Origin of the sequence: Escherichia sp. HH26CH (genome assembly GCF_009820205.1) — a bacterium.
Lineage (GTDB): Bacteria > Pseudomonadota > Gammaproteobacteria > Enterobacterales > Enterobacteriaceae > Escherichia > Escherichia coli_F.
On sequence record NZ_VNXM01000066.1, the window covers coordinates 115343 to 169297 of the forward strand.

Annotated in this window: 70 protein-coding genes, 1 tRNA gene and 2 pseudogenes (2 of these 73 only partly in view); 23 read left to right on the top strand and 50 right to left on the bottom strand. The window is 50.7% G+C overall.

All coding sequences use genetic code 11. From position 1 onward, the window contains the following. The 22 genes from FQ015_RS21630 to FQ015_RS21735 all read right to left on the bottom strand — a co-directional run. Positions 1–1570, bottom strand: partial view of a prophage tail fiber N-terminal domain-containing protein gene (locus tag FQ015_RS21630; RefSeq protein ID WP_160524491.1) — the 5' portion only. Its footprint begins 1961 nt before the window's first position; only the first 1570 of its 3531 coding nucleotides appear in the window; its start codon is at positions 1568–1570; its stop codon lies off the left edge, out of view. Between the two features lie 64 nt (positions 1571–1634). Further along, positions 1635–2234 carry an Ail/Lom family outer membrane beta-barrel protein gene (locus FQ015_RS21635; RefSeq protein WP_001233133.1) on the bottom strand — a complete coding sequence of 200 codons (600 nt, stop codon included), beginning with the start codon at positions 2232–2234 and terminating at the stop codon, positions 1635–1637. Between the two features lie 67 nt (positions 2235–2301). Then, a complete protein-coding gene (gene gpJ / locus FQ015_RS21640; protein WP_160524492.1) occupies positions 2302–5781 on the bottom strand; it encodes a phage attachment tail tip protein J in 3480 nt (1159 codons plus the stop codon). A gap of 59 nt (positions 5782–5840) precedes the next feature. Beyond that, complete coding sequence (locus FQ015_RS21645; RefSeq protein ID WP_000847666.1) at positions 5841–6413, bottom strand: tail assembly protein; 573 nt, start codon at positions 6411–6413, stop codon at positions 5841–5843. Beyond that, positions 6410–7153: a C40 family peptidase gene (locus FQ015_RS21650; protein ID WP_000140728.1), complete on the bottom strand. Its 744-nt coding sequence runs from the start codon at positions 7151–7153 to the stop codon at positions 6410–6412. The genes FQ015_RS21645 and FQ015_RS21650 overlap by 4 nt, the downstream gene beginning before the upstream one ends. 5 nt (positions 7154–7158) lie before the next feature. Next, positions 7159–7857 carry a phage minor tail protein L gene (locus FQ015_RS21655; protein ID WP_001152632.1) on the bottom strand — a complete coding sequence of 233 codons (699 nt, stop codon included), beginning with the start codon at positions 7855–7857 and terminating at the stop codon, positions 7159–7161. Beyond that, positions 7857–8186, bottom strand: a complete 330-nt coding sequence (locus FQ015_RS21660) for a phage tail protein (RefSeq protein WP_000847379.1) — start codon at positions 8184–8186, stop codon at positions 7857–7859. Before FQ015_RS21660 ends, FQ015_RS21655 begins: the two co-directional genes overlap by 1 nt. Continuing rightward, the gene (locus FQ015_RS21665) at positions 8183–10762 is read right to left on the bottom strand and encodes a phage tail tape measure protein (RefSeq protein ID WP_000840349.1); all 2580 of its coding nucleotides are present in this window, start codon (positions 10760–10762) and stop codon (positions 8183–8185) included. The genes FQ015_RS21660 and FQ015_RS21665 overlap by 4 nt, the downstream gene beginning before the upstream one ends. Next, entirely contained in the window at positions 10755–11189 is a 435-nt protein-coding gene (locus FQ015_RS21670; protein WP_000459457.1) for a phage tail assembly protein T, read from the bottom strand. Before FQ015_RS21670 ends, FQ015_RS21665 begins: the two co-directional genes overlap by 8 nt. Further along, a complete protein-coding gene (gpG, locus tag FQ015_RS21675) occupies positions 11171–11593 on the bottom strand; it encodes a phage tail assembly chaperone G (RefSeq protein ID WP_000479153.1) in 423 nt (140 codons plus the stop codon). Before gpG ends, FQ015_RS21670 begins: the two co-directional genes overlap by 19 nt. Positions 11594–11608: 15 nt before the next feature. Then, positions 11609–12349, bottom strand: coding sequence for a phage tail protein (locus FQ015_RS21680; protein WP_001358372.1), 741 nt, complete (start codon positions 12347–12349; stop codon positions 11609–11611). A 7-nt stretch (positions 12350–12356) separates the two neighbouring features. After that, positions 12357–12752 carry a phage minor tail U family protein gene (locus FQ015_RS21685; protein WP_000683105.1) on the bottom strand — a complete coding sequence of 132 codons (396 nt, stop codon included), beginning with the start codon at positions 12750–12752 and terminating at the stop codon, positions 12357–12359. Beyond that, on the bottom strand, positions 12749–13327 hold the full coding sequence (locus tag FQ015_RS21690) for a phage tail protein (protein ID WP_000975081.1): 579 nt from the start codon (positions 13325–13327) through the stop codon (positions 12749–12751). The genes FQ015_RS21685 and FQ015_RS21690 overlap by 4 nt, the downstream gene beginning before the upstream one ends. 11 nt (positions 13328–13338) lie before the next feature. Then, positions 13339–13692 (bottom strand): head-tail joining protein, encoded by a 354-nt coding sequence (locus FQ015_RS21695; RefSeq protein WP_000785282.1) that lies wholly within the window; start codon positions 13690–13692, stop codon positions 13339–13341. Positions 13693–13703: 11 nt separating this feature from the next. Further along, a complete protein-coding gene (locus FQ015_RS21700) occupies positions 13704–14099 on the bottom strand; it encodes a DNA-packaging protein FI (protein ID WP_000158875.1) in 396 nt (131 codons plus the stop codon). 41 nt (positions 14100–14140) lie between these two features. Then, positions 14141–15166, bottom strand: coding sequence for a major capsid protein (locus FQ015_RS21705; protein WP_000063250.1), 1026 nt, complete (start codon positions 15164–15166; stop codon positions 14141–14143). Positions 15167–15221: 55 nt separating this feature from the next. Further along, a complete protein-coding gene (locus FQ015_RS21710; protein ID WP_001358225.1) occupies positions 15222–15554 on the bottom strand; it encodes a head decoration protein in 333 nt (110 codons plus the stop codon). A gap of 9 nt (positions 15555–15563) precedes the next feature. Then, the gene (locus FQ015_RS21715) at positions 15564–16883 is read right to left on the bottom strand and encodes a S49 family peptidase (protein ID WP_000123248.1); all 1320 of its coding nucleotides are present in this window, start codon (positions 16881–16883) and stop codon (positions 15564–15566) included. Beyond that, the gene (locus FQ015_RS21720) at positions 16864–18465 is read right to left on the bottom strand and encodes a phage portal protein (RefSeq protein WP_160524493.1); all 1602 of its coding nucleotides are present in this window, start codon (positions 18463–18465) and stop codon (positions 16864–16866) included. Before FQ015_RS21720 ends, FQ015_RS21715 begins: the two co-directional genes overlap by 20 nt. Next, the gene (locus FQ015_RS21725) at positions 18462–18668 is read right to left on the bottom strand and encodes a phage head-tail joining protein (RefSeq protein WP_000198149.1); all 207 of its coding nucleotides are present in this window, start codon (positions 18666–18668) and stop codon (positions 18462–18464) included. The genes FQ015_RS21720 and FQ015_RS21725 overlap by 4 nt, the downstream gene beginning before the upstream one ends. Continuing rightward, the gene (locus FQ015_RS21730) at positions 18665–20590 is read right to left on the bottom strand and encodes a phage terminase large subunit family protein (protein ID WP_001027269.1); all 1926 of its coding nucleotides are present in this window, start codon (positions 20588–20590) and stop codon (positions 18665–18667) included. The genes FQ015_RS21725 and FQ015_RS21730 overlap by 4 nt, the downstream gene beginning before the upstream one ends. Further along, positions 20565–21110, bottom strand: coding sequence for a DNA-packaging protein (locus FQ015_RS21735; protein ID WP_000453587.1), 546 nt, complete (start codon positions 21108–21110; stop codon positions 20565–20567). Before FQ015_RS21735 ends, FQ015_RS21730 begins: the two co-directional genes overlap by 26 nt. A gap of 388 nt (positions 21111–21498) precedes the next feature. Here FQ015_RS21735 and FQ015_RS21740 point away from each other — a divergent pair, with 388 nt between their 5' ends. After that, positions 21499–21732, top strand: coding sequence for a YlcI/YnfO family protein (locus FQ015_RS21740; RefSeq protein ID WP_001663509.1), 234 nt, complete (start codon positions 21499–21501; stop codon positions 21730–21732). Positions 21733–21788: 56 nt separating this feature from the next. After that, positions 21789–22199, top strand: a complete 411-nt coding sequence (locus tag FQ015_RS21745) for a DUF1398 domain-containing protein (protein WP_000079508.1) — start codon at positions 21789–21791, stop codon at positions 22197–22199. Positions 22200–22550: 351 nt separating this feature from the next. Here FQ015_RS21745 and FQ015_RS21750 read toward each other — a convergent pair whose 3' ends face one another. The 4 genes from FQ015_RS21750 to essD are packed head-to-tail and all read right to left on the bottom strand — an operon-like array spanning position 22551 to position 23867. Next, positions 22551–22703: a hypothetical protein gene (locus tag FQ015_RS21750; RefSeq protein ID WP_001139678.1), complete on the bottom strand. Its 153-nt coding sequence runs from the start codon at positions 22701–22703 to the stop codon at positions 22551–22553. Beyond that, positions 22691–23158 carry a lysis protein gene (locus FQ015_RS24010; protein ID WP_072650489.1) on the bottom strand — a complete coding sequence of 156 codons (468 nt, stop codon included), beginning with the start codon at positions 23156–23158 and terminating at the stop codon, positions 22691–22693. The genes FQ015_RS21750 and FQ015_RS24010 overlap by 13 nt, the downstream gene beginning before the upstream one ends. Continuing rightward, positions 23155–23652, bottom strand: a complete 498-nt coding sequence (gene rrrD, locus FQ015_RS21760) for a lysozyme RrrD (protein ID WP_001135261.1) — start codon at positions 23650–23652, stop codon at positions 23155–23157. The genes FQ015_RS24010 and rrrD overlap by 4 nt, the downstream gene beginning before the upstream one ends. Further along, positions 23652–23867, bottom strand: a complete 216-nt coding sequence (gene essD / locus FQ015_RS21765; protein WP_000839596.1) for a phage lysis protein EssD — start codon at positions 23865–23867, stop codon at positions 23652–23654. Before essD ends, rrrD begins: the two co-directional genes overlap by 1 nt. 573 nt (positions 23868–24440) lie before the next feature. Here essD and FQ015_RS21770 point away from each other — a divergent pair. Continuing rightward, positions 24441–25538: a porin gene (locus tag FQ015_RS21770; protein WP_000737266.1), complete on the top strand. Its 1098-nt coding sequence runs from the start codon at positions 24441–24443 to the stop codon at positions 25536–25538. A 189-nt stretch (positions 25539–25727) separates the two neighbouring features. Here FQ015_RS21770 and quuD read toward each other — a convergent pair whose 3' ends face one another. The 17 genes and pseudogenes from quuD to FQ015_RS21850 form a co-directional block, all read right to left on the bottom strand. Then, positions 25728–26111 (bottom strand): antitermination protein QuuD, encoded by a 384-nt coding sequence (quuD, locus tag FQ015_RS21775; protein ID WP_001204780.1) that lies wholly within the window; start codon positions 26109–26111, stop codon positions 25728–25730. Positions 26112–26164: 53 nt separating this feature from the next. Then, a pseudogene (locus FQ015_RS24420) lies at positions 26165–26233 on the bottom strand (YlcG family protein); the annotation flags it as partial. Next, positions 26230–26592: a crossover junction endodeoxyribonuclease RusA gene (gene rusA / locus FQ015_RS21780; RefSeq protein WP_044687701.1), complete on the bottom strand. Its 363-nt coding sequence runs from the start codon at positions 26590–26592 to the stop codon at positions 26230–26232. The gene rusA and the pseudogene FQ015_RS24420, both read right to left, overlap by 4 nt. Beyond that, positions 26589–26879: a DUF1364 domain-containing protein gene (locus FQ015_RS21785; RefSeq protein ID WP_000774486.1), complete on the bottom strand. Its 291-nt coding sequence runs from the start codon at positions 26877–26879 to the stop codon at positions 26589–26591. The genes rusA and FQ015_RS21785 overlap by 4 nt, the downstream gene beginning before the upstream one ends. Continuing rightward, positions 26872–27042, bottom strand: coding sequence for a NinE family protein (locus FQ015_RS21790; RefSeq protein ID WP_000224914.1), 171 nt, complete (start codon positions 27040–27042; stop codon positions 26872–26874). Before FQ015_RS21790 ends, FQ015_RS21785 begins: the two co-directional genes overlap by 8 nt. Further along, positions 27042–27497, bottom strand: a complete 456-nt coding sequence (gene ybcN / locus FQ015_RS21795; RefSeq protein WP_001356995.1) for a DNA base-flipping protein YbcN — start codon at positions 27495–27497, stop codon at positions 27042–27044. Before ybcN ends, FQ015_RS21790 begins: the two co-directional genes overlap by 1 nt. Beyond that, positions 27494–27595, bottom strand: a complete 102-nt coding sequence (locus tag FQ015_RS21800; RefSeq protein ID WP_001303586.1) for a hypothetical protein — start codon at positions 27593–27595, stop codon at positions 27494–27496. The genes ybcN and FQ015_RS21800 overlap by 4 nt, the downstream gene beginning before the upstream one ends. Before the next feature lie 116 nt (positions 27596–27711). Then, positions 27712–28509, bottom strand: coding sequence for a helix-turn-helix transcriptional regulator (locus FQ015_RS21805; RefSeq protein ID WP_000881075.1), 798 nt, complete (start codon positions 28507–28509; stop codon positions 27712–27714). Positions 28510–28518: 9 nt separating this feature from the next. Next, entirely contained in the window at positions 28519–29070 is a 552-nt protein-coding gene (ybcL, locus tag FQ015_RS21810) for a Raf kinase inhibitor-like protein YbcL (RefSeq protein ID WP_001445652.1), read from the bottom strand. Between the two features lie 464 nt (positions 29071–29534). Further along, positions 29535–31061 (bottom strand): recombinase family protein, encoded by a 1527-nt coding sequence (locus tag FQ015_RS21815; RefSeq protein WP_001356996.1) that lies wholly within the window; start codon positions 31059–31061, stop codon positions 29535–29537. 57 nt (positions 31062–31118) lie between these two features. After that, complete coding sequence (gene ylcJ / locus FQ015_RS21820) at positions 31119–31268, bottom strand: protein YlcJ (RefSeq protein WP_001299444.1); 150 nt, start codon at positions 31266–31268, stop codon at positions 31119–31121. A gap of 47 nt (positions 31269–31315) precedes the next feature. Continuing rightward, entirely contained in the window at positions 31316–31648 is a 333-nt protein-coding gene (gene emrE, locus FQ015_RS21825; RefSeq protein ID WP_001070442.1) for a multidrug efflux SMR transporter EmrE, read from the bottom strand. A gap of 67 nt (positions 31649–31715) precedes the next feature. Then, complete coding sequence (locus FQ015_RS21830) at positions 31716–32018, bottom strand: protein ren (protein WP_000145915.1); 303 nt, start codon at positions 32016–32018, stop codon at positions 31716–31718. Continuing rightward, on the bottom strand, positions 32015–32716 hold the full coding sequence (locus FQ015_RS21835) for a replication protein P (protein WP_000788815.1): 702 nt from the start codon (positions 32714–32716) through the stop codon (positions 32015–32017). Before FQ015_RS21835 ends, FQ015_RS21830 begins: the two co-directional genes overlap by 4 nt. Then, positions 32713–33732, bottom strand: a complete 1020-nt coding sequence (locus FQ015_RS21840) for a replication protein (RefSeq protein WP_000147893.1) — start codon at positions 33730–33732, stop codon at positions 32713–32715. Before FQ015_RS21840 ends, FQ015_RS21835 begins: the two co-directional genes overlap by 4 nt. After that, on the bottom strand, positions 33729–34268 hold the full coding sequence (locus tag FQ015_RS21845) for a toxin YdaT domain-containing protein (protein ID WP_001182903.1): 540 nt from the start codon (positions 34266–34268) through the stop codon (positions 33729–33731). The genes FQ015_RS21840 and FQ015_RS21845 overlap by 4 nt, the downstream gene beginning before the upstream one ends. Positions 34269–34336: 68 nt before the next feature. After that, positions 34337–34567, bottom strand: coding sequence for a transcriptional regulator (locus FQ015_RS21850; protein WP_001067458.1), 231 nt, complete (start codon positions 34565–34567; stop codon positions 34337–34339). A 104-nt stretch (positions 34568–34671) separates the two neighbouring features. Here FQ015_RS21850 and FQ015_RS21855 point away from each other — a divergent pair, with 104 nt between their 5' ends. The 12 genes and pseudogenes from FQ015_RS21855 to FQ015_RS21910 all read left to right on the top strand — a co-directional run bounded on the left by FQ015_RS21855 (position 34672) and on the right by FQ015_RS21910 (position 41008). Continuing rightward, the gene (locus tag FQ015_RS21855; RefSeq protein WP_000858975.1) at positions 34672–35361 is read left to right on the top strand and encodes a S24 family peptidase; all 690 of its coding nucleotides are present in this window, start codon (positions 34672–34674) and stop codon (positions 35359–35361) included. Positions 35362–35956: 595 nt separating this feature from the next. After that, complete coding sequence (locus tag FQ015_RS21860; protein WP_000233576.1) at positions 35957–36163, top strand: phage encoded cell division inhibitor protein; 207 nt, start codon at positions 35957–35959, stop codon at positions 36161–36163. A gap of 75 nt (positions 36164–36238) precedes the next feature. Then, positions 36239–36535 carry a host-nuclease inhibitor Gam family protein gene (locus tag FQ015_RS21865; RefSeq protein ID WP_000995439.1) on the top strand — a complete coding sequence of 99 codons (297 nt, stop codon included), beginning with the start codon at positions 36239–36241 and terminating at the stop codon, positions 36533–36535. 5 nt (positions 36536–36540) lie between these two features. Continuing rightward, positions 36541–37326 carry a phage recombination protein Bet gene (gene bet, locus FQ015_RS21870; RefSeq protein WP_000100847.1) on the top strand — a complete coding sequence of 262 codons (786 nt, stop codon included), beginning with the start codon at positions 36541–36543 and terminating at the stop codon, positions 37324–37326. Beyond that, on the top strand, positions 37323–38003 hold the full coding sequence (locus tag FQ015_RS21875; protein WP_000186833.1) for a lambda exonuclease family protein: 681 nt from the start codon (positions 37323–37325) through the stop codon (positions 38001–38003). Before bet ends, FQ015_RS21875 begins: the two co-directional genes overlap by 4 nt. Next, the gene (locus tag FQ015_RS21880; RefSeq protein ID WP_000682294.1) at positions 38000–38161 is read left to right on the top strand and encodes a DUF1317 family protein; all 162 of its coding nucleotides are present in this window, start codon (positions 38000–38002) and stop codon (positions 38159–38161) included. The genes FQ015_RS21875 and FQ015_RS21880 overlap by 4 nt, the downstream gene beginning before the upstream one ends. Then, complete coding sequence (locus FQ015_RS21885) at positions 38154–38711, top strand: phage N-6-adenine-methyltransferase (protein WP_001356999.1); 558 nt, start codon at positions 38154–38156, stop codon at positions 38709–38711. The genes FQ015_RS21880 and FQ015_RS21885 overlap by 8 nt, the downstream gene beginning before the upstream one ends. Before the next feature lie 76 nt (positions 38712–38787). Beyond that, positions 38788–39003: a hypothetical protein gene (locus FQ015_RS21890; RefSeq protein ID WP_000188870.1), complete on the top strand. Its 216-nt coding sequence runs from the start codon at positions 38788–38790 to the stop codon at positions 39001–39003. Between the two features lie 98 nt (positions 39004–39101). Beyond that, complete coding sequence (locus FQ015_RS21895) at positions 39102–39320, top strand: TraR/DksA family transcriptional regulator (protein WP_000763390.1); 219 nt, start codon at positions 39102–39104, stop codon at positions 39318–39320. 47 nt (positions 39321–39367) lie between these two features. Further along, on the top strand, positions 39368–39646 hold the full coding sequence (locus FQ015_RS21900) for a DUF4222 domain-containing protein (protein WP_000488407.1): 279 nt from the start codon (positions 39368–39370) through the stop codon (positions 39644–39646). After that, positions 39618–39683: pseudogene (locus tag FQ015_RS24425) on the top strand (helix-turn-helix domain-containing protein); the annotation flags it as partial. The gene FQ015_RS21900 and the pseudogene FQ015_RS24425, both read left to right, overlap by 29 nt. A 161-nt stretch (positions 39684–39844) precedes the next feature. Continuing rightward, positions 39845–41008, top strand: a complete 1164-nt coding sequence (locus FQ015_RS21910) for an integrase (protein ID WP_001299447.1) — start codon at positions 39845–39847, stop codon at positions 41006–41008. A 15-nt stretch (positions 41009–41023) separates the two neighbouring features. Here FQ015_RS21910 and FQ015_RS21915 read toward each other — a convergent pair. Then, positions 41024–41100, bottom strand: a tRNA-Arg gene (locus tag FQ015_RS21915). A gap of 242 nt (positions 41101–41342) precedes the next feature. Between FQ015_RS21915 and fimZ the strand changes: the two genes are divergently transcribed. Continuing rightward, positions 41343–41975 (top strand): fimbria biosynthesis transcriptional regulator FimZ, encoded by a 633-nt coding sequence (gene fimZ / locus FQ015_RS21920; protein WP_000805420.1) that lies wholly within the window; start codon positions 41343–41345, stop codon positions 41973–41975. 2 nt (positions 41976–41977) lie between these two features. Here fimZ and sfmF read toward each other — a convergent pair whose 3' ends face one another. The 5 genes from sfmF to fimA all read right to left on the bottom strand — a co-directional run bounded on the left by sfmF (position 41978) and on the right by fimA (position 47618). Further along, positions 41978–42493, bottom strand: a complete 516-nt coding sequence (gene sfmF, locus FQ015_RS21925) for a fimbria assembly protein (protein ID WP_039021582.1) — start codon at positions 42491–42493, stop codon at positions 41978–41980. A gap of 10 nt (positions 42494–42503) precedes the next feature. Then, positions 42504–43511, bottom strand: a complete 1008-nt coding sequence (gene fimH, locus FQ015_RS21930; RefSeq protein WP_000691082.1) for a type 1 fimbria D-mannose specific adhesin FimH — start codon at positions 43509–43511, stop codon at positions 42504–42506. A 12-nt stretch (positions 43512–43523) separates the two neighbouring features. After that, positions 43524–46133, bottom strand: a complete 2610-nt coding sequence (locus FQ015_RS21935) for a fimbrial biogenesis usher protein (RefSeq protein ID WP_160524494.1) — start codon at positions 46131–46133, stop codon at positions 43524–43526. 30 nt (positions 46134–46163) lie between these two features. After that, complete coding sequence (gene fimC / locus FQ015_RS21940; protein ID WP_039021581.1) at positions 46164–46856, bottom strand: type 1 fimbria chaperone FimC; 693 nt, start codon at positions 46854–46856, stop codon at positions 46164–46166. Between the two features lie 219 nt (positions 46857–47075). Beyond that, positions 47076–47618, bottom strand: coding sequence for a type 1 fimbrial major subunit FimA (gene fimA / locus FQ015_RS21945; RefSeq protein ID WP_000776555.1), 543 nt, complete (start codon positions 47616–47618; stop codon positions 47076–47078). 471 nt (positions 47619–48089) lie between these two features. Between fimA and folD the strand changes: the two genes are divergently transcribed. From folD to FQ015_RS21960, 3 genes are all read left to right on the top strand, one after another. Next, positions 48090–48956: a bifunctional methylenetetrahydrofolate dehydrogenase/methenyltetrahydrofolate cyclohydrolase FolD gene (gene folD, locus FQ015_RS21950; protein ID WP_000729155.1), complete on the top strand. Its 867-nt coding sequence runs from the start codon at positions 48090–48092 to the stop codon at positions 48954–48956. A gap of 1 nt (position 48957) precedes the next feature. Continuing rightward, positions 48958–49170: a ribosome-associated protein YbcJ gene (ybcJ, locus tag FQ015_RS21955; protein WP_000190288.1), complete on the top strand. Its 213-nt coding sequence runs from the start codon at positions 48958–48960 to the stop codon at positions 49168–49170. Positions 49171–49277: 107 nt separating this feature from the next. Continuing rightward, positions 49278–49799 (top strand): metal-dependent hydrolase, encoded by a 522-nt coding sequence (locus FQ015_RS21960; protein WP_039021580.1) that lies wholly within the window; start codon positions 49278–49280, stop codon positions 49797–49799. Between the two features lie 35 nt (positions 49800–49834). Here the strand turns inward: FQ015_RS21960 and cysS are convergent, their stop codons facing one another. Further along, positions 49835–51220, bottom strand: a complete 1386-nt coding sequence (cysS, locus tag FQ015_RS21965; RefSeq protein ID WP_160524495.1) for a cysteine--tRNA ligase — start codon at positions 51218–51220, stop codon at positions 49835–49837. Positions 51221–51393: 173 nt separating this feature from the next. Here cysS and ppiB point away from each other — a divergent pair, with 173 nt between their 5' ends. The 4 genes from ppiB to purK all read left to right on the top strand — a co-directional run. Further along, positions 51394–51888 carry a peptidylprolyl isomerase B gene (gene ppiB, locus FQ015_RS21970; RefSeq protein ID WP_000256002.1) on the top strand — a complete coding sequence of 165 codons (495 nt, stop codon included), beginning with the start codon at positions 51394–51396 and terminating at the stop codon, positions 51886–51888. Between the two features lie 2 nt (positions 51889–51890). Continuing rightward, complete coding sequence (gene lpxH, locus FQ015_RS21975; protein WP_000212257.1) at positions 51891–52613, top strand: UDP-2,3-diacylglucosamine diphosphatase; 723 nt, start codon at positions 51891–51893, stop codon at positions 52611–52613. 118 nt (positions 52614–52731) lie between these two features. After that, the gene (purE, locus tag FQ015_RS21980) at positions 52732–53241 is read left to right on the top strand and encodes a 5-(carboxyamino)imidazole ribonucleotide mutase (protein WP_001295318.1); all 510 of its coding nucleotides are present in this window, start codon (positions 52732–52734) and stop codon (positions 53239–53241) included. Next, positions 53238–53955 carry the 5' portion of a 5-(carboxyamino)imidazole ribonucleotide synthase gene (gene purK / locus FQ015_RS21985; RefSeq protein ID WP_160524496.1) on the top strand. Its footprint extends 350 nt past the window's final position, so 718 of the gene's 1068 nt are visible here — the first part of the coding sequence; the start codon lies at positions 53238–53240; its stop codon lies beyond the right edge, outside the window. Before purE ends, purK begins: the two co-directional genes overlap by 4 nt.

A 53955-nucleotide genomic window follows, 5' to 3' on the forward strand; every position in this document is an offset into this window, starting at 1 on the left:
CAGACGTGCTGTTGGTCGCGCTGCTTAGCTGGATTATCCCTTTCTGTGCTGTCGTTGCATCCTGTGCGGTGTATTTCCCGTTAGCCAGGTCATACGCGGCCTTAACGGCTTTTGGCGTTGCCGCCAGTGACTCGGAAGTGCTATTGGTCGCACTGCTGAGCTGTACTATCCCCTTTTTCGTCGTGCTCGCATCCTCAAGCGCCACGGCGGATGCAATATCCTCTGCCCGTTTTGCCGCTGTCTCAGCGCGCGTTGCCGCGGATTCCGCCGTACTTTTGCTCTGAGCTGCCGCCGTCGCACTGCCAGCTGCCTCTGTCGCCTTCGTGGATGCCGTCGTGGCGCTGCCCTTCGCTGCGGACGCTTGTCTGGTCGCCTCATCTTTTGAAGCAGACGCAGATGATGCCGATGACGCCGCCGAACTGGCGGACGATGCGGCAGCCGTTTTTGAGGATTCTGCGCTGGTTTCCGACGCTTTCGCGTTCGTCTCGGATGTCTTCGCTGCGGAAGCAGACCTCGCTGCTGCGCTGGCCTGTACAGCGGCTTCGCCAGCCTTCGTTGTGGCTGTTGAAGCGGACGATGCAGCACTTTCTGCCGATTTTCCGGCGGCGGTGGCACTGGCTGAGGCCTGCCCGGCACTTGTTGACGCGGCACTGGCAGACGACGCAGCCGCTGTTTTTGAGCCTGCCGCAGCTGAGGCACTCTGTCCCGCTGCCGTTTCAGAAGACCTGGCGTTTGTCTCAGACGTCTTTGCCGCCTTCGCGGAATTGCCTGCCGCCGTTGCCGAGGAAGCGGCACTACTGGCGCTTGATGATGCGTTCGTTTCTGATGATTTCGCTGCCTCTTTTGAGGCCGCCGCATCCCGGGCTGAGGTGGCAGCTTCTGACGCTTTCGTGGTCGCGGTGGATGCTGAAGTGGCTGCTGATTGTTGTGACGCTGCCGCATTCGTTTCTGACGTTTTTGCCGCAGCGGCACTGGTGGCCGCCGCGCTTTTTGAGGACTCTGCAGCGGCAGCACTTTTTGATGCTTCAGTGGCCTTTGCTGATGCCGTTCCTGCGCTGGAAGACGCTGACTGAGCCGACGAAGCGGCCTGTCCGGCTGACGTGCTGGCTGCGCGTGCTGAGCCTGCAGCATCAGTCGCATGGGTTGCCGCCTCACGGGCAGATGTGCCGGCATCGCCGGCTGACTTCTTCGCGGCTGCCGTGTTCTGTGCCACTGCGGACGCGTTACGCGCCACCTCTTCCACCATCAGTTCAAAACGGCGCAGTGCCTCTGGCCGGACATCATCCTCCGTCATTGCACCGAGGAAATCATTCAGTGTGCCCGGCTTTGAGTCCTCATATACGGTGATAATCCCGGCGTGTGACGGCGGGAATCCCTCCACCAACAGACTGACGCTGTACTGACCATACTCGACGTCCATTGTGTAACGCCCGGCTTCATCCGGGTTTTCTGAGGCCACTGTGTTCACCACCACCGTGGTGCTGTTGCGCCTGGCCTTTAGCTGAATGGTGCAGTTTTGTATCGGCTTACCTGCGCCATCTTTCAGTACACCTGAAATCCGTACTGCCATATTCCCCCCACAAAAAAGCCCGCCTGAACCGGCGGGCTGTCATAACACTGTGTTACCTGGCTAATCAGAATTTATAACCGACACCAACGATGAAACTGTTGGTACGCCAGTCACCGCTGCCGGAGCCTTCATAAGCGACGTCAACGGCCACGGATTCGGTCGGGTTAAACTGCACGCCAGCTCCCCACGCCAGAGAGGTGTTACTGTGGCGAGCGTCATCACTTCCGGTCAGCACGTCGTGCGTTTTTCCCTTGTTGTCAGTTACGCGGAGATAATCCCCGGAAAAAGTCGACACACGGCTGTAAGCCACGCCTGCCATCGCATACGCGCTGAACCATTCATTCACGCGTACAGACGGCCCCGCCATCACGCTGAACCAGCGGTTACGCACGGAATCTTCATGCCAGCGGGTATCGCTGTAACGGGTAAGCTGGCGATTCTTGTCTCCTGCATAGCTGAACGACGTCACCATCCCCAGTGTGTCCGTAAACTCATAACGGTATTTCACGTTAATCCCGTTCAGATCATCACTGCCGGGAACGTTCGTCCGGGCATGAAGATACCCCGCGCTCAGCGTGGACTGATGTTCAGACGCCCATACAGGCGCACCGGATACGGCCAGACAAATGGCTGCGGACAAAATGGCTGCACAAACTTTACGCATAATTACCTCTCGCTTTTCTGCAATAAAAAAGGCGCCATTTCTGGCGCCCGTATATGGGTTATAAAATTCAGCTGATACTGATGCCTGCGGTGGCTTTCTTCATCACCACAACCAGCAAATCGCTGATACTTGCTGTGGGATACCAGTCATTTACCAGCCATGCTGACACCGAAAACTCCAGCGTCATGTGGCCGTGACCAGCTGGCATATCAATAACACCACTGTAAATCAGCGTATTATCCAGCGCGGTACGGTTATAAATTTCAGCACCATTTTTCTTCACTATCAGGCGGCATGAGGAGTAAATATCAGTATGCTCTCTCTCATGTTTAGCACCGCTGAATGCCACCGCCGGAATAACAATCTGCCGGTCAAACGGCTGATCGTCATAAATCCTGACGGTAATGGTCCCTGATGGCCACCGCTCCGGTGCCCGGGAGTCCCGCGGGAAAGCCTTACCCACTGTTTTGACAATATCGCCTTCAATCTGGTTGGCTGACAGTTTCCCTTTAATCTGACAGTTCTCATTTATCGTAACGTTGTTGAGCGTCCCGGCGTTCGCATTCACACTGCCACTGATATCTGCATTTTTAGCGGTCAGCTTTCCGTCCGGTGTCATGGAAAATGCAGGAGGATTACCGCCGCTGGTAATGGTGGGAGCCGTCAGATATTTCAGGAACACTTCATTCATGAATATCTGATCACCCTGACCAACAAACATCGGTTTTGTGTTGCCATTTGCAGGATTAATCATCGCAATCCTGTCTGCCGCCAGCAGCACCTGACTCTGCATGCCGTCGGGGGTGTTCTCAATACCGGCACCGATACCCGCAATATAAAGGCGTCCGTCCTGCATCTGCTGCAGCTTCACAGCCCACATGCTGTTCAGATTATTATTTGTATCAACCTGAACCTTCTGTATCTGCTGGATCGCTGCACTCTGGTCTTCCAGTTTCTTATTGACGGTCTGTGTTATTTCATTGCTGACATCCGTTATGGACGTCCTGATTTCAGTCAGGTCAGGCGCAAGCTGACCGTTATCAATCTGCGTCCACAGCTCCTGAGCCAGATGGGTTTTCCCTATCTCGCCTTTGAAAAAATCCAGATAGCCTGATGCATCATCACTCGGCTGACCGACAGCCTCCACGAATGCCGATTTGCCAACGGTGTTCACACTGCGAACGTAAAAATAATAATCATGGCCCGGTTTGATATTGATACTGGCGGCTATCCAGTACAGTGCCGTACCAAGATAACGCGCGCTGGTTTCAACCTGCCTGATATCCGCAATCCGTTTTTCCGAGAACCAGAACTCAAACTGTACCGTCGGGTCATAAACCGCAAGATGCGGCGTGGCGGTTATCTGAAAATAGCCCGGTGTCAGCTCAATCCGAGACGGCGCTGCCGGTGCGGCAATCCGGAACGATACCGATGCCGGATCGCCCTGCTGTCCCCACGCATTTACCGCCCGGACTGTCAGCCTGTAGTTCCCCAACGCCAGTTGTGTGAAGCGGTATGTGGTTTCCGTCGTCCGGGCCGTGCTGACCAGCCGCTCACTGCCGTCGTCCGCTGTTACGGTCAGACGGAGCAGGAAGCTCACGCCCTTCACCACCTTCGGTGTGTCCCAGCGCGCCAGCACCTGATATTCCCCGCTGTCTGCGGTGACTTCGGCAGTCAGGTGCTGCACCGCTGGCGGCGTGACACCATTCACCGTGCCGCTCTGGTCGCCGTCAAAGTGCGCCCCGTTATCCACGATGGCCTCTTTTTCCGGCACATGCTGCACGGCGGTGATGGCATACGTGCCGTCGTCGTTCTCACGGATACTCACGCAGCGGAACAGTCGCTGGCGCAGCGTCGGCAGCTTCAGCCCCCACACGCTGTATCCGGCAACGCCGTCAGGAACACGGCTCACTTTTACCTTCACGCCGTCGGTGACGGACTGGACCTCCACGCTGACCGGATTGCCACTTCCGTCAACCAGGCTTATCAGCGTGGTACCGGAGGATGGCAGCGTGATTTCACGGTCGAGCGTCAGCGTCCGGGTCTGGCTGTTCACCGCCAGCACGCGCCCGCCGGTGCTGATACCCGCATAGTCATCATCGCAGATTTCAATGACATCCCCCGGTACATGGCGAAGCCCTTCCGCACCCACGCTGAAGTCCACGGTCTGCGTTTCCAGCAGTTCCGTTTTAATCAGCCACAGCCCGGCGCGGTGCGCCTGCCCCCGACTGGTACAGCCAAAGGCATCCATCTTCGTGACGTTACGACCGTAACGGGCAATGGCCTGCGTGTCCTCCACAAGCTCTGTCGCCGTCTCCCAGCCGTTATCCGGGTCAATCCAGTTCACCTCAACGGCATTATGGCGGTCCTTCAGGGCGCTGAAGCTGTAGCGGAACGGCGCGCCATCATCCGGCATCACCACATTACTGCGGTTATAGGTCCACACCTTATCTGATGGTCGGTCCTGCACGAACGTCAGCGTCTGCCCGTTCCATATCGGCATACAGCGCATCGCCGAGCAGAAATCACTGAGCACATCCCACGCCTTGCGCTGTGTGGTCAGCCAGGCATTACAGGTGATGCGCGGCTCCGTGCCGCCAAAGCCGTCCGGCACCGACTGGTCGCAATTCTGGCCGATGACATACAGCGCCCATTTATCCACATCCGCCGCACCAAGACGTTTCCCCATGCCGTAGCGCGGATGGGTCAGCATATCCCACAGACACCAGGCCATGTTGTTGCTGTATGCCGGTTTAAACGTTCCGTCCCAGATACCGCTGTATTGCCGCGTCTGCGGGTTATAGTTCGACGGCACCTGCAGAATACGCCCGCGCAGATGATAATTACGGCTCACCTGCTGGCTGCCGAACTGCTCCGAGTCCACCTGCACACCGACCAGTGCCGTGTTCGGGTAGCACTGTTTCACATCGATGATTTCGGTGTATGACGACCAGAGCGTTTTGTTCTGCAGCTGGTCTGTGGTGCTGTCCGGCGTCATCCTGCGCATCCGTATACTGAACGGGCGCGGCGGCAGGTTACCCACCACCACCGAGGCCAGATACTGCGAGGTGGTTTTGCCCTTAATGGTGATGTCTTTTTCCGTCACCCAGCCACCATTACGCTGTATCTGAACCAGCAGGCGGACTTCCGACGGATTCCTGTCCCCCTTTGAGGTGGTTTCCACCAGTGCCTGCACGCCGAAGGTAACACGCAGTCGGTCAATGTTTGCCGACGTGATGGTCCAGGTGATCGGCGTGTCGTATTTCACTTCCGTACCCAGCACCGTCTCGGAGCCGGAGGATTCAAATCCCTCCGGCGGTGTCTGCTCCTGCTCACCGGCCCGGAACACCACCGTGACGCCGGAGATGTTGGTATTCCCCTCACTGTCCAGCACTGGCGTACTGTTCAGCAGCACGCTTTTTAATCCATCCACCGGACCTTCAATCGGCCCTTCGCTGATGGCATCGATCACACTCAGCAACTGCGTGGACTTCAGGTTGTCCTTCGCTTCGCGCGGAGTATGCCCCTTACTGCTGCCTTTACCCATTCCTCACGCTCCATAAACGACAAAACCGCCCGGAGGCGGTTTCACATAAACGTTTTTCATCAGCGACCAATCACCACAACCTGACCACCATCCCCTTCGTCTGCCGTGCTGATCTCCTGAGAAACCACGCGAGACCCCACGCGCATTTCCCCGTACAGAACAGGCAGAACATTGCCCTGGGCAACCATGTTATCCAGTGAGGAGAAATAGGTGTTCTGCTTACCGTTATCCGTTGTCTGTGTACGGGGAGTTCTGGCTTTCGGTGCCAGCATCTGCGCCACACCACCGAGCACCATACTGGCACCGAGAGAAAACAGGATGCCGGTCATACCACCGGCCCCAATGGCTGCCCCCCATGCTGCAAGGGTGGCTCCGGCAGTAAAGAATGATCCGGCAATGGCGGCAGCCCCCAGAACAATCTGGAATACGCCCCCTGACTTGGCCCCGGCGACTCTGGGAACAATATGAATCACAGCGCCGTCAGGCAGAGTCTCATGTAACTGCGCCGTTAACCCGGACGTGCTGACGTCCCGCCCGGCAATCCGTACCTGATACCAGCCGTCGCTCAGTTTCTGACGAAACGCCGGGAGCTGTGTGGCCAGTGCGCGGATGGCTTCAGCCCCCGTTTTCACACGAAGGTCGATGCGGCGGCCAAATCGTTGCAAATCCCCGTAAAGGCAGATGCGTGCCATTCCCGGTGACGCCAGAGGGAGTGTGTGCGTCGCTGCCATTTGTCGGTGTACCTCTCTCGTTTGCTCAGTTGTTCAGGAATATGGTGCAGCAGCTCGCTGTCACCACAGTAAATGGCGGCATGATTCGGCACCGATGAACCAAAACAGCACAGCAGCACATCGCCCGGTTGTGCTGATGACAACGGCACCTGATACAGCCCTGTGGCCTCCAGATTATCCAGATAGAGATTCTGACCGTGACGCCACCAGTCATCCTCGCGATGAAAATCCGGCATCTCAATCCCCGCCAGATGGTAAGCATCCCGGAACAGCGTGTAACAGTCCGTCACCCCGTGCTCAAAGCGCCGCCCGGAAAGATGTGGCACACAGCGGAACTTGTGAATCGCCCCCCGGCAAACCAGCCACCACGGCAAATCACTCTGCACCTGCAGCCGCCGGTCGGTCTCACTCAGCCAGGGCAGACCACCGGGGTGGCTGTGGACCAGCGCCACAATCTCACCCTGCATCTCTGCCCGCAGCCAGTCCTCCGGCGACATCCGGAAATACGCCTCCGGCTCACCGGAGATATTCACGCAGGGAAAATATCTTTCCCCCTCCGGTGTTCTCACCACGAAGCCGCACGACTCCGCTGGCGCACATCGCCGGGCGTGCGCCAGAATCGCTGATTCTGTCTCTGTCATGGGATTCACTGCGAAAGTTTGTTAATGGAAAGGAAGCCGCCAAAGTTGCCGACGTTATTGCGAAACTTACAGCCGCTCAGGCATTTGCTGCATTTATCCTTCGTGATATCGGACGTCGGCTGATCATATTCATCCGCGACCGCCGGACCGTGATAACCGCACTCATCACCGCGATAGGTCCAGGTGCAGGTGTTGGCCAGCATGATACGTCCCGGAAAAACGGCACCGTCCGTTTCCGTCGGCGTGGACAGTACAAAAGAGGCACTGACCGCGCTCAGTTCGCTGCACTGCTCGATGCGCCAGCGGCTGATCACCTCCTGCTCCGGATCGGCGTCACTGTTTCCGTTGACGAAGTTCACCGCATCCAGAAAACGGGCGTAAACCTTACGCCGGACCACCGTTCCGCCGACCAGACTCTGCATATCTTCCGCCATCCCGGTGACCATACCGTACAGGTTAGAAACCGTCAGCGTGGGGCGCGTACTGGTGCCTTTGCCATTCAGTTCAAAACCGCTCCCCTGAATGGGATACGGCTGATACTGTCGCCCCTGCCAGGTGACCGGCTCACCTTTTTCGTTCTGCTCATTACAGAAAAAATAACGTTCTCCACCGACCTCTGTCAGGTCGATTTCCCAGAGCACCACGCTGGCCGACTGCTCCGCACGGGTGCATTCATTCAGTGTTTCCTGCCGGATATCCTGCATCAGTTCACCACCTGTTCAAACTCTGCGCTGAACTCAACACGCAACATACTGACCCGCGACGACCATTTTGCGCAGGTCACCTTTATCTGCCGCCACTCATAAGGCGGCGTCCACAGAAAGGATTTCCAGCCCCCGTGCTCTTCCAGAAACGACTCCAGTACCGTGGCCTCCTCACGGGGGACAGAAAGCGTCACGCTGTACGTTTTCAGGTTGGCATTCAGCCCGGCAGGCGCTCGCTGAGAATAGCCATCACCAAAGCGCACCTTTCTTACAGAAGGGACCGAAGCCACATCCATACCGGGTTTCACTTTCCAGCGGAAGGTCTTCATCGTCCACCTCCGGAGAACAGGCCACCATCACGCATCTGTGTCTGAATTTCATCACGGGCACCCTTGCGGGCCATGTCATACACCGCCTTCAGAGCAGCCGGACCTATCTGACCGTTCGTGCCGTCGTTGTTAATCACCACATGGTTATTCTGCTCAAACGTCCCGGACGCCTGCGACCGGCTGTCTGCCATGCTGCCCGGTGTACCGACATAACCGCCGGTGGCATAGCCGCGCATCAGCCGGTAAAGATTCCCCACGCCAATCCGGCTGGTTGCCTCCTTCGTGAAGACAAATTCACCACGGTGAACAATCCCCGCTGGCTCATATTTGCCGCCGGTTCCCGTAAATCCTCCGGTTGCAAAATGGAATTTCGCCGCAGCGGCCTGAATGGCTGTACCGCCTGACGCGGATGCGCCGCCACCAACAGCCCCGCCAATGGCGCTGCCGATACTCCCGACAATCCCCACCATTGCCTGCTTAAGCAGAATTTCTGTCATCATGGACAGCACGGAACGGGTGAAGCTGCGCCAGTTCTGCTCACTGCCGGTCAGCATCGCCGCCATATTCTGTGCAATACCATCAAAGGTCTGCGTGGCTGCACTTTTTACCTGCGACATACTGTCCGTGGCGCTCTCTTCCCACTCACTCCAGCCGGACTTCAGGCCTGCCATCCAGCTCCCGCGAAGCTGGTCTTCAGCCGCCCAGGTCTTTTTCTGCTCTGACATGACGTTATTCAGCGCCAGCGGATTATCGCCATACTGTTCCTTCAGGCGCTGTTCCGTGGCTTCCCGTTCTGCCTGCCGGTCAGTCAGCCCCCGGCTTTTCGCATCAATGGCGGCCCGTTTTGCCCGTTGCTGCTGTGCGAATTTATCCGCCTGCTGCGCCAGCGCGTTCAGGCGCTCCTGATACGTAACCTTGTCGCCAAGTGCAGCCAGCTGGCGTTTGTACTCCAGCGTCTCATCTTTATGCGCCAGCAGGGATTTCTCCTGTGCAGACAGCTGGCGACGTTGCGCCGCCTCCTCCAGTACCGCGAACTGGCTCTCCGCCTTCCACAAATCCCGGCGCTGCTGGCTGATTTTCTCATTTGCTCCGGCATGCTTCTCCAGCGTCCGGAGTTCAGCCTGAAGCGTCAGCAGGGCAGCATGAGCACTGTCTTCCTGACGATCGCCCGCAGACACCTTCACGCCGGACTGTTTCGGCTTTTTCAGCGTCGCTTCATAATCCTTTTTCGCCGCCGCCATCAGCGTGTTGTAATCCGCCTGCAGGATTTTCCCGTCTTTCAGTGCCTTGTTCAGTTCTTCCTGACGGGCGGTATATTTCTCCAGCGGCGTCTGCAGCCGTTCGTAAGCCTTCTGCGCCTCTTCGGTATATTTCAGCCGTGATGCCTCAGACTCGGCCCAGTCCTTTGCTGCCATCTCTCTGGCCTTTTCAAGATCGGCCTGCAACGTGGCGGCTGAAAGCCCAAGTTGCGCATTCGCTCTGTCCTCCCATGCTCCCCGGAGATTGGCAAGAAATGCTGAGGTTTTACCGCGCCGGTGGCTCCGGCTCTGATACCACTGCCATTTTTTGTCCGCCTCATCAAAAGCCTTTTCTGCTTTCTCCAGCATTCCCTGGGCAGTGTCCGGGCGACCAATATCCAGCACCGAATCCCACATGGATTTGAATGCCCGTGCTGTCCTGTCTGCCCAGGTCTCCAGCGTGCCCATGTTCTCTTTCAGGCGGCGGGTCTGGTCATCAAACCCTTTCGTTGCGGCCTCGTTCGCCGCCTGCAATGCCCCGGCTTCATCTCCGGAACGCTGCAACTGAGCAACATACGCAATCTGCTCCGCCGTCACGTTATGGAACTGACGTGCCATCGCTGTCAGTCCCGACGTCGGGTCTGTGGTCAGCTTCCCGAAGGCTTCAGCGACCTTGTCCACCTCCACGCCGGATGCAGAGGAGAAACGCGCCACACTCTGGCTGATCGCCTCAAACTGCTCACCACCACGCACACCGGCATTCACCAGCGCCGTCAGTGACTCGCTGGTCTGGTTAAACGTCAGCCCTGCCGCCTGCCCGGCTCTGGACAGGACCAGCATACGATCTGCCGTCAGTCCCGCCTGATTGCCGGAAAGGACCAGCGTTTTGTTGAAATCGGACAGGGTTGAGTTGCCCTGATACCAGGCATACGCCAGCGCACCGGTCGCCACCGCCAGCGAGGTGGCCCCCACCATCGGCAGGGTGATCGCACCGGCAAGCCCCCTGAACATGGGGATCATCCCGCCGAAGGAGTCCTTAACCTGCCCCCCCTGTTGCAGCAGGATCAGCCACGGGCTTTGCCCGCCTGCAAGCTGCGTGGCCACGTCGGTGAACTGTGCAGGCAGCATACGCATGGCGGCTTTATACTGCCCGACGGAAATCCCCGCTTTCTGTGCAGCCAGCGCCTGTCGGCTCAGCGACTGTTCAACGACTGCCGCTGTTTTTTTCGCATCAGTTTCCGTACCGGAAAAATGACGCCTGACTCTGGCCATCTGCTCGTCAAATCTGGCCGCATCCAGACTTAAATCAACGACCAGATCGCCTACCGGTTCAGCCATACCGGACTCCTCCTGCGATCCCTTCTGATACTGTCATCAGCATTACGTCATCCTCCGTCATGTCCGCCACATCCGGGGAAGCGGGGATAACTTCATTCCCGTCCGGGCCAAAGCGGACGCCTCCGGCAAGCCCTGCCGCTTTCTGCATCAGCACATCATCTTCAGGCTCTTCGTCAGCCTCACGCCGGTTCAGCAGACTGAAATCCAGCGGATGCATATCCGGATCGCTGAAAAACAGGCTGAGCACGGTGTACGTCAGCCCGGAAAAGTGCATATCCAGCAGAACATCATGAAAATAATGGGTACTGTAAAAGCGGTGCCAGTCGGCATACTCCGTGGATGACATCCCGGCAAGCATGGCACGCCAGTCGGGTCGCCCCATCTCTCGCGCCAGTTTCAGGGCAAAACTCAGCTCACCGTCGAACACTTTCCCGCAGAAACAGGCTCTGCGGGCCCGGCGTCCTCTGTCTGTTCAGGGGCATTATTCACAACAAACTCATACATACCAGACAGCCGGTACACCACGTTTTCAGCATGAGAAATTGCCTCCGTGGGCCAGGTGGTAAGCACTTCCTGCTCAATCTGTTTAACGGCTTCATTCATGGACGGCATCTGCGTCTTCTGCGGATGGTTATGCCACAGGGACATCGCCACCAGAAACGCGCCGGTTCTGATGGCGTCTTCCACAGTAAACTTCCGGTTGCTGTCTGACTCCGCCTGTTCTGCCTGCCGTTTCATCAGGGCGAGATGCTCAATTCGCTGCAGGGCTGACAGTTCAGAAAGCGTGACGGTCACACCGTTATGTTCAAATGATTCGGTTTTCAGGAACATCGCTGACTCCCCGGATTAACTGGCGGTGACGGTGATTTCTGCAACCGCAGCAAGTTCACCATTACCGGATACGACCGGAATGTTGACCTTGCCTGCAGCAACACCTTTCACGGTGATGGTCATACCACTGACCGACACGGTGGCTTTTGTTTTATCCGCAGACACCGCACGGAAGCTCTTGTCGGTTGCGCCTTCCGGCTGGAATGCCACGGTCAGCGTGGTGCTCTGCCCTTTCACCACCGAGGTGCTGGCAGGCGTCACAGTCATGCCGGTTGTCGCCGTCACCGTGCTGCGATCTTCTGCCATCGACGGACGGCCCACGTTGGTGACTTTCACCGTGCGGGTGATCACTTCCTTCGCCGTCACCGCCTTACCGATACTGCTGACCCAGCCGCGGAACACATCGACCGTGCCGTTCGGGAAGCGGATTTTATAGGCTCGGGTATCCCCTTCATTAAACCACGCCAGCAGCGCCTGCTGCCCCTGCTCTCCGGGCATCCACGCCAGCGTGAAGCTGGTATCTCCGGCAGATTTCTGCCCCTGCCCGGTCGCAGTCCAGTCTGCATCTTCATCATCGAGATAGCTGTCGTCATAGGACTCAGCGGTCAGTTCGCCGGGCGTCAGGTCTTTAACTTTTGCCAGACGCGACCAGTCAACGTCTGAAAGCGGATTCGCATAAGGGTCACCGCTTCCCTTATAAACCCACAGGGTGGTCCCGGCACCTTTCACCGGCATTACAGGATTTGGTACAGGCATAGCGTCCTCACATTTCATAGGTAATGACATAAGTCAGATCGGCTGAACTCCACAGGCCCGCATCATCGTCGCGCCGGTAGTCATAGCCGCTGGCCACCATACTGGTGATCAAATCTGACAGTGCCGGGATATCACTCATCACCGGATAAATCCGGGACTCCATCCACGCATCCAGCTCTGAATCCGGCACCTGAGCAGGCAGGAAAACTTCAATATGCAGCTCCGCCTGCCATGTATCGCTGTCCAGCTCTTCGCCCGTGTATTCAGCGCCGGTGAGATAAACGGCAACTGCCGGAAAATCCGCCTCATCAAAAACAGCGGGGCGACCATCAAAAAACGTCGCCCCGGTGTCATGCTTCTCCAGTGCATCCAGTACGGCTGCACGGAGTTCAGTATGTTTCATCGCTTTATTACCATTCTCAGTTGATGCTGCAGCGCATAGCCCAGCTCTTTCGGAAGACGTTCACGCCGTATCCGTTCAATATTCTGTTTAAACGCCGTGGTCAGCGGCACCGCCATCGGGATTTTCACCACATCAATGGGGTAACGGTTTTTCCCGGCCACACGCTGCATGACATGCCACCGGCCATTTTTCAGTTGCTGAATAAACGCGCCGGGAATACGACGGTTTCCCACCACAAGCACGCTGCCGCCACCTTTCAGGGATGAACGCTGCCCCTTTTTACGACGTCTGCGGCGGGAAAGGACAACCCGCGCGTTACCCAGCTTGATTACGGGCAAATCCCCCCGGTTAACCCTGATTCTGGCCTGCGGATTTTTGACCGTGGCCCTTTTCAGCCTGGCCCTTTCCTTTACCAGTTTCCGGCGTACCTTTGTCTCACGGGCAACCTGTGACGCAGACTGCGATATCGCGGATGACGCAACGCGGTTAATGGCCATTGCGGCGGCACCAGGCACCGCCGTTTTGCTGATACGGCTGAGGTTTTCAACGGCCTGCTCAAGACCTTTTATGGCCATACATCCCCCTTTCAGCGGCGACGGTTAACGGCAGGCGGCACGCCACGCCCAAGCCAGAGATGACAGCTTCCGCCATCATCCGGCGAAATCCGGTCCACCCAGAAGTTTTCCTCGCCGATGGTCAGTGTGTCTCCACGCCGCAGCTGCCGCACATCATCAGTCCGGACAAACAGGGACGGGCTGGAGCCTTCAACGCGCACCCCCTGTCCGGCATAGCTGATATTTTCAGGGTCATCAAAAACACCACGTATCACAGCACCGGACAGCTCACCGGATGTCATGGTGGCTGACGTTCCCATGTACCCGCGTATCGTTTCATCGGCGCGGGCAATGGCAGCATCGAACAGGTTATCGGAATCAGCCACAGCGCCTCCCGTTATTGCATTCTGGCCAGGCCATGTTCTGTCATTTCGGCTGCCACACCGGCAGAGACACGAAACGCCGTTCCCGGCAGCACAAATGCCACAGGCTCATCCCGCGTGGCGTGAAGTGCATCAGTATGCAGCGTCACCAGTGCCACGACCGTGACCAGAGCAGCCGTATCAATCACGGTATCCGGCTGCGCTGATACCACCTCATTTTCATGTCCGGTCAGCGCATTTTCCGGGCTGACAGATGTGTCCTGACCGGCAGCGTCATCCGTGTCATCAAGCTCCTCTTCCAGCTCTGCCACACGGAGCACCAGTTCTTCTTTCGTCCCCGTCAGGCTGACATCACGGTTCAGTTGCTCACCCAGCACCTGAAGACGGGCAATCAGTTCATCTTTCGTCATGGACTCCTCCACAGAGAGAAAATGGCCCCGAAGGGCCATGATTACGCCAGTTGTACGGACACGAACGCATCAGGATCAGCCAGCAGCATCAGCGGTGCTGACTGAATCATGGTGAACTCACGCGCCGGATCGCCGGTGGTCACCCAGTTTTTCGGGTAGCGGGCAGAGGCGTTAATACCTTCGCGCTGTGCGTCCGCATCCTGAATGCAGCCATAGGTGCGCAGACCGCGTGCCTGAGTGTTCCCCAGCACCATCGTGTTGTCCGGCAGGAAGTTCTTTTTGACGTCGTTTTCCACGTACTGTCCGGAATACACGACGATCGCCGTATCGCCATACATCCCCTTATAGGACACCGCTTCGCCCAGGTCTTTTACCGCTGTCTCCAGCTCGGAATGAGAGCCGCGACGGGTATCCAGCTTCTCCTTGACGGCTTTGAAGGAACGGAACAGCGCCCAGCCTTTCGGATCAAACACGATGATATTCACCACGCCGCTGGCGTTCAGCGCATAGGCTTCGATATCGTCGGTCGGGTCATACGTGGACTTGTCACGCTTGCTCCACTCCGTACCACCGGACTGTGTGATGTTGTTCGCCGCACTGCGGCCCATATCCACCTCAACCGGATCGAAGGCTTCACCGGTCATGGTGTATTTGCCCTTAAGCACAGCAGAAACTGCCTGCATCTCTTCGACCTGAGCAATGGCCAGCTCTTCGTCTCGCATGTTCTGCATGATGATGCGACGGCGGCGGTAAGCCGGGTCCGCCAGATTCTGCGGATCTTCATCCGGCAGGCGACGCAGGGTCATCTGCGGATTCACCTCATGCTTGGGTTTGACATATCCCGGCGTAAATTCAGAGGTGGAGCCGCCACGGGAACGGATAACCTCACCGGAAACAATCGGCGAAACGTACAGCGCCATGTTTACCAGTCCCGGAATTTGTGAGAGATAGACTTTCTCCGTGGTGAAGGGATAGCTCTCACGGAAAAAGAGACGCAGAAACAGCGGATCAAACTTAAATTTCTGCTCATTTGCCGCCAGCAGCTGGGCGGTTGTGTACATCGACATAAAAAAATCCCGTAAAAAAAGCCGCACAGGCGGCCTTTAGTGATGAAGGGTAAGGTTAAACGATGCTGATTGCCGTTCCGGCAAACGCGGTCCGTTTTTTCGTCTCGTCGCTGGCAGCCTCCGGCCAGAGCACATCCTCATAACGGAACGTGCCGGACTTGTAGAACGTCAGCGTGGTGCTGGTCTGGTCAGCATCAACCGCCAGAATGCCAACGGCAGTACCGTCGGTGGTGCCATCCCACGCAACCAGCTTACGGGTGGAGGTGTCCAGCATCAGCGGGGTCATTGCAGGCGCTTTCGCACTCAATCCGCCGGGCGCGGTTGCCGTATGTGCCGGGTCACTGTTGCCCAGCGGCTGGTAATGGGTAAAGGTTTCTTTGCTCGTCATAAACATCCCTTACACTGGTGTGTTCAGCAAATCGTTAACGGCATCAGATGCCGGGTTACCTGCAGCCAGTGGTGCCGGTGCCCCCTGCATCAGACGATCCAGCGCAGTGTCACTGCGCGCCTGTGCACTCTGTGGTGCAGCTGCCAGAATGCGGCGGGCCGTTTCCACGGTCATACCGGGGGTTTCGGCCAGCACACGTGCCTGTTCTTCGCGTCCGTGAGCTTCCTCACAGTTGAGGATCCCCATAATGCGGCTGTTTTCTGCCGCAACCGCAGCGGTGATCTGCGCGTTCACGTCCGGCTGCGCCGCGCTGGCGTTTTCGCCCTCCGTCGCTTGCACCACGTCAGTAACGTCAGCCTGCGAAGCAGTGGCTGAAACAGTTGTTGATTGAGTCTCTTTGGTCATTCGCCCTCCTGAGAGACGGGATTTACGTGCATCCAGTGCATCACGCATAACGGTGATCGCATCGGTGCTGTTGACAAGTTCATCAGCCAGTCCGGCATCAATGGCCTCCTGACCGCTGTACACTGCAGCCTCGGTATCCAGCACAGCCTGCACGGACAGGCCGGTATATGCCGACACCTTCTGCGCAAACATCCGGCGGGTTGCATCCATCCGGGACTGCAGTGTCTCCCGGACATCACCCGGTAGATGGCTGTAGGGGTTGCCATCCACCTTATGGCTGCCGCTGTAAATCAGCGTGATTTCCACGCCCTGTTTCTCCAGCGCAGCGCCGTAATTACTGTGAGCCATCATGACGCCGATGGAGCCTGTCCGGGCGGTCTGCGTGACCAGACGCCGGGAGGCGGCGCTGGCAAGCAGCTGACCTGCACTGCAGTTCATGTCGTTGGCCAGCGCCCATACCGGCTTTATGTCACGCACACGGGCGATGATGTCAGCACAGTCAAATGCTCCCGCCACCATCCCGCCCGGTGTGTCCATATCGAGCAGAATGCCGTCCACCATCGGATCGCTGGCAGCCTGTTGCAGACGGGCGATAATGCCGTTGTAACCGGTCATTCCCGAATACGGCTGCAGCGCCCGCGTCCGGCTGACCAGCGTACCGGACACCGGCAGCACGGCGATGCCGTTCATGACCTGATAACTGCGGGCCTGTCGTGGTCCGTCATCATCACCGGATAACGCCAGCGCCGCGGGTGCCTCTCCGGCAGTCAGGCTGTCGCCGGATACTGCATCCGTCAGGCGACTGATCCCAAGCTGGCCTGCAAGCGCACAAAAGAAAACCCGCGCATAGGCGGGTTCAAGCATCAGCGGCTCATTAAAAGCCATGCTGGCAATATGCGGGAGATTACGCAGCTCTGCTGTCACTCTTCTCCTCCTCTGTTGATTGTCGCAGTCCGGATTCAAATGCCGCAGCCGCCCAGGCGGGCGGTTTAAGACCGGCTGCACGGCGCTCCATCGTTTCACGGACCTGCTGGGCAAAAATTTCCTGATAGTCGTCACCGCGTTTTGCGCACTCTTTCTCGTAGGTACTCAGTCCGGCTTCTATCAGCATCACCGCTTCCTGTACTTCTTTCAGACCATCGATGGCCATACGACCGGAGCCTATCCAGTCACAGTTCCCCCAGGCGCTGCGGGCTTCCTGAAAGCTGAAGCGCGCTTTTGAAGGTAACGTCACCACGCGGCGAACGATGGCCTCTTCCAGCCAGCACAGAAACATCTGGCTCGCCTGACGGGATGCGACGAATTTTCGCCGCCCCATAAAGTACGCCCACGACTCGTTCGCACTGGCCCGTGCCGTGGAGTAGCTCATCTGGGCGTAATTCCGGGAAAGCTGCTCATACGAGACACCCAGCCCGGCAGCGATATACCGCAACAGTGACTGCTCAAACACGGAGTAGCCGTTATCCGTGTCCTGAGCCGTCTGCAGGTTCAGTGAGTCCCCCGGCATCAGGTGCGGCACTTTTGCGCCTCCCAGACGGACCGGTGCTGCGGCGTAATACGCGGCAATTTCACCAATCCAGCCGGTCAGCTTGTCCCGCTGCTCCTTACTGTTCGCGCCCAGAATAAAATCCATCGCTGACTGCGTATCCAGCTCACTCTCAATGGTGGCGGCATACATCGCCTTCACAATGGCGCTCTGCAGCTGCGTGTTCTGCAGCGTGTCGAGCATCTTCATCTGCTCCATCACGCTGTAAAACACATTTGCACCGCGGGTCTGCCCGTCCTCCACGGGTTCAAAAACGTGAATGAACGAGGCGCGCCCGCCGGGTAACTCACGGGGTATCCATGTCCATTTCTGCGGCATCCAGCCAGGATAGCCGTCCTCGCTGACGTAATATCCCAGCGCCGCACCGCTGTCATTAATCTGCACACCGGCACGGCAGTTCCGGCTGTCGCCGGTATTGTTCGGGTTGCTGATGCGCTTCGGGCTGACCATCCGGAACTGTGTCCGGAAAAGCCGCGACGAACTGGTATCCCAGGTGGCCTGAACGAACAGTTCACCGTTAAAGGCGTGCATGGCCACACCTTCCCGAATCATCATGGTAAACGTGCGTTTTCGCTCAACGTCAATGCAGCAGCAGTCATCCTCGGCAAACTCTTTCCATGCCGCTTCAACCTCGCGGGAAAAGGCACGGGCTTCTTCCTCCCCGATGCCCAGATAGCGCCAGCTTGGGCGATGACTGAGCCGGAAAAAAGACCCGACGATATGATCCTGATGCAGCTGGATGGCGTTGGCGGCATAGCCGTTATTGCGTACCAGATCGTCCGCGCGGGCATTGCCACGGGTAAAGTTGGGCAACAGGGCTGCATCCACACTTTCACTCGGTGGGTTCCACGCCCGCAACTGCCCACCAAATCCGCTGCCACCGCCGTGATAACCGGCATATTCACGCAGCGATGTCATGCCGTCCGGCCCCAGAAGGGTGGGAATGGAGGACGTTTTCATACATAAAATCCTGCAGGTCCCCTGCGTCGCTGTGTCATGCCGGTCTGCACTTCCAGCTCCGCAATGTATTTTTTCAGGTCAGACACGGAAGTGGCCGTAAACTCCACTCGCCGTCCGTCTTTCTGTACCGTTGCCACCCGTTTTCCTGTCATCAGGTCATGCAGTGCCGCACGGGCAGCGGCAAGTTCTTCCTGTCGCGTCATTCATCCTCTCCGGATAAGGCACGGGCGTAATCTGCCAGTGTTTTCTTGTTGGTTGCTGCACCATCCTCTTCCTGCAGGCTCGCCAGCAGTGCACTGAGATCCAGCTGCCAGCGGGAAATACTGATGCGCAGCGCCGCCAGCGCATAAACGAAGCAGTCGAGCGCCTCATTGCGTCGCTTTTTGCTGTCCCACAGTATTTTTTTCCTGCCATCCACCCATTTTTCGACCTGCTCTTCAGCAGTCAGCTGCTGCGCTTCGGTCAGATCAAAAATATCCGGGTTATTCGGGAAGTGAACGGCACCGGGAAGCGGTTCATCCCCTTCCGGCGTCAGTGTGAAGCGGTTATAAATCTGCTCTTTCGCGGTATCCGTACCGATTTCGGTAAGGTAAACCCCGTTTTTGTTTCGCTTACGTGGCATGCTGGCCACTGGCTTTCCGTAGACGGATGCCCCTTTAATGGGGATCACCCGGAACAGCCCATGCTTTTTCGAGCGTTCATACACAATGGTCGGGTCAATCCCGCCAGTATCCCAGCAGATACGGGATACCGACATTTCTGCACCATTCCGGCGGGTATAGGTTTTATTGATGGCCTCATCCACACGCAGCAGCGTCTGTTCATCGTCGTGGCGGCCCATAATAATCTGCCGGTCAATCAGCCAGCTTTCCTCACCCGGCCCCCATCCCCATACGCGCATTTCGTAGCGGTCCAGCTGGGAGTCGATACCGGCGGTCAGGTAAGCCACACGGTCAGGAACGGGCGCTGAATAATGCTCTTTCCGCTCCGCCATCACCTCAGCATCCGGACGTTCGCCAATTTTCGCTTCCCATGTCTCACCGAGCGTGGTGTTCACGAAGGTTTTACGTTTTCCCGTATCCCCTTTCGTCTTCATCCAGTCTTTGACAATCTGCACCCAGGTGGTGAACGGGCTGTACGCCGTCCAGATGTGAAAGGTCACACTGTCCGGCGGCTCAATCTCTTCACCGGATGACGAAAACCAGAGAATGCCATCACGGGTCCAGATCCCGGTCTTTTCGCAGATATAACGGGCATCAGTAAAGTCCAGCTCCTGCTGGCGGATGACGCAGGCATTATGCTCGCAGAGATAAAACACGCTGGAGGGGTCATCCGGCGTCCATTTGAGGCCAAACGGCGTCTCTTTGTCGCCAAATTTAAGATACTGCTCCTCCCCGCAGTGCGGGCAGGCAACATGAAAACGCATAAAATGCGGGGATTCACTGGCTGCACGCTCAATCTGGCAGGTGCCTCTCACTTTGGGCGTGGAGCCACGGATGGACTTTGGCCAGACCGAGCCTTCAATACGTTTGTCGCCAAGGAACGTCGGAGAGCCTTCCTGTTCAATATCCTCATCAAAGGCAGCAAGTTCATCATAACCCGCCACATCCACCGACTTTTCACGGTAGTTTTTTGCCGCTTTACCGCCCAGGCACCAGAAGCCACGACCATTGGAAAAACGCTTCATAGTGAGCGTGTTATCCCGGTGCTTTTTGCCATACCACGGAGCCAGCGCCAGCAGCGACGGAATATCGCGGATGGTCGGCTCAACGTGGGTTTTCATAAAGTTCTCGGCATCACCATCCGTCGGCAACCAGATAAGGGTGTTGCGCTGCTTATGCTCTATAAAGTAGGCATAAACACCCAGCAGCATTTTGGAATAACCGACACGGGCAGACTTCACCACATTCACCTCACGGATGTAGTCGCTGCCCATCGCATTCATGATGGCCCGCTGAAAGGGCAGTGTTTCCCAGCGCCCTTCCTGGTATGCGGATTCTTTTGGGAGATAGTAATTGGCATCCGCCCATTCAACGGCGGTCTGTGGCTCCGGCCTGAACAGTGAGCGAAGCCCGGCGCGGACAAAATGCCGCAGCCTGTTAACCTGACTGTTCGATATATTCACTCAGCAACCCCGGTATCAGTTCATCCAGCGCGGCTGCTTTGTTCATGGCTTTGATGATATCCCGTTTCAGGAAATCAACATGTCGGTTTTCCAGTTCCGGAAAACGCCGCTGCACCGACAGGGGGATCCCGTCGAGAATACTGGCAATTTCACCTGCGATCCGCGACAGCACGAAAGTACAGAATGCGGTTTCCACCACTTCAGCGGAGTCTCTGGCATTTTTCAGCTCCTGTGCGTCGGCCTGCGCACGCGTAAGTCGATGGCGTTCGTACTCAATAGTCCCTGGCTGGAGATCTGTCTCGCTGGCCTGCCGCAGTTCTTCAACTTCCCGGCGCAGCTTTTCGTTCTCAATTTCAGCATCCCTTTCGGCATACCATTTTATGACGGCGGCAGAGTCATAAAGCACCTCATTACCCTTGCCACCGCCTCGCAGAACGGGCATTCCCTGTTCCTGCCAGTTCTGAATGGTACGGATACTCGCACCGAAAATGTCAGCCAGCTGCTTTTTGTTGACTTCCATTGTTCATTCCACGGACAAAAACAGAGAAAGGAAACGACAGAGGCCAAAAAGCTCGCTTTCAGCACCTGTCGTTTCCTTTCTTTTCAGAGGGTATTTTAAATAAAAACATTAAGTTATGACGAAGAAGAACGGAAACGCCTTAAACCGGAAAATTTTCATAAATAGCGAAAACCCGCGAGGTCGCCGCCCCGTAACCTGTCGGATCGCCGGAAAGGACCCGCAAAATGATAATAATTATCATCTACATGTCACAACGTGCATCTACGCAATCAAACCACGTCAAATAATCAATTATGACGCAGATATCGTATTAATTGATCTGCATCAACTTAACGTAAAAACAACTTCAGACAATACAAATCAGCGACACTGAATACGGGACAACCTCATGTCAACGAAGAACAGAACCCGCAGAACAACAACCCGCAACATCCGCTTTCCTAACCAAATGATTGAACAAATTAACATCGCTCTTGATCAAAAAGGGTCCGGGAATTTCTCAGCCTGGGTCATTGAAGCCTGCCGCCGGAGACTGTGCTCAGAAAAAAGAGTTTCTCCTGAAGCAAACAAAGAAAAGAGTGACATTACTGAATTGCTCAGAAAACAGATCAGACCAGATTGAAGCAATTTAGATAATCGTGCAGACTACGCCCCTCATATCACATGGAAGGTACTACAATGGCTCAGGTTGCCATTTTTAAACAAATATTCGATAAAGTGCGAAATAATTTAAACTATCACTGGTTTTATTCTGAACTAAAACGTCACAATGTCTCACATTACATTTACTATTTAGCTACAGAGAATATTCATCTTGTTCTTGAAAACGATAATACGGTTTTAATAAAAGGACAGGGTAAGGTTGTAAATGTAAGATTTTCAAAAAATAAATGCCTTATAGAAGCCACCTTAAAAGGATTCAAATCAGGAGAGTTATCATTTTACGAATACAGGAAAAATCTTGCTACAGCAGGGGTTTTCAGATGGATTACAAATATCCACGAAAACAAAAGGTATTACTATACCTTTGATAATTCATTACTCTTTACTGAGAACATTCAGAACACTACACAAATATTTCCGCACTAAATCATAACGTCCGGTTTCTTCCGTGCCAGAACCGGACTCGCTGGCATGATGAAATATGTGTACCCGGTAACCCCGGTGTGCATCGTTTTTGATTATTCCCGCACACTCGCGCAGAAGGAGTTCCCCGTCGGGCTACGGTCTCTGTTAATACGGGAATACGGCGACGATACAGCGCATGATGTGTCAGGCTTGAATACCTTTATCCTTTAAAAGGGATATCAGTTAAGTTATCCCGTGTAGGGTATAAACCATTATCAAAGCCACTCTGTAGGAAGTGGCTTTTGTAATGGCAATAAAAAGCCCCGCGAATGCGAGGCTAAATCCTGGTATTTGTAATGACTGGCTCTTATCTCAACGCAGCCCCTTACCGCGCGCAAAATGCTCAATATCAAGCATCAGCAATGAGATGTTTAATCTGGATTCACTCCAGAAGTGAGCACCACCCTGTCTACAGAGCCAGATGTGAAGGATGATGAGTAAAATTATCGCTATCATCGAAGGCATTGCGTCCTGATGTATTCCTGAAGCGTTCTCAGTGCTGTTTGGTCGCGGATAATTCCGTCCCGGATACCGAGAACGTTTCGTCCAGCAACTGGAGAGAGTTCGACGGTGGCATCATTGCCCATGCCGGAGGCGCTGGAGGTTTCAGCTGAGGATGGCACAGGGCATTTTCCTTTGACGAGCACCCGACCACCATTATCAAGCTTGCGCCGAAGAGCATCATTTTCAGCTTTCGCATCAGCTAACTCCTTCGTGTATTTATCATCGAGTGCATCAGCATCACGCTGGCGCTGCTGCATGTGAGTAATGGTGGCGTTCGCCTTCTCCAGTTCACTGGCCTTGTTATCGCGCTGTTCTTTGTAGGCGATTGCATTATCACGGTAATGATTAACAGCCCATGACAGGCAGACGATGATGCAGATAACCAGAGCGGAGATAATCGCGGTTACCCTGCTCATTGTTGCCCCCACAAACAGACCTCACGCTCAATCTCACGACGAGTCATCAGGCCTTTCCATTGCTTACCGCCAGCGTATGCCCAGCGACGTAGCTGGTCACATGCGCCCTTGATATCGCCCTGGTTTATTTTGCGAAGAAGAGTAGATGTTCTGAAATTGCCTGCGCCCACGTTATAGACGAACGAGTAAAGAGCGCCGCGCGTTGTTTCCGGTATATCGACTTTGATGTACGGGTTAATTTGTCTGGCTACCGTGGCAAGGTCTTTATTCAGGAGGGCTTTGCATTCTGCTTCGGTATACGTTTTACCGGGAATGATGTCTTTTCCTGTATGCCCGTGACATACAGTCCATACGCCAACGATATCTTTGTATGGTATGTAGCTGACACCTTCCAGACCATCGTTACCACTTGGGCCAGTGATTAACACTGATGCTATAGCAATTGCTCCGCCACCAATAGCAGCAGCAACGGCTTTTCGTAATGATGGAGGCATTATTCACCTCTCGCAGCCTTGCGCTTATCTTCTTTAATCTTGAAATAAAGGTTTGTCAGGTACGTCAGCAGGCCAAATACCAAGCTACCCAGCACTCCAATTGCCGCCCACTGTGAGGGCGTGACTTTATCTAGCAGCTGTAAAAACCAGTACCCGGCACTACCTGCTGAGGTGCCATAGGCGACACCCGTTGTTAACTTATCCATGGATTTCATAACCCCACCTCGCAGACAAAGCGGGTGTAAATTGAGGGAATACTACGAAACGTAACAGACTCGGAGTCAGTGAATAACTCAGGTATTGGGTTATCAGCTAATATCGAGACTCAAAAAATGGAAAAACCCGCTCGACGGCGGGTTTAAGCTGTGTGACGAAGTAACCACTCTTAACAGCATAACCAATTTTTTACGTACGTAAACCACTAAATGATATTTGCGAGAATGCTACCGAGTATTGAAAACACCACTACAAATACATAAGCAAATCTCAACAAATAACCAACAAATAATTTCTAGTGTTATTTTTAGCCGATTTAAATTGAACCTTCAAATCATAGAGCACTTATAAATAACAACCGTTAATATAAATTGGCTAATAGATTTATTTTTATTCAGCCAAGAGCCATGAATAGGATTCGATAGAAAAAAGTTCAGATAAAAATAGAGATCTACTTCACAAATCAAACGAGAAACCAAAACTTACATCTTGAAATAATCATATTGATTAGATGAATATTTATCGCGCAGTGACATCATTTTTTAATAATAGTTCAAAAAAAAGGGCTCACGATGAAAAAATTAACAGTGGCAATTTCTGCTGTAGCTGCATCAGTACTGATGGCGATGTCTGCTCAGGCAGCTGAAATTTATAATAAAGACAGTAACAAGCTGGATCTGTACGGGAAAGTTAATGCTAAGCACTACTTCTCCTCTAATGATGCAGATGATGGTGATACTACTTATGCCCGTCTTGGCTTCAAAGGTGAAACCCAAATCAACGATCAACTGACTGGTTTCGGTCAGTGGGAATATGAATTCAAAGGCAACCGCGCTGAATCTCAAGGTTCCTCCAAAGATAAAACCCGTCTTGCCTTCGCTGGCCTGAAATTCGGTGACTACGGCTCCATCGATTACGGCCGTAACTACGGTGTAGCATACGACATCGGTGCGTGGACTGACGTTCTGCCAGAATTCGGTGGCGATACCTGGACCCAAACAGATGTGTTCATGACTGGTCGCACCACTGGTGTTGCAACCTATCGTAACAACGACTTCTTTGGCCTGGTTGATGGTCTGAACTTTGCTGCTCAGTACCAAGGCAAAAACGATCGTAGCGATTTCGATAACTACACCGAAGGTAACGGTGATGGCTTCGGTTTCTCTGCTACCTATGAATACGAAGGATTCGGTATCGGTGCAACTTATGCGAAATCTGATCGTACCGACACTCAAGTTAATGCAGGGAAAGTTCTTCCTGAAGTATTTGCTTCCGGTAAAAATGCAGAAGTTTGGGCCGCAGGTCTGAAATATGACGCTAACAACATTTACCTGGCCACTACCTATTCTGAAACCCAGAATATGACTGTATTTGCTGATCACTTCGTTGCTAATAAAGCTCAAAACTTCGAAGCTGTTGCACAATATCAGTTCGATTTCGGTCTGCGTCCGTCCGTTGCTTACCTGCAATCTAAAGGTAAGGATCTTGGAGTATGGGGCGATCAGGACTTAGTCAAATATGTTGATGTAGGTGCCACCTATTACTTCAACAAAAATATGTCAACTTTCGTTGATTACAAAATCAACCTGCTTGACAAAAATGACTTCACTAAAGCACTCGGTGTAAGCACTGATGACATCGTTGCTGTAGGTCTGGTTTACCAGTTCTAATCTGATTACGAAAAAGATATGTTGCGGGAGGCTTTGCCTCCCCAACATATAAGTGGCTCCCTCAAGCCACTTCCTTTAGGAGCACAACCTTGCTTCTAACTATATAAACCTTCTGTTATATATTACCCTTTATTTTTGGGGGCGTCTCGACGCCCCATTTTTAATAATTTTTAGTAAACAATTGGCATATTAATTAGAGTTATTAACAACGATATCCATCTCTAACCGGATATCTAATGCCATTAACATCCCTTCAATTATACCCTCAGCCTTCTGTAACCTTTTCCCGATATAACCATCAGAGCAGCAATGCTTACCTGCCAGTGACATGAATGTCATACCGACTACATAATAATCTACTAATAAATCGTGCAAATCGCTGTTGTTCTTTTTCAGACGGGCCATGCACCCGCAAATGATCATCGCGTCATCGTCACAACATTGCGGGCGAGATTTTACTTTTGAAGGAATTAATCCCTTAAAACCGGCAGCAATGGATGACCAGGTTACATCCTCGTGGTTATTAGCCGCCCATGCCCCCCAACGCTCAAGAACCATCTGAATATCACGCATCAACTTTCCCCACAAAAATCAGGCTAGCACGCCAATTGCCAGCAAAAATCAATAAAACGATATAAGCGCAGGCGCGCCCAGCGGCGGCGAAGACGTTCTGCCATATAAGACTCAAACATCATTCATCTCCCAGTTCAGTGATGGTCAGTTCCAGCTTCCCACCTTTGGTAACAGGCATCTTCACAACGCGGTAATCAACGACCTGAACATCATCCAGCCAGAAACCTGCTTTGGTAAGTGCGTCAAAAGCAGCTTTTTGCAGATTATCCAGGTCACGGCGACGGCGATCCGGCATGTGACACTCAATGCGGATTTTCACAGGAATAGCCAGGCCGATATCCAGCATTGCGTTTTTAATGATTCGGGCGACGTTATCGCGGTATGCCTGCCCCTCTGCGCTGATGTGCGTGCGCCCGCGATTATGGCGGTAATAGCGATTATTGCTCGGAGGCCAGGGTAATGTGATGTGGTAAGTATTCACGCCTTGATTACCCCCTCTTTCAGCCAGATAACCTGCGTTCTCGCCATACCTTCCAGCGCGCATTCTTTTGCATATCCAGCGTCAACAAAATGCGTGCGACGGTCGATTTCGTCGTGGCAGGCAGAACATGCAATGGTGGCAATCAGGTCTGGCGGTTTGGTACCGGTGCCGCACAATCCAGTCAGCCGGATATGTGCCAGTACAGACGTTTCAGGGTTGCCATTACATACGCCAGGGATTCTTACCTGGCATTCCCGACCACGCGCTGCTTTTCTCAAATCAGCCATGATTCCTCCTTGCTGCCAGTCGCAACCATTTTTTATCAACCAGGCTGGCGGTATATCCGAGCAGTGTTGGTATTTCGGAAGGCTTCAGCTCCGGTTTACGCTTACGACGATTTGGTACTCTGTAGATGTGTCCGTTCATGACACGAATAAGCGGTGTAGCCATTACGCCTCCTGTTTGTCGCGGAGCTGCTGGAACTCGCAGCTCTGCGGAATAGTCAGGTGGCAGCCAATATTCATCGCCCAGGCTTCAACCTTACACAGGAAGACATACATCTCTCCGGTATCAAGATCGGAGGTATGGCGTAACGACTGGATAGTGGTGATATCACCGGTTACGACATCAACCAGGTCTTTGGTTTCATAACCGAGATATGTGTGTTTGAGAGCATCTTTTACCCAAGCTGGAGTGGCGAACGTTTTACCCTTGCTGATGAGGTATTCACTGATTTCGCTGTACCACATGTGGCTGAGTGCATTCTGGGAAAGACTGCGTCTCTCGCGCCACGGTTTAAGCACCATGCGAAAGCATTTTCCGTCCTCCAGATAAGGCTGGATCTGCTGGCCGATAGCGGTGAAGTTACCGCGATGCAGTTTGATGCCATCTTGTGGTAGGTTCACGCTTCACCTCCGCAGAGGTCAAACGCTAGATGCAAAGAATTGCAGGTGCATTTCTGCATCTGTGAAGGGAGAAGAGAGTTTGGATTGTATGTGCGCATAAACGTCCCCGTTTAGCGCAGAAGTCACCGGAGTTGTTCAGGCTCCGGTGACATAATTATGCCGTGTTGATTTCCCAAAATCAAAATCGATAGAATTGCTCCTTCTTAAAACACTTTTACTCTCTGGAAGCTTTTCTTATCTCTCTTGGTGTTATATTAAAACGATTATGAAATCTTTCTGTAAAACGAGAAGGACACTTATAACCATTTTCTCTGGCAATCTCGCTTATAGGTTTTACCGTCGTTTGTATAGCAGACAACGCATTATTTAACCTCACATCGTCCAGTATACTTTGGAAACTTACCCCCTCGCTTGCTAGACGGCGATGTAATGTAGAAACAGAAATGTAGAGATATCGAGCAACCTTGTTTGCTGTCCATTTTGTGCCGGGTTCGGATAGCAGCAGGTTATAACAACGACTTATCAATGATTGTTTACTATATGATAAAAGTAAATGATTAACATGATTCACTCCTAACGAAAGTAGAACGCCCATTGCTAAGTGCTCCTGAATTTTAGTTGAGAAGCCTCGGGAAACAGATGTTTTTAGTTGCTCCCAACAATATATTAACTCAGGATTCTGAGGTAAAAAGAAACTTGTTTTGTTACGTATTTGATCAGTTACCGTATAAAGTTTTTGGAAACTCTCAATTAAATCAATGGGTAAGTAAAGCATTTCTGCAAGATAAAGCCCTGCTTCAGGATAATTCTCAATATAAAATTCATAACCACAAGGAAATAATATTATTTGATTATTATCAACAGTTAAAGTATGCGTCTCCCAATTGATAACTTTCTTTCCCTGACGGATACGACACAAAGCTGGCATAAGAGGCTTAACCCTATGAATCTCATGATGTTTATGCATCCGTATTTCTTCGATCTTTAAGTTAGTCTTACCTCTTGCCAGCATACTCTCACCCTACTTTATCTCATAAACTGGTGTTATCTCAGCGGTTGCGATTTTATTAGCATTAAGCATATAACCAACTAACGCTCCGCTGGAGTTAGAATCTACAGGAATCTTTTCAGTTTTTAGAGCCCATACTTTAAACTGGTAATGATGTGGTTTATCTCCTTTAGGAGGACATGCGCCACCAAACCCAGCATAGCCAAAATCATTTCGGCCTTGAACAGCACCAGTCGGCAGTTTTGTTCCATCACGTCTCCCTGCATCAACGGGCAAATATGTTATTGTTGCTGGAATATTAACAACAGTCCAATGCCACCAACCACTGCCTGTAGGTGCATCTGGATCATATACAGTTACGGCAAAGCTTTTGGTACCTTCAGGAACACCAGACCAGGTTAATGAGGGCGATGTATTACCACCTTCACACCCAAATCCAGAAAAGACATGAGACGTTGTAAGTTGCTCTCCTGTTTTTATTTCATTACTAGTGACCTGAAATGCTGCAGCCTGCGCAGAAAATGTTATGAATGCCAATACAGTTGAAACGATAAGTGTTTTCATAAAAACCTCTTTGTTATGACCTATCGTTATTTTATTTGATATTCCTTTATCTCATTATGCATAAAGGCGCAATGTTTATGCAAAAGCAATCACAATTGTACCCCCAACCCAATTATTTGCCACAATATACACAAAGCACATTGATACTATCTAAAAACTCTGCTTTATTATTAGTAATACCTACGAAAGTCGGTGTTATTTTTTAACCTACCATTCAAAATACGTGACATACACCATTTTGCTCATAATAATTTGTCACGTATTTTCAGTATTTGAATCTGCGACCAAGAGTTCTCACCTAACAAATGATTAAGATTGTATAGCTCATTTACTACCCCAATACAGCCGTACAAAACTCGCTTGTGGGAGCAAACAAAGTAATTACCCATTAAGTTTCGTCAAAGATAATTAATTCTGTCTTGCACTTTATCACCATAGCATAACTTAAAATCCGAGATCATTATTTAGAAATAAATCTCACCATCAACCATATATTTGAGAGCACTTATCGCCTGCTGGGCGGATATTACTTTCATTAAAGGATAGTGTTTAAAAACAATGCCATTCATAAAATAGATATCACAGGTTTTATTATCCGTATTAATTATGATTTTTTCGAATGTTTTATAGGCAAGTGTACGGCATAACTCTCGTCCATTTTTACTGGTTAAGTCAATAGCATAAAAATCACTGAATGAATTTACACCTTTACTCTTCAAAGTTTTCAATGATACCGAAGCCCTTCGTAATTCCTTATCTAATAGTCTTATTTTCTCTGCTATAGCGGTAACTTCAGGCGCGACAGACAATGCAACGATTAAATTATTAATTTTCATCTGAAGCTCAATAATTTTTAACTCTAAAGTTTCATTAGCATCTTTCTTGTTTTCAACTGGTTGAATTTTGCTACAATTAAAAAGCAATTCATTAATGATATTATAATCAACCAAATCTCTTTTTATTGATGGCCTGTCACATCGATGTAATCTTCTCATCGGACAAACATAATAGCCATGCAAACTTCCAGATACCGCATGAACAATCATGGTATTACCACAAGCCTCACACTTCATAACTGTTCGAAGTAGATTTATTAGCATAGGATTCTTGCTACTATTGCTAATACCAAAAGGTGCCAACCGAATTTCCTGTACAGCGTAAAACAAATCATCTGATATAATTCTGGGATAATAGCCAGCGATTTCACTTATCCCTTTCCCTCTTGCACGATATGAAGGTACGCATATACCTATCAGAGCTTTATTCGCTAATAATTTTTCAATTACAGAAGGTCCCCATGCACTTTCTTTTCCTGAGAAATTCTTTACAGCATGATCATTTAAATACTTGGCTATTGCATTCAATGAGCGCCTTTCCATCCTGAGTTTAAAAATTAGCTCAATAGTTTTCACCCTGTCGGGGTCTGGAACAAAAGCCGTTCTTTTGTCATCTAAGGAGAGCCATCTCGGACAAGACGCCGTCATAATCGTACCTGATTCCATTGCATCCTGCCGTTTTTTCTTCCATGATAATTTAACCCGACTTGACTTTATCTCGCTTTCTTCATTTGCCCTTTGTGCTATAAGTATGGCTTTTATTAATGAATATGGCTCATTCAAAGAGTCAATATTATAGACTGTATTGTCGCAAAGAGTTATAACATCAATACCGTGATTCAAAATCAATTTCAGACGTTCAATCGCTTCACCGACTTTTTCTCTTGAAAGTCTGTCCAGACTTTCAACTAACAATGTAGTTCCTGGCAATATATAACCATGCTCTATAGCATCTAAAAATTCCGAAAAAGCTCCTGATTGTGCATGCTTTCCTTTGAATGCACTTAATCCTAAATCTTCATATGTTATGGTATCAAGATAATAATCACTATTTACCTTTAACCATTCAGCAATAAGTCTTCTCTGTCGGTTTAATGAGTCACCAGACATCTGACCTGGTGATGAAAATCGCATATATGCTATGGCTTTTTTCATGGTGACACCTGCTAACGTATGCTTTTATAAACCTTAGTGGTGGGATATAATTTTTGTTTAATTTTTATTTAAAAAGACAATTAAGGTCACATTATCTTGAATATACAACAATAATCGTATTGCAATTTTCTTACGCCATAATCTTGAAAGCACAAAAGAATACATAAAAAATAAAGACATTAACAAAAAGCATAAAACGAGGCTCATATAAATATAAGAGTCTCCATATTTTAGTCGTTTAGAAACAAATTATTTTAATGTGGTGTGCTTCGTGACAATAAATTAATAACCAACACACCGGCACAAATCAACATCATGCCTATAATGGCTGGCAGGTCCAGCCGTTGGCCGAAAAATCCCCATGACAGTAAACTAATCAGGACAATACCGACTCCTGACCAGATAGCATAAGCAATCCCTGTAGGAATATAAGCCAGCGTCTGAGCTAATAACCAGAATGATGCACAATAACAAATAATTGTACCAACAGATGGCCATAACCGTGTAAAACCTTCTGAAAACTTCATTAAGGTTGTACCAATGACCTCTGCAAGTATTGCACCACCAAGATAAATATAAGGGTTCATAGCATATTCTTTCCTGTTCAAACTGGAGAGAATTGTACTACAGTTTGAACTCAACTCACCTGTTTCATCATTGTGTTCCCATTGATGTTCTTTTATATACCCTCAATACCCGTTTCATCGCGGCACTCTGGCGACACTCCTTAAAAATCAGATTCGTGCTCACCTTTCCTTCCCGTTCTTCTCTGGTAGCGAACCGGTAATACACCGTTCGCCAGACCTTACCATCAACGACCAGGATTCCTGCCCGCGCCATTTTAGCCGCAGCCTGATTTATGCTGGTTACGGTTGCGCCTGTTACCGCGGCAACGTCCTGTGCACAGAAGCTCTTATGCGTCCCCAGGTAATGAATAATTGCCTCTTTGCCCGTCATACACTTGCTCCTTTCAGTCCGAACTTAGCTTTAATTTCTGCGATCTTCGCCAGAGCCTGTGCACGATTTAGAGGTCTACCGCCCATAACAGGAAGTTGTTTTACTGGTTCAGGTATCGTCTCACCACGGTTAATTCGCGCTGTCATACAGGTCAGTTCATCGGCAGCCTTGCGCCGTAATTCCGCGTCAGTCAGCGCATTGGCCCGCATGTTCTGGTACAAGTTGGTAACCAACCAGTAATGCGCGTTCGATTTCCACGGATAAGACTCTGCATCCGGATACAGGCCACGCTTCCGGCAATACTCGTAAACCATATCAACCAGCTCGCTGACGTTTGGCAGCCCGGCGTTAACAGATGCTTCTTCCCGGCACCAGGCGACAAACTGCCCGGGTGATGGCAGGAATGGTCGATTCTGCCGACGGGCTACGCGCATTCCAGCGTTAACCTGTTCCATTGTGGTGATCCCGTTTTCCCGGAAAGCCAGAACCCACTGGCGGCGGATTTCGTTCAGTTCATTCTGGTCACGGTTAGCCAGGCTCGCCGGGAAAGTTGCCAGTAACTGGCTTAACACACCGTTGATGATCTGCGCTACCTGCTGTACCTGTGGCTTTTCGTCGTACTGTTCCGGCATGTTGTTGGCGATCCGGCGCATCTGCTCACAGTCAAAGTTAACCATCTGTGCGGCGATGTTTTTCATAGCTCCACCCCGTAAATCCAGTCAGTGTTCGTCAGGTCGAGTTTTGGTTTGCCGGCTGTCACGCCAGCCTGTTGCTTGTTTCGGTTGATTTCGAGCTGGGTCCACTTGTCGCGGAGTTTGGCCGGACTTAGCACGTTACCGGACCAGAAGTTGTCCTGGCATGCCCAGCGGAACAGCACGCACATGTCGCGGTGGTTACGTCCGTCACGTTCACGCATCAGGCGGATATCGTTAGCCCACCCTGCAAAATTCGGTTTTCTGGCTGATGGCGCGATGGTCTTCACCATGTCAAACATCCACTCTGCGGCGGTCAGGTCTTCTGCTGTCCCCCACTTGCTGCCGCTCTGAATTGCAGCATCCGGTTTCACCACAGGAAGATCGTTTTCTGGTTGGTCAGAGGATTCGCCAGAATTCTCGGACGAAAAAGGTTTTATATTGTCTTTTGTTAGTTTGTCTTTTGTGTTTACCTGATTCGGGTAAACGCCTTTACCTGATTTGGGTAAACTTTTTTTACCTGATTCAGGTAAATTTACCTCTTTCAGGTAAACTTTATTTTTCTTACCTGATTCGGGTAATGTTGACCATTCACTGACCACATTATTAATGCCGGTATTCCGCCCGCTCTGAATAAAAATCCCACGCTTTACCAGAACACTTTTTGCAGCAGAACACTTGTGCGGCAATATCCCGGTTAATTCGGAAAGTTGCTCGTTGCTAACCCAATCCAGTTTTTTATTAAAGCCATATGTTTTGCGCATGACAGCCAGAAAGACCAGAAGCTGGTGCTGTGTTAATCCGGCCAGCATCACAGCTTCCAGCAACTCATTTGCAATGCGCGTATAACCATCATCGAGATCTGCCACGCGCGGCTCCTTTTGTGCCGCATCCGGCACTGGAAAATTGAATATCTCAGCAGTGTTTGCCATAATTCCTCCCGCAATGAGTGTGTTACGATTTGCACCTGAAAGTCGGTTCTGTTCCAGCAGACCGGCTTTCGCCATTTCTGAACCTGTCATATCGCCCCCAGCATGGTAGTAACCATCGCCATCAATGGACCAGCCAGATCTGGGTCCACACGAAACATCGACACAATACCTTCACTAATTTCCTTCAGTTTCTGGTGGCGTGGTGCGTTGAGAATGACAGCCTGTTTTGCCTCACTGAGTTCCTTTTCCATTTCAGCCAACCTAGCCATGAAGCTATCCTGCTCAACCAGGTAACCGCGATATTCCAGCGGTAGTACCGCCAGAATTGCCGGGGTCAGTTCACGCACGTTATTTCGGTATTTTTCAGAATCGAATTTGTTATCGAGGAAGCGGAACAGCTTCTGGCGTGCACGGCTGACATCATCAGGGAAATCGATGGTGCCGCCGCCCTGCTCCCGATACTCATTCACAATGAGTGTGGCAACGACATCCTGATTATCTACAGCCGACCAGGCGCGGACGGCATCACGGATTTTTTCGTGGCCTGGCACCTGTTTTGTTTGAGAACGATTTATCACCGCAGTCGGGCTAAATCCGCTAGTCTGTTGGTATGTAAGTGGTTGCATAATTGCTCCTTTAGTTTGAATTGACTGTTAAGTTGATTGCTTATTGTTAAAGAGCGTGAAATGGAAATTTAAGCTGCGTTCTTTTCGGTGTGTGGAAACAACTTCGGAAGATCCGGGCGAATCTGGTATGCCTTCACTACTCCACCAGTAGCCGTAACAATGCTGCCGACATGTTCAGGGGATACCTTTGCTTTGTTGTGAAGCCACTTATAGACGGCCTGCTGTGAAACTTCGCAAGCAGCGCCCAGTTTCTTTTGTGAACCAACGATATTGATCGCTGTTTTGATAGCTGGGTTCATAACAACCTCCGTGGTTAATTTGAATCAAAATTAAAACTATGGTTGTTTTTAGTCAACAACCATTTTCGTTTGATGGAATAAAACCTTGGTTGTACATTTGGACTATGAAAACAACACTCTCAGAAAGACTTAAAGAAGCCAGATTAGCGCGAGGCCTTACACAAAAGGCGCTTGGGGATTTGGTCGGGGTTAGCCAGGCTGCTATTCAGAAAATCGAAACAGGGAAAGCTAATCAAACAACTAAAATCGTGGAGATCGCGAACGCTTTGGGTGTGCGCGCAGAATGGTTATCTTCTGGCGTTGGAAATATGTCAGACAGTACAGTGCAACCAATACAATCAACTGTCAGCCATTCCAAATACTTCAAGATTGACGTTCTTGATATAGAAGTCAGTGCTGGGCCGGGAGTCATCAACCGTGAGTTTGTAGAAGTTCTACGCTCGGTTGAGTACTCGTTTGACGATGCTCGTCACATGTTCGATGGTAGGAAGGCGGAAAATATCCGCATCATTAACGTGCGTGGTGACAGCATGTCAGGAACGATCGAACCAGGTGATCTGCTGTTCGTTGATATCACAGTTAAATCTTTCGACGGTGATGGTATCTATGCGTTTCTGTACGACGACACAGCCCATGTAAAGCGCCTGCAAATGATGAAGGATAAGCTGCTGGTCATCTCTGATAACAAAAGCTACTCACCGTGGGACCCGATCGAGAAAGACGAGATGAACCGGGTGTTCATCTTCGGTAAGGTTATTGGGAGCATGCCGCAGACATATAGGAAGCATGGGTAGTACCAATTAAAAATTATCAACTGGGCATTGTGCTCATTCAGTAAAGAACTAATTCCTATCTTTGCTCTAGGTAGTAATATTAAGCCACCGCAATAATATCTTTACCTAACGGCGTAAGAATCCCGGTCACCGTGCCGGGTTTTCTTTTGCCCTCCCCTCATCACACACACCGTTAAAAAAACCACCATAACCTCGCTTCAGTTATCGCTATGCGATTCAAGTCACAAAATAAATCCATCCTACATACAACCAGTTATATCTAAAGCAACCAATAAAACAACTTTTGTTGTTGACGATAAAACAACTATAGTTTTAAATAAGTTCATCGCAACAACACAACGATACGGCAACTACCTGATTCACCGTTGCGATGACCGCTTAGATCCGCAGTTTGAATTTCAGCAGGCTTCGGGGAGTGCGAGGGGTGAAACGGACGCGTGAACGTCGGTGTGACCAGCTGAAATTAACTCAACATTTCATACCTTAGTCGCTTCAACGAGGCGGCTTAGTTATGACAACCGGCGGCCATCCACCGCCTGAATACGCGCAGAAGTCTCTATATGTTCAGCAGCCCAGCTTACGGGCAGGAGTTTTTATGGTTCATCAACATTATGGAACGCAGACCGTTAATCGAGGTGCGGTCATGCCAGGAATGCTGGTCAAACACAAAGATGGTACCTGGACTGCATCAGCTAATTTACGCGGACGGCTTTATCTGCATCGCGGCATCGAGCGCACTTATACCCGTGATTTGCTCGTGGAAGTTTTTCTCGACGGACGCGGTAACGGCCTGAATCACTAATCCCCTTTCCTGTTTTCCTAATCAGCCTGGCATTTCGCGGGCGATATTTTCACAGCCATTTTCAGGAGGTCAGCCATGAACGCTTATTACATTCAGGATCGTCTTGAGGCTCAGAGCTGGGCGCGTCACTACCAGCAGATCGCCCGTGAAGAGAAAGAGGCAGAACTGGCAGACGACATGGAAAAAGGCCTGCCCCAGCACCTGTTTGAATCGCTATGCATCGATCATTTGCAACGCCACGGGGCCAGCAAAAAAGCCATTACCCGTGCGTTTGATGACGATGTTGAGTTTCAGGAGCGCATGGCAGAACACATCCGGTACATGGTTGAAACCATTGCTCACCACCAGGTTGATATTGATTCAGAGGTATAAAACGGATGAGTACAGCACTCGCAACGCTGGCAGGGAAGCTGGCTGAACGTGTCGGCATGGATTCTGTCGACCCACAGGAACTGATCACCACTCTTCGCCAGACGGCATTTAAAGGTGATGCCAGCGATGCGCAGTTCATCGCATTGTTGATCGTCGCCAACCAGTACGGCCTTAATCCGTGGACGAAAGAAATTTACGCCTTCCCTGATAAGCAGAACGGCATCGTTCCGGTGGTGGGCGTTGATGGCTGGTCCCGCATCATCAATGAAAACCAGCAGTTTGATGGCATGGACTTTGAGCAGGACAATGAATCCTGTACATGCCGGATTTACCGCAAGGACCGTAATCATCCGATCTGCGTTACCGAATGGATGGATGAATGCCGCCGCGAACCATTCAAAACTCGCGAAGGCAGAGAAATCACGGGGCCGTGGCAGTCGCATCCCAAACGGATGTTACGGCATAAAGCCATGATTCAGTGTGCCCGTCTGGCCTTCGGATTTGCTGGTATCTATGACAAGGATGAAGCCGAGCGCATTGTCGAAAATACTGCATACACTGCAGAACGTCAGCCAGAACGCGACATCACTCCGGTTAACGATGAAACCATGCAGGAGATTAACACTCTGCTGATCGCCCTGGATAAAACATGGGATGACGACTTATTGCCGCTCTGTTCCCAGATATTTCGCCGCGACATTCGCGCATCGTCAGAACTGACACAGGCCGAAGCAGTGAAAGCTCTTGGATTCCTGAAACAGAAAGCCACTGAGCAGAAGGTGGCAGCATGACACCGGACATTATCCTGCAGCGTACCGGGATCGACGTGAGAGCTGTCGAACAGGGGGATGATGCATGGCACAAATTACGGCTCGGCGTCATCACCGCTTCAGAAGTTCACAACGTGATAGCAAAGCCCCGCTCAGGAAAGAAGTGGCCTGACATGAAAATGTCCTACTTCCACACCCTGCTGGCTGAGGTTTGCACCGGTGTGGCTCCGGAAGTTAATGCTAAGGCGCTGGCCTGGGGAAAACAGTACGAGAACGACGCCAGAACCCTGTTTGAATTCACTTCCGGCGTGAATGTTACTGAATCCCCGATCATCTATCGCGACGAAAGTATGCGCACCGCCTGCTCTCCCGATGGTTTATGCAGTGACGGCAACGGCCTTGAACTGAAATGCCCGTTTACCTCCCGGGATTTCATGAAGTTCCGGCTCGGTGGTTTCGAGGCCATAAAATCGGCTTACATGGCCCAGGTGCAGTACAGCATGTGGGTGACGCGAAAAGATGCCTGGTACTTTGCCAACTATGACCCGCGTATGAAGCGTGAAGGCCTGCATTATGTCGTGATTGAGCGGAATGAAAAGTACATGGCGAATTTTGACGAGATGGTGCCGGAGTTCATCGAAAAAATGGACGTGGCACTGGCTGAAATTGGTTTTGTATTTGGGGAGCAATGGCGATGAAGCATCCTCACGATAATATCCGGGTAGGCGCGATCACTTTCATCTACTCCGTTACAAAGCGAGGCTGGGTATTTCCCGGCCTTTCTGTTATCAGAAATCCACTGAAAGCACAGCGGCTGGCTGAGGCGATAAATAATAAACGGGGGCTGTATGACTGATTTCACCGGAAGCAATACTCCTGCCGAACATCGCGACAGCTGGCGCACACCACCAGAGATTTTTGCTGCGCTTAATGCAGAGTTCGTTTTTCAACTTGATGCTGCCGCCAGCGAAAAAAACCAACTATGTCGGCTTTTTATCTCACAGGAGCAGAATACATTAACCACTTCATGGCCTGAAGCAATGGGATATGCCTCTGGTTATGTCTGGTTGAATCCACCATACAGCAATATTTCCCCTTTTGTGAAAAAGGCAGCCACTGAAAACAAATTCAGTAGTGTGGGATGTGTAATGTTATTGCCTGCTGACACATCTGTCGGATGGTTTCATGAAGCGATACAAACCGCCAGTGAGGTCAGATTCATCACGGCAGGACGACTGGCATTTATTAACCCACTCACTGAGAAACCCGTCAGTGGAAATAATAAAGGCTCGATGCTCATTATCTGGCACCCATACCCCCGTACACACTGCCACTTTACGACCGTTGATCGTGGAGAGTTGATGGCGTTCGGCTCAAGGATTCTTGCCCGTCGGGAGGCTGCATGACAACCACGGAATGCATTTTTCTGGCAGCGGGCTTCATATTCTGTGTGCTTATGCTTGCCGATATGGGACTTGTTCAATGACACCTCAGCAGGAAAACGCCCTTCGCAGCATTGCCCGTCAGGCTAATTCTGAAATCAAAAAAGCCAGACAGCAGTTTCCGGATAAAAACGTCGATGACATTTGCCGTAGCGTACTTAAGAAGCACCGCGAAACGGTAACGCTGATGGGATTCACACCGACTCATTTAAGCCTGGCGATCGGCATGTTAAACGGCGTCTTTAAGGAACGGTGAACATGAAAAGCAAAATCATCAGGGAGCTACAGGCTCCTTTTTTATTGTTCGCATTCATCCTCAAGCGTATTAACCAACAATTCAGGGATTAATGGAAGATGGCAGACATCATTGATTCAGCATCAGAAATCGAAGAATTACAGCGCAATACAGCAATAAAAATGCGTCGTCAGAACTACCAGACTGTATCCGCAACTCATTGTTGTGAGTGTGGCGATCCGATAGATGAGCGAAGACGCCTGGCTGTTCAGGGTTGTCGGACTTGTGCAAGTTGCCAGGAGGAGATCGAACTTAAGAACAAACAATGGGGACTGTGATGGCCTCAAAGCAGCAAATTTCAACATCGTCCAACTGAGGTGTAAAAATGTTCAGAATCATTTTTCCTAACACCTGGTACGTCGACCACCACGGCACTCCCTGCAAAATCCTGCGTTCTACCCACAACAAAGTTCACTACATCCGAAAAGGCAGAACATGTATCGCCAGCATGTTCCGCTTTAATCATGACTTTGAACCTGTGAATAAAGCTGATGCAGATCGGATAGCAGAAGAGATCGAAACGGCAGAACACATTAAGAAGTTACGTGACATGCGTTCAAAAAGCAGAGGTAACCATGGAATCATACAGCCTCACACTCGATGAGGCCTGTCAGTTTCTTAAGATATCCAGACCAACCGCCACCAACTGGATACGAACAGGCCGCCTACAGGCAACACGTAAAGATCCAACCAAGCCAAAATCTCCTTACCTCACAACACGGCAAGCCTGCATTGCGGCGCTTCAGTCTCCGCTGCATACTGTCCAGGTGAGCGCGGGTGATGGCATAACAGAGGAAAGAAAATGTCACTCTTCCGCAGAAATGAAATATGGTATGCCTCGTATTCGCTCCCGGGCGGGAAACGAATTAAGGAATCTCTTGGCACAAAGGACAAGCGGCAAGCTCAGGAGTTGCACGACAAGCGAAAAGCAGAACTCTGGCGAGTAGAAAAGCTAGGGGATTTACCTGATGTCACTTTTGAAGAGGCCTGCCTAAGATGGCTTGAGGAAAAAGCTGATAAAAAATCTCTCGATTCAGATAAAAGCCGGATTGAGTTCTGGCTTGAACATTTTGAGGGTATAAGGCTTAAAGATATCTCGGAGGCAAAGATTTACTCTGCTGTAAGCAGAATGCATAACAGAAAGACGAAAGAAATATGGAAACAGAAAGTTCAGGCCGCCATCAGGAAAGGTAAAGAACTGCCTGTTTATGAACCAAAGCCAGTATCAACTCAGACAAAGGCAAAGCATCTTGCCATGATAAAGGCCATTCTCCGTGCTGCAGAACGCGACTGGAAGTGGCTGGAAAAAGCGCCTGTCATCAAGATACCAGCGGTCAGAAACAAGCGAGTCAGATGGCTGGAAAAGGAGGAAGCAAAACGCCTTATTGATGAGTGCCCCGAACCACTGAAATCTGTCGTCAAGTTTGCGCTGGCAACTGGTCTGAGAAAGTCGAACATCATAAATCTGGAATGGCAACAAATCGACATGCAGCGACGAGTTGCCTGGGTGAATCCAGAAGAGAGCAAATCAAACCGCGCCATTGGTGTGGCGCTGAACGATACCGCCTGTAAAGTGTTGCGTGATCAAATAGGCAAGCATCACAAATGGGTGTTTGTACATACCAAGGCGGCTAAGCGAGCAGATGGAACATCAACGCCTGCGGTCAGGAAGATGCGCATCGACAGCAAGACATCATGGCTATCAGCTTGTCGTCGTGCAGGAATTGAAGATTTCCGTTTCCATGACCTCAGACACACCTGGGCAAGCTGGCTGATTCAGTCAGGCGTTCCATTATCAGTGCTTCAGGAAATGGGCGGATGGGAGTCCATAGAAATGGTTCGTAGGTATGCTCACCTTGCGCCTAATCATTTGACAGAGCATGCGAGGAAAATAGACGACATTTTTGGTGATAATGTCCCAAATATGTCCCACTCTGGAATTATGGAGGATATAAAGAAGGCGTAACTGATTGAATTGTAATGGCGCGCCCTGCAGGATTCGAACCTGCGGCCCACGACTTAGAAGGTCGTTGCTCTATCCAACTGAGCTAAGGGCGCGTTGATACCGCAATGCGGTGTAATCGCGTGAATTATACGGTCAACCCTTGCTGAGTCAATGGCTTTTGATCTGGTTGCTGAACAAGTGAACGACCACGTCTGATTTTCTGATTTATTTCGCTATAGCGGCAAACAAACGCACCCCGCTGCGCATCTGAATCAAGAAAACCCGTATTTTCATGTATCAAAGTACAATTTCCAGCCCTAACGGAAAATTGTCCTACCCTGTGAGACTGGTAACTATGAAACCAACGTCGGTGATCATTATGGATACTCATCCTATCATCAGAATGTCTATTGAAGTTCTGTTGCAAAAAAACAGTGAATTGCAGATTGTCCTGAAAACGGATGATTACCGCATAACCATCGATTATCTCCGAACCCGTCCTGTTGATTTAATCATTATGGATATAGACTTGCCCGGTACAGACGGTTTTACCTTCCTGAAAAGAATCAAACAAATCCAGAGTACGGTGAAGGTATTATTTTTATCATCAAAATCAGAATGCTTTTATGCGGGCAGAGCGATACAAGCGGGTGCTAACGGTTTTGTCAGTAAATGCAATGATCAGAATGATATTTTTCATGCCGTTCAGATGATTCTCTCTGGATACACTTTTTTTCCCAGTGAAACGCTCAACTATATAAAAAGTAATAAATGCAGCACCAATAATTCAACAGCTACGGTGCTATCTAATCGTGAAGTGACTATATTACGCTATCTGGTTAGCGGATTATCTAATAAAGAAATTGCCGACAAACTATTACTTAGCAATAAAACAATTAGTGCGCATAAATCTAATATTTATGGCAAACTCGGTTTGCATTCAATTGTAGAACTTATCGACTACGCCAAATTATATGAATTAATATAATATTAATTATAATTGATCATAAATATCGCATCCGCTTTCGCCACACCTGGTTGGACACCGCTGGCTAACGCTCGATAATTGGCAAAAAAGTTTAGCGTTACATTGCCATTTGCATCTACCTCCTCAGTCGGGCTCGCCTCGCCCAGCGCGAGCCGGGAGCGATCGCTCTTGCGTAATTCGATAGCGACGGTTTGTGCCATTGCGGGATCGTCCAGGGCCAGCAGGTTGGTATCGGATGCCGGCGTTCCCGTAAATAAAATCGCGACTGATCCCGGAGGACATCCCTCCAGCCGCAGGCTAAAAGGGACGAGTGCCGTGGTATCGCCAGCGGTCAGTAGTTGTGTCGTAGGCCATCTGCCTAAATCTACCGTCTTATCAACATCCGCTGTGTTTACGGTACAGGAGAAATCAACAACGTTACCGTGCAAATTGATATTAATCGTTCCTAAAGGGTCAGCTGCCCAGCCACTGGAACTCCACAGTAGCCCGCAGAAACAGCTAAAGATTACTCTTCTCATTCTCCGTACCTCATTGATAATCGACGCGTAAATACCCCAGCGCGCTAAACGGCCCTTCGGTCGGTTTTTGACCGGTAATACTGATAGGCCAGGCGCGAAGTGTGACATTGGCTGCCGCAGCTGCATCCAGACGGAAAGGAATAACGCTATTGAGATCGTTAGGCGTGATCGGCGTATCGTTCTGATCGGCGACAATAAAACCTAAATCCTGATTGTCCGACACCATCGCCTGACCAGAAACGGCACTGGCTTCCAGACGCATTGTTAAATAAGCCTGCGCAGCAACATTCGTACATTTGATCGCAATATTCTTGGTTTGCGGCATGACACCATTAGGTCGATTCCCCGGCCCTGCCGCACTAAATAACGATGCACCGATATCACCAAAATCAAATTCAACAATTTGCCCGGCATTTAATTCGCAGTTTTGCGGTACTTCAACCCGGCCACCAAAACTAATGGTATAAACAGGTGTAACCAACGGATCGTAAGGCGTTGATGTCACATACACGGTAAACATCACCTGTCTGGGGATCTCCACCATGTTAATAAAAGGACGAATAACCTTTAAACGAAATATCAAACGAGAATCCATCACCCCGAACGGAAGGTTTTGCGAAACGTTAGGATCTGTTCCCATACGGATATAATTTTGCGGGGGAAATTGAATATCCATCACGCTATCAACCAGACTCATCGCACCTAATAGATAATCATTTAATTGCATATATTTATAATTATCGATAGTTTCCTGAACAACAAAGTTGGTGACATAACTACGGTATGTATAATTCACCAGCGTGCCGGGTGGGCAAATTGCTGACACACCTACCCAGCCGGATTTTTCCGGTAAAACAACAATCTGACCTGGCTGGTTATTGGTGCTATTAAAGACATTTGAGAGATCATAGTGTTCATCTTCTGCTACGCCAGTACTATTTGCACAAACAGTAGCCCAGGATATGTTTGTTAACCACAAACATGCCATTGCTAATAATGACCTGCAGATTATCTTCATTGATAATTTCCTTTATGAGCCAGGATGTGTGCAAACTGCCGAAATAACAGTGACGGCTTGCTGTAAGCTTTGCTTCGGCAATACATAGTGCGCAATGCAGCGTGAGTTCGCGCCGTCTCCCCACTGAACCAGTAATTCACCAGACAATGGCGCACCACTTAAATAAACTTGCCCGTCATCACCCACCATACTGGTTATTCCGGTACTGTTTTCCCGTACCAGTGATCCAAACGGCACCGGTTTTCCGCCCTGGGTAACGGTAATGAGCGCCCGCACGCCTATGCGGGTATCAAAATTGGCACGAACCAACGCGCCTTGCGTCGGCACAACGCTGCTAATATTTTTTTCAACATCGATGGAATTCCCCATCGTATTGGTATCAAGCGCGATACGGTTATACCGATAAACCGTGGCATACGGCATCACCGCATAGCCGCGCCAGTCGGTTAAAATTCCAGTTTGATTTTCAATGCGTACACCGCCTGCGCCAGGCGCTTTAATCAAAACATTGGTATCCCCTAAAGGCTGGCTCAGCGTTATACCATTTTCATGCCCGACCACACCGCCAGACAGCTGCCAGTTAACGTCATGTTGATCGCGGTCGTAGTTATACCCGACCCCCAGCGTACCGTAAGCGGCCTGCCAGTTTGCCGTGGCGCTGCCCGTGTACCCATTATTCGAGGTATCGCCCTGGCTTACGTGATAACTCAGGTTGTGGCCTTCCAGTAAGGTCCCTCCAACGCCTGCCAGCCAGCTATTTTGCCCGTTGCTGTTACGGTTGGCGTTAAAGGAGGCATAAGCGCGATCGAGCGCATTTTCCCGGGTGTAGCGACGTTTGGTCAGAACATTGAAAGGCACTGAAACATTAAGTCCGACAATACGTTCGTTATCGGGGATCCCTACAGATTCATTCCACGAAAATGAGAGTGAATAACTGATGCCAACCCAGCTGCTGGTATACCCCACCTGATACCAGGTATCTGAATCCGAGGTATTCCAGTATTTCTGATGGGTACCTGAGATATAAAGCGAACCGAAGTCATTAAGTGATTGTGAAATATTTAACTGCAAACGGTCTTTACGGCTAAAGCGTAAATTGTGGTAATTCACTATTATTGGTTCATCGCGATGCTCACCGTCGTAATCGTAATCATATTCGTACCCCTCCATTCGACGATACGCAACATCATCAAGAGTATAAAAACCTTGTGTCGAATAGCGGTAACCCATTAACTGAAAATTGGTGCCGAAAGTGTTCATTGATTTCGCATAGAGGAAGCGAATGGAATCCCCCTCATGACGACTGTCGTCGGCTAACTGACTGCGCGCATGCGTTACATCCAGCGACACTGCGCCCCAGTTCCCGAGGTTGCGCCCCAGCCCTAACAAAAAGGCGGTGTAATTTGCAGATAATTGCGTCCCGCCGTAGGCAGTAAATTCCTGTGGTAAACCGCCGAGTGCCGTGCCCTGAAAAAAGAAAGGCGACGATTGCTGACTATTACCGCTACGAAAATCGCCCGCCGTCAGGTCAAATTTGAAACGCCCTTCGCGTTGTAAAATTGGCACTGTTGAATACGGAATAGTGTAATTCTGCTGATTACCATCGCGCTCGTCGATGGTGACGTCCAGATCGCCATTTGAAGATGTCGGGTGCAAATCTGTAATTTCGAAAGCGCCGGGGGAGACATAGCTTTGATAGATAATAAAACCATTTTGCCGAATCGTTAGCTGGGCTGCCGTACGGGCAATCCCACGGACCGTTGGGGCAAACCCTTGCTGGCTATCTGGATACATATTATCAGAAGAATAAAGCCGTACACCTCGAAATCCGACGCCATCGAAAATATCACTCCCTGTATTACCGTCTCCCATTACCAGTTCACTTTTCAGCGGAATAATGGCGCGCTGTACCCAGGTGCCAATATTATTCCACTGTTCTGAATGATATCCATTTCCGCGAAAATAGTTCCAGGAACCATTGTTGCGTAAACGCCACGGGCCAATATTAATCCCACTGAGTTCACTAAAAAAATAGCTATCGTTACCATTACCTCTGTTACCGGTGAAATTATAATTCAGGAGTAAAGCAGGAATACCTTCATCCCACTCTTCAGGCGGAATGTAACCGTGAGCGCTACTCAACAACGCTATCTGAGGAATAGTGATGTTCAGGCGCATCGCTGCAAAATCAAAGTTAATTGTGGCATCAGGTACAGCTTTCAGTAAATTAATGCATTTATTATTTTGCTGCTGGGCTAACTCGGGGAATGCACTGCTATTAAGGCCAATTCGTTCAAGGAGTGCCTGGTTAAAACAAGGCATTAACCCACCTGATTTATCACCTGTATTTACTGTCGTCGATTCAAATACGATATCCTGTGAACCAATGAACTCATCATTACGCCAGAGATCCACCCGATACACACCCGCAGGTTGATGATTACCTCTCTCAAAGCGCGATAAATCAGCAACGGATGTGCCATTCTCTAATAAAAATGCCGGGTTGAAATAACTTTCCGCATAGCTTAAAAAGGAGGGTAAAATGGCAAGAGATGAATAACAAATTCCGGCCAGACACCAGGTATACCTCTGCGGAATATCCGTAATAGTGGGTATTTTCATAATTAGCTCTGATATTGTCAGATGATTCGGTTAGTTTAAGTTCACTTCTCTGACTGGGGTTACTGAACCATAATCATTAACGGTCTGAAATTTCAGCTTTCCCTGTACTCCTGAGGGTAAGGGAATTTGTGAATTAACTCTGGGTGCAGCCATAGCATTCCCCAACTTTTGGCTGCCCACTTGCAGGTTAACCAGGGTGACATAAAAAGGTGATGGATTATGAACATTGATATAGTTACCGGATCGCGAAAACTTGAGTGTGTCCGGCGCTTCTGCGGGTAATTCTTGTAGTTGAATTGGACGGAGAAATAACTTCATGCGCGATAAAATCGCCAGTTGCAAAACATTCCTGCCGTTCAATGCATTTTTATCTACCGAAGGGATCGTCTTAACATTCATCCAGAACAAAGACTCACGATCTGCCGCCAGCGGTGGACCGGTGTAAATAATACGCAAGGTATTTTCGCTTTTGGGTTCACTAACAAACAGTGGCGGTGTAATGATGAATGACTTTTCTTTTACACCGCTACTGTTTTCAATCCACGAATTGACCAGAAAGCGCTCATTGGTATGGCTATTTCTAATCCATACCGCAGTCTGTTTAGCATCAGCGGGATAAATAATACGCGTGGCACCTAATGCGATCCCTCCGGCAGCATGGGCGCTGGCCGAAATGATTAAATGAAATATAATGAGCATCAATAACTTTATTTTAGTCATCATAGTTAATACGCCTTGTGTATTCCTGACGGCAAAAATAAGAAATATAAAGAAATGATTGCTTTGGTTTATTACAACACATCATTCCCTTTTCATTTAATAAAGCGGCATGATACAAAGTGAGCGTGATTTCGATTTACATTGCCACCATACCGCTTCAGACAACCGGTACATTACTTTGTTATAAGACGTGATATATAATTCAAAACTACGTAGTTTTGATTATTCGTATCTCATAATAAAAGTCGCGTCAGCATTTGCTTGCCCTGCTGATGCACTTGTACCGGTGCCTTTATAACGCGCAGAAAAATGAAGAACGTTGGTCCCGGGGATCAAGTTCTGGTTGGTTGAGAAGCTATTCCCATCAGGTTTGAGAATTGCAGATGTATTATCAAGTATTTCAATACCGACACCCGTTGCTGTTGTTGTATTGGTACTGGATGCAATGGCCAATAAATTATCATTGATTGCATCCGCCTGACCAGAAAATGCAACGGCAGCATTAGCGGCAACAACAGGATCGCAGTCGTTCAACTGTATAGTGAATGGAATTAATGCAGAGGTATTACCAACAGCATTGAAAATATCGGTACGATATTGACCGAGTGTGACAACCTGGTCTGCCGAGTCAGTATTCACTGAACAGGCAGCATTCACCAGTTCGCCTTCAAAGTGAATTGTACCGCCATCTACAACGGCAGCATAACTACCCGTAGCGGCGAATAGTGCGGCAGCCAGCGCAGACGAAATAAATCTTAATTTCATATATATTCCTTCAATCTCATTTATCGACTCCACATCCGTATATAACCGATTACTTTATTTAAGACACTGATAGTAGTAAAATTCCTTTTTATCCTCTAAGAATGTCTTAATTGAAAATATGCACTCTATTCTAAAAAATAGAGAGCCCCGTTAGATGAATATTTCCGCGCAAAATATATTCAACACAAATATAGACCTGAAGCGGTAAATTACCAGGCTGAAAATTCTTTTTATATTGTCAGGTATTTCTTAAATTATCTTAATCCTTAGACAAGGAAATAAATCAGTTCCAGATTTACAACGTCATCATGGACGAAAAATGAAGCTTTCAATCTCAGCGACGGTGCGCCTCACCTTCGCAAGAGGTCGCTTCACGCGATAAATCTGAAACGAAACCTGACAGCGCGCCCCGCTTCTGACAAAATAGGCGCATCCCCTTCGACCTACGTAACAGATGGAATCCTCTCTCTGATGGCAGCAAAGATTATTGACGGTAAAACGATTGCGCAGCAGGTGCGCTCTGAAGTTGCTCAAAAAGTTCAGGCACGTATTGCAGCTGGACTGCGGGCACCAGGACTGGCCGTAGTACTGGTGGGTAGCAACCCTGCATCGCAAATTTATGTCGCAAGCAAACGCAAAGCTTGTGAAGAAGTCGGGTTCGTCTCCCGTTCTTATGACCTCCCGGAAACCACCAGCGAAGCGGAGCTGCTGGAGCTTATCGATGCGCTGAATGCCGACAACACCATTGATGGCATTCTGGTCCAACTGCCGTTACCGGCGGGTATTGATAACGTCAAAGTACTGGAACGTATTCACCCGGACAAAGACGTAGACGGTTTCCATCCTTATAACGTCGGTCGCCTGTGCCAGCGCGCGCCGCGTCTGCGTCCCTGCACCCCGCGTGGTATCGTCACACTGCTTGAGCGTTACAACATTGATACCTTCGGCCTTAACGCCGTGGTGATTGGCGCATCGAATATCGTCGGTCGCCCAATGAGCATGGAACTGTTGCTCGCAGGTTGCACCACCACCGTGACTCACCGCTTCACTAAAAATCTGCGTCATCACGTAGAAAATGCCGATCTACTGATCGTTGCCGTCGGTAAGCCAGGCTTTATTCCCGGTGACTGGATCAAAGAAGGCGCAATTGTGATTGATGTCGGCATCAACCGTCTGGAAAATGGCAAAGTTGTGGGCGACGTCGTGTTTGAAGACGCGGCTAAACGCGCCTCATACATTACGCCTGTTCCGGGCGGCGTTGGCCCGATGACGGTTGCCACGCTGATCGAAAACACGCTACAGGCGTGCGTTGAATATCATGATCCACAGGGTGAGTAACATGGCGACATTTTCTTTAGGTAAACATCCGCACGTTGAGCTGTGCGACTTGCTGAAACTGGAAGGCTGGAGCGAAAGCGGTGCGCAGGCGAAAATCGCGATTGCCGAAGGCCAGGTGAAAGTCGACGGCGCGGTTGAAACGCGCAAACGCTGCAAAATTGTCGCCGGGCAGACAGTAAGTTTTGCAGGTCACAGCGTACAGGTTGTTGCCTGATCCCTTTCCCGGCCTGTATCAACAGGCCGGTTCTCTTTTCAGACTGTTGCCCTCTACGCCCCGTTCATCCATGCTGATAGCATCGACATTTTGCCGAAGCGATCATCATGCCAACCGTTATTACGCACGCCGCCGTTCCCCTTTGCATTGGTTTAGGGTTGGGTTCAAAAGTCATCCCTCCGCGCCTGTTATTTGCCGGAATCGTCCTGGCGATGCTGCCCGATGCTGATGTATTGACATTTAAATTTGGCGTTGCTTACGGCAATGTTTTTGGTCATCGCGGGTTCACCCATTCGCTGGTGTTTGCGTTTGTTGTCCCGCTGTTATGTGTGCTGATTGGACGTCGATGGTTCAGGGCTGGGCTGATTCGCTGCTGGCTGTTTTTAACCGTTTCGTTGCTATCGCACAGCTTGCTGGATTCGGTAACCACTGGCGGTAAAGGCGTTGGCTGGCTGTGGCCGTGGTCAGATGAACGCTTTTTCGCTCCCTGGCAGGTGATTAAAGTCGCGCCGTTTGCATTGTCTCGTTACACCACGCCGTACGGGCATCAAGTGATTATTTCTGAATTGATGTGGGTGTGGTTGCCGGGGATGCTACTGATGGGAATGTTGTGGTGGCGCAGACGATAACCGGATGCGAAAACTCGCATCCGGCAATAGCGCAATTACTTACGACGCCAGGTGGTCCCTTGCGGGCCATCTTCCAGCACGATCCCCATCTCGTTAAGACGGTCACGCGCCGCATCTGCCGCCGCCCAGTCTTTCGCTTTACGGGCATCCAGACGCTGTTGAATTAAGGCTTCAATCTCAGCCACTTCGCTGTCGTCTGCCTGCGCGCCGCTTTGCAGGAATGCTTCTGGTTCTTGCTCCAGCAGGCCCAGCACGGCAGAAAGTTTACGCAGATGAGACGCCATTGCGTTCGCCGCTGCCATATCTTCTGCTTTCAGACGGTTAACTTCACGCGCCATATCAAACAGCACGGAATAGGCTTCCGGGGTGTTGAAATCGTCGTCCATCGCTTCAATAAAGCGCACTTCAAACGCTTCGCCACCGGCAGGAGCAACGGTTTTGTCTGTGCCGCGCAGCGCAGTGTAGAGACGCTCCAGCGCCGCGCGTGCCTGCTTCAGGTTCTCTTCGCTGTAGTTCAGCTGGCTGCGATAGTGGCCCGACATCAGGAAGTAACGCACGGTTTCCGCGTCGTAGTATTTCAGCACATCACGCACGGTAAAGAAGTTACCCAGCGATTTGGACATCTTCTCTCGGTCAACCATTACCATCCCCGAGTGCATCCAGTAGTTCACATACTGACCATCATGGGCACAGGTGGACTGAGCGATTTCGTTTTCGTGGTGTGGGAACATCAGGTCTGAACCACCGCCGTGGATATCAAAGTGGTTACCCAACTGCTTGCAGTTCATTGCCGAACATTCAATGTGCCAGCCTGGACGGCCCGCGCCCCACGGAGACGGCCAGCTCGGTTCGCCCTCTTTCGACATCTTCCACAGAACGAAGTCCATCGGGTTGCGTTTGTCGTCGACCACGTCAACGCGCGCGCCTGCCTGCAGCTGGTCGAGATCCTGACGCGACAGCACGCCATAGGTCGGATCGGTCGGTACGTCGAACATCACGTCGCCGTTGTCCGCCACATAAGCGTGACCTTTGGCGATCAGTTGTTCAGTGAGTTCAATAATTTCTGCGATATGGTGCGTCGCGCGCGGCTCCATATCCGGGCGCAGAATGTTCAAAGCATCAAAATCTTTGTGCATTTCGGCGATCATGCGATCCACCAGCGCCACAAAGCTTTCGCCATTTTCATTGGCGCGTTTGATGATTTTGTCGTCGATATCAGTAATGTTGCGCACATAATTCAGCTTATAGCCGAGGAAACGCAGATAGCGCGCAACCACGTCAAAGGCAACAAAGGTACGCCCGTGACCGATATGACAGAGATCGTAAACGGTGATTCCACACACGTACATGCCGACTTCCCCGGCGTGAATAGGCTTAAATTCCTCTTTTTGGCGTGTCAGAGTATTGAAGATTTTTAGCATCGAAGATTCCGTTTAGACATGTGTGGGTAATTGAGTTGCGTATAATACCCATATTTCCCGCGCGAATCAGCATACATTGCGTGATGATCCGATCGTGCGGTTATGCTATAACACCACCCTATATATGACCCGAATCGGGTTGAAGCACCAATCAAACGGAACAGGATGCAAAAATGGTTACTTTCCACACCAATCACGGCGATATTGTCATCAAAACTTTTGACGATAAAGCACCTGAAACAGTTAAAAACTTCCTGGACTACTGCCGCGAAGGTTTTTACAACAACACCATTTTCCACCGTGTTATCAACGGCTTTATGATTCAGGGCGGCGGTTTTGAGCCAGGCATGAAGCAAAAAGCCACCAAAGAACCGATCAAAAACGAAGCCAACAACGGTCTGAAAAACACCCGCGGTACGCTGGCAATGGCCCGTACTCAGGCACCGCACTCTGCAACTGCACAGTTCTTCATCAACGTGGTTGATAACGACTTCCTGAACTTCTCTGGCGAAAGCCTGCAAGGTTGGGGTTACTGCGTGTTTGCTGAAGTGGTTGAAGGCATGGACGTGGTAGACAAAATCAAAGGTGTAGCAACCGGTCGTAGCGGTATGCACCAGGACGTGCCTAAAGAAGACGTTATCATTGAAAGCGTGACCGTTAGCGAGTAATCGTGGCGACACTCTTTATTGCAGATCTTCATCTCTGCGTGGAAGAACCGGCGATCACCGCCGGTTTTCTGCGTTTTTTAGCGGGGGAAGCCCGCAAGGCCGACGCGCTGTATATTCTTGGCGATCTGTTTGAAGCATGGATTGGCGATGACGATCCCAACCCACTCCATCGCCAGATGGCCGCAGCGATCAAAGCGGTATCCGATTCCGGCGTTCCCTGTTATTTCATTCATGGCAACCGTGATTTTCTGCTCGGCAAACGCTTTGCCCGTGAAAGTGGCATGACGTTATTGCCGGAAGAAAAAGTGCTCGAACTTTATGGTCGTCGGGTGTTGATTATGCATGGCGACACGCTGTGCACCGATGACATCGGTTATCAGGCATTTCGCGCCAAAGTCCACAAGCCGTGGCTGCAAACGCTATTCCTCGCCCTGCCGTTGTTTGTGCGCAAACGCATTGCCGCGCGAATGCGAGCGAACAGCAAAGAAGCCAACAGCAGTAAATCGCTGGCGATCATGGACGTTAACCAAAACGCGGTGGTCAGTGCGATGGAAAAGCATCAGGTGCAATGGTTGATTCACGGGCATACTCATCGCCCGGCGGTGCATGAACTGATCGCCAATCAGCAACCTGCTTTCCGTGTCGTGTTGGGTGCCTGGCATACGGAAGGTTCGATGGTGAAAGTCACGGCAGATGACGTTGAGTTGATCCATTTTCCATTTTAAAAAAACGCGCAACTTTGCTGATTTCATAGCCGCGCAACCGTTTTCCTTGCTCTCTTTCCGTGCTATTCTCTGTGCCCTCTAAAGCCGAGAGTTGTGCACCACAGGAGTTTTAAGACGCATGTCTTCCCGCAATAATCCGGCGCGTGTCGCCATCGTGATGGGGTCCAAAAGCGACTGGGCTACCATGCAGTTCGCCGCCGAAATCTTCGAAATCCTGAATGTCCCGCACCACGTTGAAGTGGTTTCTGCTCACCGCACCCCCGATAAACTGTTCAGCTTCGCCGAAAGTGCCGAAGAGAACGGTTATCAGGTGATTATTGCGGGCGCAGGCGGCGCAGCGCACCTGCCGGGCATGATTGCCGCCAAAACGCTGGTGCCAGTGCTGGGTGTGCCAGTACAGAGCGCCGCACTGAGCGGTGTCGATAGCCTCTACTCCATCGTACAAATGCCGCGCGGCATTCCGGTGGGTACGCTGGCGATAGGTAAAGCTGGCGCGGCAAACGCCGCGTTACTGGCAGCACAAATTCTTGCAACTCATGATAAAGAACTGCACCAGCGTTTGAATGACTGGCGCAAAGCCCAGACTGATGAAGTGCTGGAAAACCCGGACCCGCGAGGTGCGGCATGAAACAGGTTTGCGTCCTCGGTAACGGGCAGTTAGGCCGTATGTTGCGCCAGGCAGGCGAACCGTTAGGCATTGCTGTCTGGCCGGTCGGGCTGGACGCTGAACCGGCGGCGGTGCCCTTTCAACAAAGCGTGATTACCGCTGAGATCGAACGCTGGCCGGAAACCGCATTAACGCGCGAGCTGGCACGCCATCCGGCCTTTGTGAACCGCGATGTGTTCCCGATTATTGCCGACCGTCTGACTCAGAAGCAGCTTTTCGACAAGCTTCACCTGCCGACCGCACCGTGGCAGTTACTTGCCGATCGCAGTGAGTGGCCTGCGGTGTTTGATCGTTTAGGTGAACTGGCGATTGTTAAGCGTCGTACTGGTGGCTATGACGGTCGCGGTCAATGGCGTTTACGCGCCGATGAAACCGCACAGTTACCGACTGAATGCTACGGCGAATGTATTGTCGAGCAGGGCATTAACTTCTCTGGCGAAGTATCGCTGGTTGGCGCGCGCGGCTTTGATGGCAGCACTGTGTTTTATCCGCTGACGCATAACCTGCATCAGGATGGTATTTTGCGCACCAGCGTCGCTTTCCCACAGGCCAATGCGCAGCAACAAACACAAGCCGAAGAGATGCTGTCGGCGATTATGCAGGAGCTGGGCTATGTTGGCGTGATGGCGATGGAGTGTTTTGTCACCCCGCAAGGTCTGCTGATCAACGAACTGG

What these genes read in the sequence shown, in the direction of transcription:
- FQ015_RS21650 (WP_000140728.1), bottom strand. Translation starts at nt 7,153, where the DNA reads ATGACAGAGACAGAATCAGCGATTCTGGCGCACGCCCGGCGATGTGCG.
- FQ015_RS21785 (WP_000774486.1), bottom strand. Translation starts at nt 26,879, where the DNA reads ATGGCTGATTTGAGAAAAGCAGCGCGTGGTCGGGAATGCCAGGTAAGA.
- FQ015_RS21635 (WP_001233133.1), bottom strand. Translation starts at nt 2,234, where the DNA reads ATGCGTAAAGTTTGTGCAGCCATTTTGTCCGCAGCCATTTGTCTGGCC.
- ybcJ (WP_000190288.1), top strand. Translation starts at nt 48,958, where the DNA reads ATGGCGACATTTTCTTTAGGTAAACATCCGCACGTTGAGCTGTGCGAC.
- FQ015_RS21815 (WP_001356996.1), bottom strand. Translation starts at nt 31,061, where the DNA reads ATGAAAAAAGCCATAGCATATATGCGATTTTCATCACCAGGTCAGATG.
- FQ015_RS21745 (WP_000079508.1), top strand. Translation starts at nt 21,789, where the DNA reads ATGGCTCAGGTTGCCATTTTTAAACAAATATTCGATAAAGTGCGAAAT.
- purE (WP_001295318.1), top strand. Translation starts at nt 52,732, where the DNA reads ATGTCTTCCCGCAATAATCCGGCGCGTGTCGCCATCGTGATGGGGTCC.
- gpJ (WP_160524492.1), bottom strand. Translation starts at nt 5,781, where the DNA reads ATGGGTAAAGGCAGCAGTAAGGGGCATACTCCGCGCGAAGCGAAGGAC.
- FQ015_RS21665 (WP_000840349.1), bottom strand. Translation starts at nt 10,762, where the DNA reads ATGGCTGAACCGGTAGGCGATCTGGTCGTTGATTTAAGTCTGGATGCG.
- FQ015_RS21900 (WP_000488407.1), top strand. Translation starts at nt 39,368, where the DNA reads ATGTTCAGAATCATTTTTCCTAACACCTGGTACGTCGACCACCACGGC.
- fimC (WP_039021581.1), bottom strand. Translation starts at nt 46,856, where the DNA reads ATGATGACTAAAATAAAGTTATTGATGCTCATTATATTTCATTTAATC.
- FQ015_RS21895 (WP_000763390.1), top strand. Translation starts at nt 39,102, where the DNA reads ATGGCAGACATCATTGATTCAGCATCAGAAATCGAAGAATTACAGCGC.
- FQ015_RS21840 (WP_000147893.1), bottom strand. Translation starts at nt 33,732, where the DNA reads ATGACAGGTTCAGAAATGGCGAAAGCCGGTCTGCTGGAACAGAACCGA.
- rrrD (WP_001135261.1), bottom strand. Translation starts at nt 23,652, where the DNA reads ATGCCTCCATCATTACGAAAAGCCGTTGCTGCTGCTATTGGTGGCGGA.
- FQ015_RS21735 (WP_000453587.1), bottom strand. Translation starts at nt 21,110, where the DNA reads ATGGAAGTCAACAAAAAGCAGCTGGCTGACATTTTCGGTGCGAGTATC.
- ppiB (WP_000256002.1), top strand. Translation starts at nt 51,394, where the DNA reads ATGGTTACTTTCCACACCAATCACGGCGATATTGTCATCAAAACTTTT.
- FQ015_RS21960 (WP_039021580.1), top strand. Translation starts at nt 49,278, where the DNA reads ATGCCAACCGTTATTACGCACGCCGCCGTTCCCCTTTGCATTGGTTTA.
- FQ015_RS21860 (WP_000233576.1), top strand. Translation starts at nt 35,957, where the DNA reads ATGGTTCATCAACATTATGGAACGCAGACCGTTAATCGAGGTGCGGTC.
- FQ015_RS24010 (WP_072650489.1), bottom strand. Translation starts at nt 23,158, where the DNA reads ATGAGCAGGGTAACCGCGATTATCTCCGCTCTGGTTATCTGCATCATC.
- FQ015_RS21660 (WP_000847379.1), bottom strand. Translation starts at nt 8,186, where the DNA reads ATGAAGACCTTCCGCTGGAAAGTGAAACCCGGTATGGATGTGGCTTCG.
- FQ015_RS21655 (WP_001152632.1), bottom strand. Translation starts at nt 7,857, where the DNA reads ATGCAGGATATCCGGCAGGAAACACTGAATGAATGCACCCGTGCGGAG.
- FQ015_RS21790 (WP_000224914.1), bottom strand. Translation starts at nt 27,042, where the DNA reads ATGGCTACACCGCTTATTCGTGTCATGAACGGACACATCTACAGAGTA.
- FQ015_RS21850 (WP_001067458.1), bottom strand. Translation starts at nt 34,567, where the DNA reads ATGAACCCAGCTATCAAAACAGCGATCAATATCGTTGGTTCACAAAAG.
- FQ015_RS21830 (WP_000145915.1), bottom strand. Translation starts at nt 32,018, where the DNA reads ATGACGGGCAAAGAGGCAATTATTCATTACCTGGGGACGCATAAGAGC.
- FQ015_RS21725 (WP_000198149.1), bottom strand. Translation starts at nt 18,668, where the DNA reads ATGACGCGACAGGAAGAACTTGCCGCTGCCCGTGCGGCACTGCATGAC.
- quuD (WP_001204780.1), bottom strand. Translation starts at nt 26,111, where the DNA reads ATGCGTGATATTCAGATGGTTCTTGAGCGTTGGGGGGCATGGGCGGCT.
- FQ015_RS21720 (WP_160524493.1), bottom strand. Translation starts at nt 18,465, where the DNA reads ATGAAAACGTCCTCCATTCCCACCCTTCTGGGGCCGGACGGCATGACA.
- gpG (WP_000479153.1), bottom strand. Translation starts at nt 11,593, where the DNA reads ATGTTCCTGAAAACCGAATCATTTGAACATAACGGTGTGACCGTCACG.
- FQ015_RS21885 (WP_001356999.1), top strand. Translation starts at nt 38,154, where the DNA reads ATGACTGATTTCACCGGAAGCAATACTCCTGCCGAACATCGCGACAGC.
- FQ015_RS21700 (WP_000158875.1), bottom strand. Translation starts at nt 14,099, where the DNA reads ATGACGAAAGATGAACTGATTGCCCGTCTTCAGGTGCTGGGTGAGCAA.
- fimH (WP_000691082.1), bottom strand. Translation starts at nt 43,511, where the DNA reads ATGAAGATAATCTGCAGGTCATTATTAGCAATGGCATGTTTGTGGTTA.
- folD (WP_000729155.1), top strand. Translation starts at nt 48,090, where the DNA reads ATGGCAGCAAAGATTATTGACGGTAAAACGATTGCGCAGCAGGTGCGC.
- FQ015_RS21880 (WP_000682294.1), top strand. Translation starts at nt 38,000, where the DNA reads ATGAAGCATCCTCACGATAATATCCGGGTAGGCGCGATCACTTTCATC.
- FQ015_RS21685 (WP_000683105.1), bottom strand. Translation starts at nt 12,752, where the DNA reads ATGAAACATACTGAACTCCGTGCAGCCGTACTGGATGCACTGGAGAAG.
- fimA (WP_000776555.1), bottom strand. Translation starts at nt 47,618, where the DNA reads ATGAAATTAAGATTTATTTCGTCTGCGCTGGCTGCCGCACTATTCGCC.
- FQ015_RS21705 (WP_000063250.1), bottom strand. Translation starts at nt 15,166, where the DNA reads ATGTCGATGTACACAACCGCCCAGCTGCTGGCGGCAAATGAGCAGAAA.
- sfmF (WP_039021582.1), bottom strand. Translation starts at nt 42,493, where the DNA reads ATGAGAAGAGTAATCTTTAGCTGTTTCTGCGGGCTACTGTGGAGTTCC.
- FQ015_RS21935 (WP_160524494.1), bottom strand. Translation starts at nt 46,133, where the DNA reads ATGAAAATACCCACTATTACGGATATTCCGCAGAGGTATACCTGGTGT.
- FQ015_RS21845 (WP_001182903.1), bottom strand. Translation starts at nt 34,268, where the DNA reads ATGCAACCACTTACATACCAACAGACTAGCGGATTTAGCCCGACTGCG.
- essD (WP_000839596.1), bottom strand. Translation starts at nt 23,867, where the DNA reads ATGAAATCCATGGATAAGTTAACAACGGGTGTCGCCTATGGCACCTCA.
- ybcL (WP_001445652.1), bottom strand. Translation starts at nt 29,070, where the DNA reads ATGAAAACACTTATCGTTTCAACTGTATTGGCATTCATAACATTTTCT.
- FQ015_RS21680 (WP_001358372.1), bottom strand. Translation starts at nt 12,349, where the DNA reads ATGCCTGTACCAAATCCTGTAATGCCGGTGAAAGGTGCCGGGACCACC.
- FQ015_RS21770 (WP_000737266.1), top strand. Translation starts at nt 24,441, where the DNA reads ATGAAAAAATTAACAGTGGCAATTTCTGCTGTAGCTGCATCAGTACTG.
- FQ015_RS21750 (WP_001139678.1), bottom strand. Translation starts at nt 22,703, where the DNA reads ATGCCTTCGATGATAGCGATAATTTTACTCATCATCCTTCACATCTGG.
- FQ015_RS21710 (WP_001358225.1), bottom strand. Translation starts at nt 15,554, where the DNA reads ATGACGAGCAAAGAAACCTTTACCCATTACCAGCCGCTGGGCAACAGT.
- FQ015_RS21835 (WP_000788815.1), bottom strand. Translation starts at nt 32,716, where the DNA reads ATGAAAAACATCGCCGCACAGATGGTTAACTTTGACTGTGAGCAGATG.
- cysS (WP_160524495.1), bottom strand. Translation starts at nt 51,220, where the DNA reads ATGCTAAAAATCTTCAATACTCTGACACGCCAAAAAGAGGAATTTAAG.
- FQ015_RS21890 (WP_000188870.1), top strand. Translation starts at nt 38,788, where the DNA reads ATGACACCTCAGCAGGAAAACGCCCTTCGCAGCATTGCCCGTCAGGCT.
- emrE (WP_001070442.1), bottom strand. Translation starts at nt 31,648, where the DNA reads ATGAACCCTTATATTTATCTTGGTGGTGCAATACTTGCAGAGGTCATT.
- FQ015_RS21740 (WP_001663509.1), top strand. Translation starts at nt 21,499, where the DNA reads ATGTCAACGAAGAACAGAACCCGCAGAACAACAACCCGCAACATCCGC.
- bet (WP_000100847.1), top strand. Translation starts at nt 36,541, where the DNA reads ATGAGTACAGCACTCGCAACGCTGGCAGGGAAGCTGGCTGAACGTGTC.
- FQ015_RS21855 (WP_000858975.1), top strand. Translation starts at nt 34,672, where the DNA reads ATGAAAACAACACTCTCAGAAAGACTTAAAGAAGCCAGATTAGCGCGA.
- FQ015_RS21865 (WP_000995439.1), top strand. Translation starts at nt 36,239, where the DNA reads ATGAACGCTTATTACATTCAGGATCGTCTTGAGGCTCAGAGCTGGGCG.
- fimZ (WP_000805420.1), top strand. Translation starts at nt 41,343, where the DNA reads ATGAAACCAACGTCGGTGATCATTATGGATACTCATCCTATCATCAGA.
- ylcJ (WP_001299444.1), bottom strand. Translation starts at nt 31,268, where the DNA reads ATGAGCCTCGTTTTATGCTTTTTGTTAATGTCTTTATTTTTTATGTAT.
- FQ015_RS21690 (WP_000975081.1), bottom strand. Translation starts at nt 13,327, where the DNA reads ATGGCCATAAAAGGTCTTGAGCAGGCCGTTGAAAACCTCAGCCGTATC.
- FQ015_RS21910 (WP_001299447.1), top strand. Translation starts at nt 39,845, where the DNA reads ATGTCACTCTTCCGCAGAAATGAAATATGGTATGCCTCGTATTCGCTC.
- FQ015_RS21800 (WP_001303586.1), bottom strand. Translation starts at nt 27,595, where the DNA reads ATGCGCACATACAATCCAAACTCTCTTCTCCCTTCACAGATGCAGAAA.
- FQ015_RS21805 (WP_000881075.1), bottom strand. Translation starts at nt 28,509, where the DNA reads ATGCTGGCAAGAGGTAAGACTAACTTAAAGATCGAAGAAATACGGATG.
- FQ015_RS21875 (WP_000186833.1), top strand. Translation starts at nt 37,323, where the DNA reads ATGACACCGGACATTATCCTGCAGCGTACCGGGATCGACGTGAGAGCT.